The sequence below is a fragment of the Cytobacillus sp. C11.1 genome (assembly GCF_058145115.1).
Map to the genome: position 1 here is coordinate 4,143,258 of NZ_CM176935.1, position 57,671 is coordinate 4,200,928.

Below are 57,671 nucleotides of genomic sequence, written 5' to 3' on the forward strand. Positions count from 1 at the left end.
ATGACTTTAATCCCTGAAATGCTCTCCTGCGTTTTATCATTTAAAGATGAAAATGCCTCCTGCGCCTTGTGGAATCGCTTATGCAGAAGCGTCCCATACCAGCTTGTTAGCAGCGCCATAAACGGCATTGGAATCAAACTGATAAGCGTAAGCTTCCAGCTGATGGTCGTTGCCATGGCGATAATAACGAAACCGCCTGTCGCAAGGGAATCCACAAATGTAAGAACTCCTGCTCCCGCAGTCTGCTGAATGGCCTGAAGATCGTTTGTCGCATGCGCCATCAGATCGCCAACACGCTTTTTCTGGTAAAAAGACTGCGACATTTTCGTAAAATGATGAAAAAGCTTGTTTCTTAATAATTTGGAAAGCTTTACCGCCGATCCAAAAATCATAATGCGCCAATAATAACGAAGCACATACATCATGAGTGCCACAACAGCTAGGAGCCCAATCCACATCAAAAGCGATTGTCCTGTCAGCTCGCCATTTTTAATCGAATCGACCACAATTCCGACTACTTTAGGCGGAACCAGCTGCAGGAGCGCCACAAACAACAGCAGAATAATCCCGTTTACATACGATTTTCTCTCCTGTTTGAAAAACCACATCAAATCCAAAAATACCTTCATAACTTATCCTCCGAAAATGCATCACATGATAATAGCTTAAATAGTTTAACAAATATTGCAAAAATAAGGAAGATTTTTTATTACCAAGAAAAAAGCACCCCTTGAGGATGCTTTACTGCCCTAATGCTTCGATTCGATTTAGGAGGCTTGTCACTTCATTTATTGTGCTAAACAGTTGGGAGTTCTCCAGCTTATCCAAAGCCAGGTTCCCATTCTCCAACACTTTATTTATCTCTGCCAGAAGCGCTTCATTTTGATTCACCAATTCCTGATGGATATCCTCGGCCAAGGTCGGGATATCCTTTAGTGCAATAAATTCTTCTACATCCTGTTTAAGAGTGAACAGCCGGTCCTCAAGTTCTTGTTTTAATGCTGGATCAGAAGCTGCCTCTTTAATCAGTTGCGGTGCCTCTTCAGCAAAATTATTTAAGGTATTGATATGCTCTGTCGCCTGATTAACATAGTCGATGGAATTATTCACTTCTCCAAGAAACGAACATCCGCTTAATAACATGGTAATGGCAAGAAGCCCAGTTAGGAGGTATTTTTTCATCCGCTTTTCCCCTTCTTGATTTCGTCATAGTCTATATACGTATTATATTTAAAGAAGGTTTCGTGGAAAGCATAAAAAACCACTTTCCTGTTTTCCAGAAAAGTGGCCTTTGATGGGATGCTTGTCCCTGATTACTTGCCAGTCTGCTTGTTCATGGCATTCATCATTTGGTTGATCTTCTTTTGTGATGGCTTCATGCCCATTTGCATCATCATCATTTTTAACATTTGTTCGTTAATTGGCGGATTTTTCTCTAGGTAGCTCATCATGTATTTTCGAGCAATGAAAAATCCTAGTGCTACACCAGCAAGAAGCGCCAGTATACCGACTAGAATATAAGTCCACATAAATACTTCCTCCTTCATGTTGTCTATCATACAGTGTACTAGACCAAAGGTTATTATACAATATTTGCTTCATTTTTTCTCTTATTTTAGACGAATTTTCTTTCTTTAATCGGTTTTAGCCACCCGTATCTCTGATGCTGAACGTCAACAGCCAGGAAGGAAGACTCGCTTTTTCGCAGCACCTCAAAAAATACCGTCTCAGCCTCATAGCTGCCAGTGGCTTCTAAAACCAAACACCGGTCAAACACTTCGAGCTTCGCCTTACTTTTTTTATTCATCTCTATATAGTATGCACTTTTTTCTATGAAAAAGTCCTTTTTCCTTTGAAGTTGCTGGTGAATATATTGATGTAACCGTAACCCCGGGATTGGTTTTGTGACAAAATCGATCTGTTTTGAAAGAATAGACTTCATTTCACCGGACGAATGCTCAAACTCCTCAAACAACTGAAAAAACATACGCTCTCTTCCAAAATAATGGGACGCAAATTCATCTTCTATTAAATACAGTTGATAAGCTCTCATTCGGCCCCTCCTTCCGGGACTATCCATTTCTTTCAATTATAAGGAAACAAAGGTAAGGAATCTGTCTGAAGATGTCAAAAACTATCACTAATTTTGTCGAATGGGAACATTATGAGGATTCTTAGTGGGAGATTAACATTCTTTACTGATGTTTCGACTTCTTTATTAAGTGCATAAAAATTTACATTTATTTTAGCTTTTTCCCTGTTTTAATATCGGATAATCCTGTTTAGTGGGGAATACTGTGATTTTTTCTCAGTATACTCTTTCTTCGGGATATTAAAATTGCTGCTTTGTATTATGGTATATCTTCTTTGACGACCAGATGCTTTGGCTTCTTACCAATTTGGGCTTCATGAAGGCTCTATGACGACGATTTTCTTTATCTTCTTACCATTTTGGTTGCCATGAGCGCTCTTTGACGACCATTTTCTTTGGCTTCTTATCATTATGGTTGCTATAAACACTTTTTGACGACCATTTTCTTTGGCTTCTTATCATTATGGTCGCTATAAACACTTTTTGACGACCATATTCTCTGGCTTCTTACCATTATGGTCGCCATAAACACTTTTTGACGACCATATTCTCTGGCTTCTTACCATTATGGTCGCCATAAACGCTCTATGACGACCATTTTCCTTGTCTTCTTATCATTATGGTCGCTATAAACACTTTTTGACGACCATATTCTCTAGCTTCTTACCATTATGGTTGCCATAAATGCTCTATGACGACCATTTTCATTGGCTTCTTTCCAATATGGTCGCCATAAGCACTCTATGACGACCATTTTCCTTGTCTTCTTCCCAATTTGGTCGCCATGAACGCTTTATGACGACCAAATTCTCTGGCTTCTTCCCAATTGAGTCGCCATAACCAATCTTTGACGACCATATTCTCTGGCTTCCTACCAAGTTGGTCGCTATAAACAATCCATGGCGACAATTCTCACTGTCATCCTCCAAATATAGTCTGCATGAACAAAGTCCAGCCTAGATCGAAAAAAGGAAGAGCTTTTCAGCTCTCCCTGTAAAGTCATTTATTAGTCTTGCAGCAATGCTTTTACGCGTGCAACCACATTGTCTACTGTGAAGCCGTATTCTTCCATGATCTTTTCGCCTGGTGCAGAGGCACCAAATGTATCGATGGCAAGAACATCGCCTTCGTCTCCAGCGTAGCGGTGCCAGCCAAGAGAAGATCCCATTTCGATGGCAAGTCTCTTCTTGACATCCTTTGGAATGACGCTTTCTTTGTATTCTTTGGATTGAGCTTCGAAGCGGTCCCAAGCAGGCATGCTGACTACAGATGCATGGATGCCTTCGCCTTCAAGCGCTTTTTTTGCTTCAACAGCCAGGCTAACTTCTGATCCAGCAGCAAGCAATAGTACATCTGCTTTGTCATTTGAAGCCGGTGAAACAACATAAGCACCTTTCTTAACGCCTTCGTATGCCGCTGAATCTGTTCCTTTTAATGTAGGAAGGTTTTGGCGAGTCAATACTAAAGCAGTTGGCTTGTTTGTTGATTCGATTGCTGTTTTCCAAGCAGCTGCTGTTTCGTTTCCGTCAGCAGGGCGGACAACAGAAATGTTTGGCATAGCGCGCAAGGCAGCAAGCTGTTCTACAGGCTCATGTGTAGGACCGTCTTCGCCAACTGCAATACTGTCATGTGTAAATACATACGTGACAGGCAGATTCATTAGTGCAGCCAAACGGATTGCCGGGCGAAGGTAATCAGAGAATACGAAGAATGTTCCTCCGAATACTTTTAATCCGCCATGAAGGGCCATCCCATTTAATGCAGCACCCATAGCAAATTCACGGACACCGAACCAGATATTGCGGCCTTCAAATGATTCCGATGTAAAGTCGCCAGTGCCTTTGATCATTGTTTTGTTGGATCCTGCAAGGTCAGCAGATCCGCCAAAGAATGAAGGAAGGTTTTGTGCGATTGCATTTAATGCTTCTCCAGAGGAAGCGCGGCTTGCAAGGCTCTTTCCTTCTTCATAAACAGGAATATCTTTATCCCATCCTTCAGAAAGCTCGCCTTTGATTGCCTGCTCCAATTGCAGGCCAAGTTCAGGATGCTTTTCTTTGTACTGTGCGAAAAGGTCTTCCCATTCCTGCTGCTTTTTAGCACCATTCTCTGCTACTTGCTGTTTGAAGTGATCGTATACTTCTTGTGGTACATGGAAGTCCTCTTCAAAAGTCCACTTATAAGCTTCTTTAGTCAATTTAAGTTCATCAGCACCAAGCGGAGCGCCGTGAACATCCGACTTACCTGATTTATTAGGAGAACCGTAGCCGATTACTGTTTTTACTTCAATCATAGTTGGACGATCTTCGTCTTGTTTCGCTTCCTCGATCGCTTTAGCGATTTCATGAAGGTCATTGCCGTCTTCAACTCTTATGTACTGCCAGCCATAAGACTTGAAGCGCTGTTCTACACTCTCAGAGAAGGATTTATCCAAATCTCCATCAAGTGAAATATCATTTGAATCATAAAGAACAACTAGTCTTCCAAGCTTTAAATGGCCTGCAAGTGAGGCAGCTTCCGCAGAAACACCTTCCATAAGGTCTCCATCTCCGCAAATGCTATATGTATAGTGATCAACCAAATTATAATTGTCTTTATTGTACGTTGCAGCCAGGTGGCGTTCAGCCATAGCCATACCAACCGCCATTGCAATACCCTGTCCTAATGGGCCAGTTGTTGCATCTACACCAGGAGTGTGCCCGAATTCCGGGTGGCCAGGAGTCTTGCTTCCCCATTGTCTGAACTGCTTAATATCTTCCATTGATACATCATAACCTGATAAATGTAAAAGGCTATATAATAACATGGATCCATGTCCCGCTGAAAGGACGAAACGGTCACGGTTGAACCATTCTGGGTTTTTAGGATTGTGGTTCATGAAGCGTGTCCAAAGTGTATAAGCCATTGGCGCAGCTCCCATTGGCATGCCTGGATGGCCGGAATTCGCCTTTTCAATGGCGTCGATTGATAAAGTACGAATGGAACTGATGGATAGTTCATCTGTTTGATTAAACATTCAATACATCCTTTCGAGAGTAATTCTTACTCTATTTATATTATCGGGTGTCTGTTTTTTTCACAACCAATTGGGTCAGGAAAAAGACAAAAAAAGCCGGTTTGTTACTATTTTGACACAAAAAGACCCGGCATATGTAAAGAAAAGCGGAGATAGCCGGCAAATTATGCCAAGGTGGTCATCTCCGCTTTCTATTAAAAGAAGGAATACAACTGAATGTGTATCCCTTGCAATTATGATATTAATGAAGGCGGTTTTTATTTTGAAGATCTTTCAGTTTTTTAGGGGTTACGTCATTGCCCTTAGGATCAACGACCGTTACGCCTTTTAACGTATTTAACATCGAAGAGCGGAATGTCTCCAAATATTCTCTGCGGAGTGAAGATTGCTCCTTCGCTTCTTCTTCTGTTAAACGGGATTCTTTCGCCTTCTTTGCCAGTGCGTTAATTCGAGCAAGTTTTTCTTTTGGCAGCATGCTTAAGCTCCTTTATATCAAAAGTTAACCTTTGGATAATCTAAAAGAAAGTTTGGTTACACTACAAGTTTCACCAATTATAAATATTGAAACTCAAATGCCATCATACTAAAAAAGAGCACTTTTGACAAGAAAAGTGCTCTACTCTGCTAATGAATCAACATATTCTTTATATCTTCTATGTACGGTTGCTTTTGATATATTGTAGCCGAATCCCCTTAACGTTGCTGCGATTTCGGCGAAGGTGAGATCGTTTTTTCGAAGCCGGACAATTTCATCGATTGGGACTTCGATCCTTTCCCTGCCGGCATTGACTCCTTGATTACTAAGATTTTTCTCAGGATGGTATCCTTTTTCTACCGCTCTTTGCATACCCCGTTTAATTTTAATATTATGAAGCTTTCTTTGATACTCTTCTACCATTCCGACAATGCTCAATACCATGGAGTCCGATTCCGATAGCTGAAGCTTGCCGTAGTTGGAAATGCTGTAAAGCTGGACCTCTTCTTTAAAGATACAATGGAGGATGGCAATCTTGGCATTGCCGCGCCCAAGCCGTGTCTCATCCTGGATCAGAACTACATTAATATCCTTTTCTTTTATTAAATCCAGAAGCTCAAGTATCCCGTCTCTTTCTAAATCGTATCCGCTCGCCTGGTCGCGAATAACTTTCACCACTTCAAAACCATTCTCTTTTGCCAGGTTCAATAGCTCCTCTTCCTGTCTGGAGAGAGAGGTTTCCTGCGTTTCTTTAGTTGTGCTTACCCTGCAGTATATAATTGCTTTCATAATTTCTCCTTTAACTATTTGAGTTCAGAACTGGCAAGCTCGGTAAATGGCTGCCCTTCCGCAGCTTTAACAGGGATAACAATTTCATCACCTGGAAATATTCTTCCTCCGGCAATTCCATTGTTTTGTTCTACCCAGTTAATAAATTCATCTGCTGACAGTGAATGTTCAGCTGAGAAATCTTCAGCGATTTCCCAAAGGGAGTCACCTTCAGATACAGTAACTTTAACAAACTTTTCACTATCCGGCGTTTCCATTTGCAAAACTAATATTAATGATGCTGCCAAGCTTAAAATGAATAGAATAATAGCATAAGAATAAGAATCCCACAATTTTTTCAACATTATTAAACACCTCTGTTAGAATATATGTTCGCATTTGATGTTTTTATTATAGACCGAACACTTGTTTGATGTCAACGAAAATTCGAACTTATGTTTGTATCACCTGGTAATTGATGCTATAATAAAGACAAAGAAAATCATACGAGGTGCGTTAAAGATGGTGAAATTATCAAAAAGGCAGCAAGATATATTGGAATTTATAAAAGAAGAAGTAAAACTAAGAGGCTACCCGCCTTCTGTTAGAGAGATAGGAGAAGCAGTTGGGCTTGCTTCCAGCTCTACTGTCCACGGCCATCTCGCAAGGCTCGAAAGCAAAGGTTTGATCCGCAGGGACCCTACTAAGCCGCGTGCCATTGAAATTTTAGATTTGGACGAGTCTTCGCACATTCCAAAAGTTAGCGCAGTAAACGTGCCGATCGTTGGTAAGGTTACTGCCGGCCAGCCGATTACCGCGATTGAAAATGTGGAGGAATACTTCCCTCTCCCAGAAAGGCTGGCTCCAGCTGACGAGCATGTATTCATGCTTGAAATTATGGGAGAAAGTATGATTGAGGCTGGAATTCTGGATGGTGACTATGTAATCGTTAAGCAGCAAAGCACAGCTAATAACGGAGATATTGTTGTTGCCATGACTGAAGAAGACGAAGCGACCGTTAAACGATTTTTCAAGGAGAAAGATTATGTTCGCCTCCAGCCTGAAAATTCTACGATGGAACCTATTATCCTTCGAAATGTATCCATCCTTGGCAAGGTAATTGGAGTATATCGACATATTCATTAATAGACTTTCAAAAAGCAAGCATTTATGTTTGCTTTTTATTTTTTGAAAAATACTGATTATATACAGTTCTTATTACCTGATCCTATGAATAAAATCATACGATAGTACCAGTTACTTCTTACTTGGAAGGAAGTTACAGTAAAGTTTAACTATTTTATTTTCAGAAAATTCGGTATTTTTATGCATACTAATTTATACCATCTCCCTATATAATGGTAATACACCGAGAATCAACCTAAGGTCGCTTGTCCAAAATCTCGACTTTAGGAGTGTGAAGAAAATATGTTTTTGAACATTACCTTCGCTTTGTTGATTGGTGGGCTGGTCGGTGTCGTTGGACATATTCGGAAAGAAGGCAAAATGGTAAAACCCCGGAGGACAAAGAAATTCATCTACCTGGGGGTCTTGGAAGAAGTAATCATGGGGGCTTTAGCGGCTGTTTTTTTGGTCGTATCTTCAGATCCTGACTCTACCTTAAAGATTGTACTCCTTTCGGTTATTGCAGGATTTGGAGGAGATGCACTGCTGACATGTCTCGATTTCTTAAAGATCAGACATAAAGAATAGAGATTGGCAGAAAGAGTTCATATAGACAAAACCTCGTTCTTCATCGAACGGGGTTTTTTGTGTGACTGCATTAAACTGTTTTGCGTTTGTATTACAAATCCCGGTAAAGTATGATTTTTCCGCCAATTTATGATATTATTTCATCTGGGCAAATTCCATGAAAGTGGGAGACGCAAAGCCACGGGCCTAAAACGATTAAAGTCATGGCAGCCGGGCTGCTTATAAGACAATTCATACCAGAACAATTTGCCTAAATCAGCTATGAGAAGGGTGAAAAATGATTTATCCAACAGTGCTTAGCAAGGAGTCGAACTTGGTGCACATCGTAAAGGATCAAAACAGCTGTGTATGCGGATTTACATACAATGCCTTTACAACTTTCACCAAAAAGGATCTTAAAAAAATAAAATTCAAACCGGAAAAGGTTATCACCTGTCCGAACTGCAAATCCATCATTCAGTGATGGATTTTTTATATATTAGGCTATATTAAAGTTTGTTGTTAATGGCACTGCGTTTTGTAGCTTGAGGAGTGAAAACGCACTCGCATATTCTTCATGTGGTATTTATTCGGGGATGTATAATTCATTGACCCCTGCGAGAAGCGTGTCAACGGGAGACCACAGACGCGAATGCACCTAGGAGCGTCAGACCGACCGCGGAACGCGAGCTCAGTGAACGGAAATCACCACTCAAGCTTAACCGCACAAAAAAGCCTCGGCACTGAGGCCAAGGCTTGACTGATTATTAATACATGCTCAGATACTGCTCGCGCTCCCATGGATGCACTTGCGTACGGAACATATCCCACTCGATTTCTTTTGCTTCAATGAAGTGTTCGAAAATATGATCGCCAAGAGCAGAAACGATTACTTCGTCATTTTTAAGTTCTTCAAGGGCAGCTGCCAATGTTGCTGGAAGATCCTTGATCCCTTCTTCTACACGCTCTTGCTTGTTCATTACATAGATGTTGCGGTCAACTGGTGCTGGAGGAGTCAATTTGTTCTTGATTCCATCAAGTCCAGCTTTTAATAACACAGCCATAGCAAGGTATGGGTTCGCAGCAGGGTCAACACTGCGGACCTCAACACGAGTACTTATGCCGCGGGAAGCCGGAATACGGATAAGCGGTGAACGGTTTTGAGCAGACCATGCAACATAGCAAGGTGCTTCATAGCCAGGAACCAAACGCTTATAAGAGTTAACGATTGGGTTTGTTACTGCTGTAAATGCTGTAGCATGATTGATGATGCCTGCGATAAAGTGACGTGCGTCATCACTAAGTTGAAGATCGCCAGTTTCGTTGAAGAATGCATTTTTTCCATCCTTGAATAATGAAACGTTACAGTGCATACCAGAACCGTTCACACCGAATAGTGGTTTTGGCATAAATGTCGCATGCAGGCCGTGCTTGCGGGCAATTGTTTTAACAACAAGCTTGAACGTCTGGATTTGATCACATGCTGTTAAAGCATCTGCATATTTAAAATCGATTTCGTGCTGGCCAGGAGCAACCTCATGGTGGGAAGCTTCAATCTCAAAGCCCATTTCTTCAAGTTCAAGCACTATGTCGCGGCGGCAGTTTTCACCAAGGTCTGTTGGTGCAAGGTCGAAGTATCCGCCGTTATCATTTAGCTCTAGAGTCGGCTCTCCAGCAGGATCAAGCTTGAATAAAAAGAATTCTGGTTCAGGTCCAAGATTGAAATCTGTGAAGCCTAACTCTTCCATTTCACCTAGAATACGTTTTAAATTGCTGCGAGGGTCACCTAGGAATGGAGTTCCATCCGGATTGTAGATATCACAGATCAAACGCGCAACTTTTCCTTTTTCCGCTGTCCAAGGGAATACCACCCATGTATCAAGGTCAGGATATAAATTCATATCTGATTCTTCAATACGTACGAAGCCTTCGATAGAAGATCCGTCAAACATCATTTTGTTATCAAGCGCTTTTTCAAGCTGGCTGATTGGAATTTCAACGTTTTTAATTGTTCCTAGAATATCCGTAAACTGTAAACGGACAAATTTTACGTTTTCTTCTTCTGCAATGCGTTTAATATCGTCTTTAGTGAACTTAGCCAATGGTATTTCCTCCCTTAAATTTACATGAGTGTTTTTTATTTATTAATGGAAAAAGCGGTGCATGTTGCCTTGACGCAGTGATGAACGATTGAATCGGCCAGCCTGCACAATTTCTTTGCGAAGGAGTTTCCGGATTTCTTCATCAGAAAGATCGCGTCTCGCTTTATCTTCTTGCTTCTTCATATTATCTGATATTGCTTGCTGTTCTTTTACGAAAAATAGCTGTTTGATCCCGGCCATGTTGACACCCTGGTCGATTAAGTCTTTAATCTCCAAAAGTACATCAATATCGTTTAAGGAAAAAAGTCTTCTATTTCCGTCAGTTCTAGCTGGAGAAATTAATTGGTGCTCTTCATAGTAGCGTATCTGCCTCGCGGTCAGATCGGTTAGCTGCATGACAGTACCAATTGGGAAAAGCGGCATGGAACGTCGAATTTCACTTCCAGTCAACTATTTCTCCCCCTTTTCATTACTTCTTGTGATTATTATATGTAATGTAAGATAATCTGTCAACTGGATGTTAGCTTTTATTACATGTTTTTTTCAAAAAATTTTTGTTTTTGTTTTTTTATATAATTTCCATGCTTAATAACAAAAATTTTCAAATAGAAAAGGACAACTAACTAGGTAGCTGTCCTTCTTTATATTCACCTATTCTATTTCAATTAAACCTTTTTCCAGTAAACGGTTTAATGCAATGCAGACTGCCATCTTCACATGCGAATACGTCAGCCCGCCCTGCACATACGCTACATATGGGGGTCTGATTGGCCCGTCAGCCGTTAATTCAATGCTGGCTCCCTGGATAAATGTACCTGCAGCCATGATGACATCATTTTCATAGCCAGGCATGTATGCCGGGTAAGCTGTGACATGGGAATTGACAGGAGAGGCAAATTGAATCGCCTGGCAAAATGCTACCATTTTATCTTTGTCATCAAATTGAACGGACTGAATAAGGTCGGTTCTTTTGCTATTCCATTTTGGATAGGAATTCATGCCAAGGCGCTCAAGCATCGCTGCGGTAAAAACCGCTCCTTTAAGTGCCTGGCCAACCACATGCGGAGCCAGGAAGAAGCCCTGGTACATTTCCTGAAGGCTGTATAGGGATGCACCGGCTTCCGCCCCTATTCCAGGTGAAGTCATCCGGTATGAGCAGGCCTCGACCCATTGCTTTTTCCCGACAATATAGCCGCCCGTCTTGGCAATGCCGCCGCCTGGGTTTTTAATGAGCGACCCTGCCATCAGGTCAGCTCCAACATGGCATGGCTCCCGGTCTTCCACAAACTCCCCATAGCAATTGTCTATAAAGACTACTGCGTCAGGCTTAATTTCTTTTACAAATCTGATCATCTCATTAATTTGTTCAATTGTAAAAGAAGGCCTGGTCGCATACCCTTTGGAGCGCTGAATGCCAATCATTTTTGTATTCGGCTTGATTGCACTTTGCACGGCTGGGTAATCGATGCTTCCCTCTTGGGTTAACGGCACGCTATTGTAGCCTATGCCAAATTCTTTTAATGAGCCGTTCCCAGTTCCACGAATCCCGACAATCTCTTCTAATGTGTCGTATGGCTTGCCGGTTATATATAGCAATTCGTCACCCGGTCGCAGTACCCCAAAAAGGGCAATGGAAATGGCATGTGTGCCCGAAATGATTTGCGGCCGAACCAGGCCGGCTTCCCCGCCAAACACTTCTGCATATATCTCTTCAAGCGTATCTCGGCCGATATCATCATATCCGTAGCCTGTCGATGGAGTGAAATGCGAATCGCTTACTTTATAATTTTGGAAGCTGTTTAAAACGCGGAATTGATTGTCATCAATTCGCTGGTCTATGCTTTGCAGTACTTCTGAAATTTGTTGCTCCACTTCTTTTACAATTGGCTGGAGCTTTTCCCCCTGTGATAACTGTTGAAACATGGTGTTCTCCTAACTATACGGTATATTTCGTTAAAGGCCCTGAAATTGCATGATCCTCAAGATAGTAGCCTTTGCAAACATATAATTCCTTTTCTTCATGGAAGCTTAATTCGCGCATAATGGTTTCATTCTTGAGCTGGGAAAGAAGCTTCCCTTCTGTTGAAGGCACTTCAACATGATAGTGCTTCATCATCCCCAGAATCATTTGCTCAATTTTCCGCTTTAAATCATTGCGGTCCTCTTCCTCGAAGGCACTTATTTGGATGGTTTCGGTTTTAGCTGTCGGAACAAAATCAGGATGCCTTAAATCTCTTTTATTATATACCGTCAATTGCGGAATTTTATCATTTTCCAAATCTTCTATTAGTTTATTGACTGTCTGCTCGTGCTGGAAATAGTCCGGATTGGACATATCCACAACATGCAGAAGGAGATCTGCCTCCTTCACCTCTTCAAGAGTTGAGCGGAAGGCAGCGATCAAAGTTGTTGGCAGGTCCTGAATAAACCCAACTGTATCCGTCACAAGTGTCATAAAACCGCTAGGCAAAATTAGCTTGCGCGTCATCGGGTCAAGCGTAGCAAACAGCTGGTTTTCTTCATATGATTCAGCTTCTGAAAGTCTGTTAAAAATGGTTGATTTGCCTGCATTCGTATAACCGACAAGGGCAATTTGGAAGGCTTTATTTTTCTTCCTTCTTTCACGGTATCTGTCGCGGTGCTGAACGATGACAGACAGCTGCGTCTTAATATCGTCGATTCTGCGGCGGATATGGCGGCGGTCAGATTCCAGTTTCGTCTCACCCGGACCTCTTGTGCCAATTCCCCCGCCAAGCCTTGAAAGCTGGATACCCTGTCCGGACAGACGAGGAAGCAGATATTGAAGCTGAGCCAATTCAACCTGCAGCTTACCCTCTTTGGAACGGGCTCTTTGTGCGAAGATATCCAAAATTAGCTGTGTACGGTCAATAATCCTGGCATCCAGGTCTGACGAAAGATTGCGAACCTGGCTTGGTGAAAGCTCATCATTAAAAATGATGATATCTGCTTCCATTTCCTCCTGGAGTGCAGCCAATTCCTCCACTTTTCCTTTTCCTATATATGTAGACGGATGAATCCGTTCTCTTTTTTGTGTAACGGAAGCTAAAACTTTTCCATTGGCGGTCTCCGTCAAGGACTCCAATTCCTCCATGGAATATTCAAACCGCTGGTCATCTTCTTCTGTATGGCAGCCGACAAGAATTACTTTTTCATATTCTGGCTTTTGTTCCAATCAGCATCCCTCTTTCATATGTGTATTAGAAAAGCTGGGAAGCAAATCGTTCCGATCAGCTTTGCCTCTGCTTTCTGATTGATAACATCATATCAAAAAAATTTTGCCAATACTAATTTTTACCTCTTCGTTAATCCTTTTGCAGCTTTATAAAAAGGCCGTTTTTAAAGCTCAAGTTTGACTGAGCATCACGTTCGATTGGTCCGGAAAGCACGAGTCCTTTGAAAATGTGTTCGCATTTCCTTCATGAGGTGTGTTTTCACGGATGTTTATTCATTGTCCTGCGGGAGTGCGGATCATAGGGAGACCCCACGCTCTGGCCACCGGCGGAAATCAGGCTTCTTGAGATTAAATTAATAAACAGATTTTACACAGTTTTAAAAAAGCTATACAGTCTTAAACAAAAGTATTGTATTTCTTTTTTTCCATGTTAAAATCATATTGTTTGAAAGAATATACCTATATTAATAAGGTTTAAATGATATAGAATGTGAGATTTTCATCAAGAGGAGAAATGGTATATGACATGGGAAGTTTTAAGTATGATTGGTACCATTGCCTTCGCGGTCAGCGGCGCAATTGTTGCCATGGAAGAAGAATACGATATTTTAGGTATATACATTCTAGGAATCGTCACCGCTTTCGGCGGAGGAGCCATCCGGAATTTATTAATAGGCGTACCGGTCTCTGCCCTTTGGGAACAGGGGTTATTTTTTCAAATTGCACTTTTATCCATCACAGCAGTAATGCTTTTCCCAAATAACCTGCTTAAACACTGGCAAAGATGGGGCAATTTCTTTGATGCAATCGGGTTATCCGCATTTGCTATTCAAGGAGCACTTTATGCAACTGAAATGAACCATCCATTAAGCGCAGTTATTGTAGCTGCAGTTTTAACAGGCAGTGGCGGCGGAATCATCCGCGACCTGCTTGCACGCAGAAATCCGCTGGTATTGAAATCAGAAATTTATGCTGTCTGGGCCATCCTATGCGGAGCAGCGATCGGGTTGGGAATCGCGGTCTCTTCATTTGAATTATATTCCTTGTTTATCATTATTACTGCGTTAAGGGTATTATCCTACACCTACAAATGGAAGCTTCCGGTCAAGAGTCTGGGAACCAGATAAAGATAAAGAAAAGTATCGGTTTCGCGCCGATGCTTTTTATTTTTGGCTGGGTTACAGCTTATTGTTGATTCCCAGCCTAAATTTTGATAAAATTTCGGTTTTTTTTATGTTCAGGAATCCATTAACCCCCACCGGTATTGAAACTCCATTTATTCGCAAGATTCCACCATTTGTTCGTAAGTTTTGCCTGTTTATTCGCTAAATCTTACGTTTTATTCGTAAATTCGTACCTTTTGTTCGCTAATTATCACCGTTTATTCGTAAAGTTCACAAATACCGCTCAAAAAAGAGCCTGCTCACCAAGTGAACAGGCCATTTTCTTTAAATTATTGCTTTATGTTTGCCATAATGTTGTTTGGGTCGAATCCAAGTACCCATTTGCCGTTAACATTGATTTGCGGTACGCCCATTTGGCCAGTAGTTTCAACCAGCTTTTGCGCAGCTCTTTGGTCTTGCTGGACGTTTACCTCTTTGTAAGATAATCCTTGCTCATCCAGGAAGTTTTTCACCATTGTGCAATAAGGACATGTATTGGTTGTGTAGACTGTAATATCGTTCATTTTTATATTCCTCCTCTAAATCGCCTCTTTAAATACCCCTAATGGTATTTTAACTTAGTAAAAAAACAATGTCAACACTGTATGACACTGTCTTTTTATTGATTACTGTTCCCTTAATCATCTTCCTCAAACACTAAATCATTGCTTCTTATTGTCATTAAATCATGGCGGTCATAACTGTTTTGCATAAGGAGGCGCATAGCCTGTGTACGGATTGACTTTTCAATAATATTGCGGATATAGCGTCCATTTGAAAAGCTATTCGGACTTAGAGTATTTTTAACATAAAACAAGTGCTCCCGAAGCTTCTTTTCAGATTCATGACTTAATGTGTATTCTCGCTCTTTTAGCATTCTCTGGCCAATTTCCATTAGCTGTTCGATAGAGTAGTCCGGGAAATCAACCACCAGCGGAAAACGGGAGTGGAGACCTGGATTTAAAGTAAGGAAATAATCCATTTCCCTGGAATACCCCGCCAGGATCAGGATGAACTCATGCTGGCGGTCCTCCATATGCTTCACAAGTGTGTCGATCGCTTCCTTGCCGAAATCCTTTTCCCCGCCCCTGCCTAATGAATAAGCTTCATCGATGAACAGGATGCCCCCTATCGATTTTTTCACCAGATCCCTTGTCTTTTGAGCAGTATGCCCAATATATTCTCCAACGAGATCCGCCCTCTCGGCTTCAATCAGATGCCCTTTTGATAACACATTCATTTTTTGAAAAAGTTTTCCTATTAATCGGGCAACCGTTGTTTTCCCAGTTCCCGGATTTCCTTTAAACATCATATGGAGTGCTTGTTTTCCTGCTTTCAGGCCGGCTTCTTCCCGCTTTTTATTAACATAAATCCAAGCATAAATTTCTTTTATCATCTTCTTCATCTCTTCCATTCCTACAAGAGCGCCAAGTTCTTCCTCGATTTCTTTCAGGGCTGCATGCTCAGGCGGAATGGTCTTTGGAACCACTTGAGATTCTGGAAGTTCTTTTGTGTATGTTTTTCGCTTCTGTGAATTTAGTACGATGCTGATTTGACCGTTATTTTTCAAGCGAATCGGCTGGTCCAAAAGCTATCACCTCACATTCTTAGGCACAGTATACGCTTAGAAGTAACCTTTGTGACAAAAGCCTATATGTTTCCGTCAGATTACGGTTATAAGGCTAATTAACGACAAATTCCCGCTCTTTTCAGCAATGATTGATTCGAGGATGTCGTTTTGTGCGGTTTCCCGAGAAATAAGATGAAACTTCAATCTGTCTGCTGATTAGTTAAGTCTCTCAGGATGCTAGTCACTCAGACGTCGCCATATGGACGTGGCGTCTTTAGCCCGAGTTCTGATCATCGGGCTTTTCGGGCATTGCCCCACACTTAGCATTCTCTTTGGCCTCAAACACCAAATTGGGAGATTTACTGCCCGTTCATGCGGGATAAAGGGAAATGAAGCCCTTTGAGCCTGGAACTAGAGGTCTGCCTCATAACAGCGATAAATTCCCATATCTATATGTATTCAAGCTATAAGCATTTCATTAAAGGTTTTTAACTTTAACTGCTATTGGAAAAATAAAAATAGCCTGCTTCCATCGAAGCAGGCCTTCTTTTTGAAACTGGGTATATTATTGCTGGTTATCTAAGTCCAGCTGAACATTGCGCTGTGGTACGAATGTAGAAATAGCATGCTTATATACCAGCTGCTGCTTGCCTTCAGACTCAAATAAAACAGTGAAATTATCAAAGCCTTTAATACAGCCTCTAATTTGGAATCCGTTTAAAAGGAACACGGTGCAGTTTGTATTGTCCTTGCGTAGCTGGTTAAGAACCTGATCTTGAATATTGATTGCTGATTTCATAATAATCCTCCTCTTTTATCTCTATCATTATGTATTCGATTTTATTTTCAGCTTTCCTTCAATAAGAGCAGAAATTTCAGCGAATTTTTTTTCAAACTCTTGAGGGTCTGCTGTATCGGACATATCAAACCATTCCACATTCATCTTGTTTCGAAACCAGGTTAGCTGTCTTTTTGCATATCTTCGTGAATTTTGCTTCAGATTTCCTAAAGCGTCCTCTAGCGAAACACGCCCATTGAAGTATTCATAAAGCTCTTTGTACCCGATGGCCTGAATGGACTGGCAATCCTTTAAACCCTGTTTATAAAGGGATTTAACCTCTTCCCGCAAACCATCCTTCATCATGATATCCACACGCAGATTAATGCGTTCATACAACTTTTCCCGATCCATCGTTAGCCCGATCAGCGCGGTATCATAAAGAAGTTCAGGATTCTGATTCTCCTGATAATCCGACATCGTTTTTCCGGTACAATGATAGATCTCAAGCGCTCGGATCACCCTGCGGATATTGTTGGGATGGATTTTGCTTCCGCTTTCCGGGTCAATTTCCATCAGCTCTTTATAAAGAGCTTCGTTCCCTTCCCCTTCCGCGCGTTCTTCCAGCTTCTTTCTGAAATCGTCATCTGAAGGAGCATCAGAAAATTGATAATCGTAAATGACTGATTGAATATATAATCCCGTGCCCCCGACGATCATTGGAAGTTTGCCTCTTGAAGTGATTTCAGAAATTTTGCTTCGGACAAGCTCCTGGAACTCTGCCGCGGAAAAAGGGTCTTCCGGATTTTTAATATCAATTAGGTGATGTGGAATACCTTCCATTTCTTCTTTTGTAATCTTGGCGGTGCCTATATCCATACTCTTATATATCTGCATGGAATCGCCGCTGATAATTTCAGCATTAAACCTTTTTGCAAGGAGAATGCTTAATTTTGTTTTACCAACTGCTGTAGGGCCAATCAGCACTACAAGCTTTTCTTTTTCGCTCATCTGTTCACTGCCTTTACTGCCGTTCTATTTACTATCCTACCATAATGCAGGAAAATTTTTCAGGTATCATTTTACCATTCTTGATAAAAACAGAACATCTAAGCAGTATAGTCAGATTTTACCCTTCTTATTCGACAAGTTTCCTAAAATTTTCATGAAAGATTACATTTTTTTAACGATTCCATAACAAACAGAGGTTGGCCCCCATATTCATGTTAATTTATTAGAAGGCTATATTGTGACTTTATAAATTGGAAATAGGTGAATAATTCATGATAAATACATCTGAAATTGGTATTGATTTAGGAACAGCAAACATTCTTGTATATAGTAAAACAAAAGGGATTATCTTAAACGAACCTTCTGTTGTTGCAATTGACACAGAAACGAAAAAAGTGTTAGCAGTTGGTAAAGAAGCCAAAGAAATGATCGGTAAAACTCCAGGACGAATTGTCGCGATCCGTCCTCTTAAAGATGGGGTAATTGCAGATTATGATACAACGACAGAAATGCTTCGCCAAGTCATGCGAAAAGCATCGAAAAAAGTCGGATTTGCAATCAGAAAGCCTAACGTGGTTGTATGTACTCCTTCTGGCTCTACCTCTGTTGAAAGAAGAGCGATCCAGGACGCAGTGCGAAATGCTGGTGCAAAAAAGGTCCATCTTATTGAAGAACCGGTTGCAGCTGCAATTGGTGCAGGCATGCCCGTTGATGAGCCAGTCGCAAACGTCGTTGTAGATATTGGCGGCGGTTCAACAGAAGTGGCCATCATCTCCTTTGGCGGCGTTGTGGCCTGCCACTCCATCCGCATCGGCGGCGACAGACTTGATGACGACATCATTCAGCATGTACGCAAAGAATACAATGTCCTTATTGGTGAAAGGACCGCTGAACAGGTTAAAATGGAAATTGGCTATGCATTAGTCGACCATGAGGAATTGACAATGGAAGTGCGCGGCCGGGACCTTGTGACTGGTTTACCAAAAACAATCACATTGTCTTCATATGAGGTTCGCGATGCAATGAAGGAAGCTCTCCTTCATATTCTTGAAGCAATCCGTGCTACTTTAGAAGACAGCCCTGCTGAACTGAGTGGTGACATTGTTGACCGCGGCGTAATCTTATCAGGCGGAGGTGCCCTGCTTAATGGCATGCAGGATTGGCTATCACAAGAAATCGTCGTACCTGTGCACCTCGCTCCAAACCCGCTTGAATCTGTAGCGGTTGGTACCGGGGTTGCATTAAAGTATATTGATAAACTTCATACATTGGTAAGATAATTTAAATAAGGAGCATCCATTTTGCAAAATGGGTGCTTATTTATTTTGAGCACTAGTCGTTGTTAGATAAAAGGAGAAGCAGGAGCCAATCGGAAGGGAAAGTGCCGTTTAATATTGGTTTTCACCGGAATTAGTCGGGTTAATTGTGCCGATCAGATGGGGAATTCGCTTCTCATCGGCACTTATCGAACAGAATAGTGCCTACCTTTGTTTACATAATATAATTATTGTTCAGCTATATAAAAAAACGCCAAACCCTTTTGGGCTCAGCGTCTCTTTACATTACCCTCTTGAACATTTTCTCCATTTCATAAGTAGAGTAATGAATAATAATCGGGCGGCCATGCGGGCATGTGAACGGATCAGATGTCCGGCGCAATTCATCCAGCAGTGCTTGAATTTCATCATTGCGCAGGTGCTGGTTCGCTTTAATAGAAGCTTTGCAGCTCATCATGATCGCAGCTTCCTCTCGCAGCTTTTTAATATCGACTCTCTTCATCGCTAATAGCTGTTCAATCATATCCTCAATGATTTCCTGCTCCTCGCCTTTTGGCAGCCATTGCGGATGGGATCGGACGATAAAGCTGTTATGGCCAAACGGCTCCAGAAACACGCCGACTTTTTCAAGTTCAACTTTGTGTTCATCTATTTTTATATAATCGTCAGTTGAGTATTCGAACGTCAGGGGTATGAGCATTTCCTGCAATTCGCTTTCAACCTGGCTGACTTTTTCTTTGAAGTACTCGTACTTAATCCGTTCCTGGGCAGCGTGCTGGTCGATGATATAAAGGCCTCTATCGTTTTGGGCAAAAATATAGGTCCCATGCATTTGCCCGATCGGATAGAGCGGCGGAACCCGGGATGGTTCCTGCTCATTAGGAGACTCGGCAAAAAACGGATTTAAACCTGCGGCCCTTGGCTCTTCTTTCTGGAACAAATGCTGATCTTCTTTTGGATATTCTACTGCTGAAGAAACACGATCCTCGCGCGGATCTTCCTGAACAGAATCACCTTCAGGAACAAAAGGCGAAGGGGAAAAACTTCTCTGGCTAAGCTGAGCAGTGTGGGGTACCTCAGTTTTAAGAGAAAAGCTCCGCGAAGTGCTTTCCGGAACAGCTTCTTCACTCGTTTCACGAACATAAGAAGATGCAGAGATTTTCCGTTCTTCTTTCTCCGGCAAGTGATCCAGCTCCAAAGCAGTCTGCTCCGACTTTGGCTTCATGCTCTTCGGCTGCGTAAACCCGGACGGAATCAGCTCTTCCTTTTTAAAAGCAGCCTTAAGTGCACTTGATACAAGCTCATTCAATTCATGCTCCTTGCTTAACCGTACTTCCATCTTGGAAGGATGGACATTGACATCAACAAGAAGCGGATCCATTTCAATATTCAACAGGACGATCGGATAGCGGCCAATTGGCAAGAGGGTATGATATCCCTCCTGAATGGCCTTTGCCAGTGAATAATTTTTTATAAAACGTCCGTTAATCATAGTGGAGATATAATTGCGTGATGCTCTTGTAATCTCCGGCAATGCTGCATAGCCGCTTATTTTAAAATCAAGCGAGCTCGCTTCAATTGGAACCATCTTTTTTACGATGTTCAGCCCATAAATCGCTGCAAGCACCTGGCGGACATCGCCGTTCCCGTTCGTCTGCAGGAGCTTGCGGTCATTATGAATCAGGCGGATGGCGACCTCTGGATGGGCAAGCGCCAGCCGGTTCACCACATCGGTTATATTGCCAAGCTCGGTGTGGATCGTCTTCATATATTTCAGACGGGCCGGCGTGTTGAAAAATAAATCAGTCACGGTGAGATCGGTCCCTTTTCTGCCAGGCGCTTTTTCCATCACCTCTACTTTTCCGCCTTCAGTGACCAGGCGTGTGCCGGCTTCGCCAGTCGAGGTTTTCATTTCGATCCGCGAAACGGACGCAATACTCGGCAATGCCTCGCCGCGGAATCCGAGCGTGCGGATGCGGAAAAGGTCATTTTCATCTTTTATTTTACTTGTGGCATGGCGATGAAATGCATTAAGGACATCATCCTCTTCAATTCCGTCGCCGTTATCAATGATCCGGATTTTTGCCAGGCCAGCTTCTTCTACTTCAATTTCAATTATTGTGCTCCCGGCATCAATCGAGTTCTCCATCAATTCTTTAACTACTGATGCAGGCCGCTCTACCACCTCACCGGCAGCAATTTTATTTGAAAGCGAGTCATCCAGCTGTATGATTTTCCCCATCTCGTCACCCCCTGTTGGCTAGTTCTTTAGTTTTTTGTGCAGCTCATATAATGTATTTAACGCCTGCATTGGCGTCATATCAAGAATATCGAGACCTTTTACTTTATCGATGATCTCTTTTCCCTGGAGCTGACCGGCGACTTTTTCACACCTTCCAGTTCTTCAAAGAATGATAATTGGGCATCAGACTCTTGTACTTTTTCAGCGGCAGGTGCCTTACTAATTTCCTGTTGCGAAGTTCTATTTGCCTCCACATCCTTGGACTCAAGCCCGGTCAGGATTTCATTTGCTCTCACAATTAGCTCTTTCGGCAGCTCGGCAAGCTGAGCAACATGAATACCGTAACTCTTATCCGCTGCTCCTTCCTTAATTTTATGAAGGAACACAACCCGGCCGTTCTGCTCAACAGCACTGACATGGATATTTTTCACTTTTCCCAGCTGTTCTTCAAGTACAGTCAGCTCATGATAGTGAGTGGAAAATAACGTTTTTGCACCAATCCGGTCATGAATATATTCAATAATTGCCTGCGCCAATGCCATGCCGTCATAGGTTGACGTTCCACGGCCGATTTCATCGAATAGAATCAAGCTATTTTGAGTAGCATTTACAATCGCGTTCCTTGCTTCAAGCATCTCGACCATGAAGGTACTTTGGCCAGAAATTAGGTCATCAGCAGCACCGATTCTGGTAAATACCTGGTCAAAGATTGGCAGAACTGCTTCGGAAGCAGGCACATAGCAGCCAATTTGAGCTAAAATAGCTGTCAGCGTAATTTGGCGCATGTACGTACTTTTACCGGACATATTAGGTCCTGTAATCAGCAGCATTTCCCTTTCTGCATCCATATTACAGTCATTGGGCACATATTCCTGTGCGTTCATGACCTTCTCCACCACTGGATGACGGCCGTCTTTAATATAAACCCGCCTTTCGTCTGAAAAAGCTGGTTTTGTGTAATGCCTTTGCTCGCTAACTGCCGCAAAGCATTGCAGAACATCCAATTCACTAACCGTTTTAGCCAGCTTTTGCAATCTAGGAATATATTCTTTTACATATTCACGGACATTGGTAAAAAGCTCATACTCCAGTTCGACACACTTTTCCTGTGCCTGGAGGATTAGCGCTTCTTTTTCCTTCAATTCAGGCGTAATAAATCTTTCCGCATTTGTCAGCGTCTGCTTGCGTTCGTATTGGCCTTCCTGTAAAAGGTGCAAATTGGAGCGCGTTACTTCTATATAATAGCCGAACACACGGTTAAAACCGATCTTTAGCGACTTAATGCCTGTTTTCTCCCGCTCCTGCTTCTCTAGCTGGGCGATCCAGGTTTTCCCATTCCGGCTGGCATCCCGATATTGATCCAATTCTTCATGGTAGCCATCCTGAATGATATTGCCGTCTTTAAGTGAAAGAGGCGGATTCTCCATGATTGCACATTCGAGCGTATCGGCCACCTCTTCACAGGCATCCAGCCGTTCAGCCAGTTTTACTGCCTCATCATTTGGCAGCCCCCTGACCATATCTTTTAAAATCGGAATCTGCTGAAGTGACCGTTTAAGCTGCACCAAATCGCGTGCATTCACATTTCCGAATGCCACCCTCCCGGCAAGGCGCTCAAGATCATAGACTTCCTTCAGCTTTTCCCGGATTTCTTCGCGTTCAAAGTAAGAACCGATTAATGTTTCCACAATGGAATGGCGGCGCTTAATTTCTATTTCGTTAATAAGCGGCCGGTCAATCCACTGCTTCAAAAGCCTTCCGCCCATAGCCGTCTTTGTTTCATCCAAAAGCCATAGCAGTGAGCCTTTCTTCCCTTTGCTGCGAATCGTTTCCGTTAACTCCAGGTTCTTTTTCGAAAAATAGTCGATCTTCATATATTGGCTGATTTGATAGGTAGCTACTTTTTGAAGATGATCGAGGCTTCTTTTTTGAGTCCGATACAGATAGTTTATAAGTCTGGACGATGTAAGCCTAAGCTTGTCCTGGTTTAAATCTGAAAGCAGGTTTTCATAGGAATCGCGAATCTCGCAATCGTCCTCAAATGAAATCGCCATGACCGAACGCTCTTTCATTTTCCGCTGCCATTCTCCGTTAAAATCAGAAGAAATTACGACTTCCTTTGCCCCTGACAAAGACAGCTCATTTAAAACTTCCTCAAACCCTCCGCTTAGCAACGTTACCTTCGTTTCACCTGTAGATAAATCATTTGTGGCAAATCCAAACGTATCATCCTCAAAAGCAGAGATAGAGGCAATATAATTGTTCTCTTTTTCCTGAAGGCCTTTGCCTTCCATCATCGTCCCAGGCGTAATGAGCTGGACAACTTCCCTCCTCACAACGCCTTTTGCCTGTTTAGGATCCTCTGTCTGCTCACAGATGGCGACTTTATAGCCTTTTTCAATCAGTTGTTCGATATAGGCAGGTGCTGAATGATACGGAACTCCGCACATCGGAATTCGCTCCTCCGTACCCCCCTCCCGGCTTGTTAATGTAATTTCCAGTTCCTGCGATGCCTTAAGTGCATCATCAAAGAACATTTCATAAAAATCACCAAGGCGAAAAAATAAAAAGGCATCCTGATATTCTGCCTTTACTCGTAAATATTGCTGTATCATAGGCGTGTATGCTGCTGCCATAATTTCCTCCAACGTCAAATAATCTATTCATTTTCTATCCCAGTTTTCAAAGATACACTCTGAGAACGTCTTTTTCATTATATCATAGATTGTTATAGGACTCAGAAGTGCAAAATTTGGGGCAAAATAAAGTTTCTTGCTTTTCAATAACTTAGTTTAATATGGTGAGTTGATTGGAGCGGAGGGTACTTGATCCTCGAAAATGCATTCGCATTTTCTTCGTGCGGTGGTAATTCGAGGAAGCCTATTCAATGTCCTGCGGGAGGAGAGGGAACGGGAGACCCCGCAGGCGAAGCCGAGGAGGCTCCCGTTCCTCCCCGCGGAAAACAAGTGCCTGTAGCGGAAATCAACGGGCTGAATTCATAAGCAAAAACAACAATCTATGAGTAAAGAGCAAAAAAACAGCTCTCCGATCAGAGAGCTGTCTATCATTCTTAGTTATTAATATATTTTTCAAAAACATAGCCGAAGTCTTTTACATTGTATTTCTTACGGCTATTCATCAGCCAGTTGAAGGCAGTTTCGTTTAATACACGGAAATTGTCCACTACGTTTGAATCCTGATTTGAAGTTGATCGGCCCAATGTGCTGGAAGCCAAGGTTAAACTTTTTTCAGCATACTCCATTGAAACTTCATTTTCACGGCAAATCTCGGAGATGCGAATTAGAGCTTTATATAAATCTTTCAATTCTTCTATATGCTTTTTATGTACGTCGATGGAAAATGCCTGGGACCCAATCACAAATTTGATTTCAATGTCCAAATCGACCGTTCCTGCTGTTTCGAGCATTACGTTGGAAATACTATATTCTCTGTAGCTGTAGCGCTTAAGCGTTCGCTTTTTGCTGACTGCACTTGTTCCATCCAAATGGATAAGGGCTTTGTTTGTAAAGCAATATTCATCCGATTTTGATTTAATTAGGAAGTAAATCTTTTCATTATCTTCATGAAGCACATAATCATCCGCATCGACTTTATCATAATCTGCCGGCTGGATTACACTCCCCACATCGCTAAGCCCTAATACATCGGAGGCAACTCTTTTAAACATAACTCTCAACCTTTCCAAATTCATTTTTCCACTGCCCTATTTTAACATATTTAGGAAAGAGATAGTTTATTTTTTTAAGTGATAGCTGTTTTCGCAAACTTTGTTGCTTTTTAATCAGGTAGTGAAGAGTGGTTGATTACCGCTACAGGATGCTCGCTTTCCGCGGGGCGGGCGGTCCCACTCCTCCAACTGGAATCTCGAGCCTATCGCGCCAATCAACAGGAAGCTAAAATGAAAAGGAGCTTTAACTCAACCAAGTTAAGAAGAAAAACCTTCAAAAAATGATGGCTCTATATCCCCGCCGTATTCATCAAAACAATCCGCCAGCCATCCGGATCCTCAATCGTTACTCCGCCCCTGCCCCAGTATGGGTTTTCGGGTTCTACCTCTCCATAGCCCATGCCGGCAAGTCTGTTAACCATCTCATCCCGTTCAAACCGGTTGGCAATATAAAAGACTAAAAGATGTTCTTTGGTAGGAAGAGGAAGCTCCATTGTTTCTTCCGATTGTGTGAATTCGATATGATATTGACTGTCTGGCAGGCCCAGCATGATTCCATCATACCCTTCATGATGCCTAAATTCTCCGACTCTCTCCAGCCTTAAACCCTTTTCATAAAAGTCAATGAGCTTTTCCAGCTGATTTGTCGGGCGGGCCATGCGAAATTGAACCGCTGGCATACTTCCTGTCCATTCCTTTCTAACGATGATTTCATATGGATATTCTTTGTGCTTTAAAGTTGCATTTCTATCACCTGCAGCAAAAATTTTTATAGGAGAAATAATAGCCGGCCTGTCAGTGGGATACCAATGGCGGCCTTCCTTAACGAGGACAAGAACTCCCTGGGTGTCCCCATAAAAAGCAAACGTCTCACTGGAATCGATTTGTTCATTTAGCAAAATCTTATTTAATTCCTGCTTCATATCTGCAATATTAAGGACAGGCAAGCCTATTTCACCCACATCATGCCAGCCGTGCCCTTCCTTTTCTTCTCCTTCAAGCGGCCGTTCCAGCATTTCAATGATATTTCCATCCGGATCCACAAAATAAGCCTGTTTTCCTTTCCAAAACATGCTATATTCGCCTTTGCCATTTGAAATAAGCACGCTTTCCTGTCCCAATTTTTGATACATATGATCAAAGTAATCAGTATTTGTCTGGAAACACACATGATAAAAAGGAGTTGTTTCATCTTTTTCAAACAGGATTTTCGTTGTGCCAGACATTATAGTAAAATAATGTTCGGTTTCTGCCACTAACTCCATCTCCAAGACTTTTGTATAAAAAACTTTCATACTATCTAAATCATGGCATTTTAAATTCAGCTGATATATCTTCATCTTTCCATCTTCCCTTCATGGATTTATGTCTCCATTTTAATGAAATAACCAGCACATGAATTCAGACTAAAGGCGGAAGAACAGGTAGTCAATTCGCTTGATTAATTCCCGGCTTTAATACAAGTTTCTTTGCTAAAGCAAATTTTAATTTTGTACTGTTGATTGAACTGAAGGGACTAGATCTTCGAAAAATGGATTCGCACTTCCTTAGTGCGGTGTTTACTGGAGCATGCTTGTTCAAGTTTTGGAGGAAAGCTTACCCAAGGGAAACCCTGCAGGAATCGAATGCCGGGCAGCATACGGCCCTAATCGCTGAGTGCCTACAGCGGTAATCTGCATACAAATTTAAAAGAGCCAGTCAAACAAAAAGAAAAACTAGGAAGCAAAACCTCCTAGTTTACATTTACTCTTCTTCAGTTCCAACTAAGAAATCTGGATTTAAATCCTCGAATTCTTCATCATCTACATCAAGGCCCCAAACGTCGTCATCATCGCAGTCACATTTGTCTGGATGAACGGCTACACAAACCTTTGTTTCGCCGATCACTTCGACCATGAACTCTCTTTCAACAGTGACGATAATTTTGTTTCCGTTCGGGGAAATGACAGCTTCACAGCAATTCGGCTGCTGCAGTACGCGAGCGATGACATCCTGGTCATCCAAACAGTCCGGATCACGGTATTTTAACTTAATGACATCTGTATACTCAACACGTTCGGTAACAACTTCAGTTTTTGTATTATTGTTGAAAGAGTACCAAACGTTAATGTCATAACGGCCGCAGATTTCTACTGTTTTTCCAACCTTTTTCGCCTCGTACGTATGGTTTATGATCCAGCAGCCAAGTATGCTTGACGGATGGTGTGATGGGCAAATCGTGTGATTGGACTGTGTAAATTTACGTCCTTTCGCAACGACTGCCTTCGTTATAATCTCTCTGTAGTCTCCCATTGCGAGCGAACCCTCCTCATTCATTTTCAATTCATCCTATGCGGGATATTAGACTAGTGTGCGATAATTTTTGATGAATGTTAGGCAAAAGTATTGGCATGATTTATAGTATGCCGGGGCCGGGCGAATGTTCCGGTTTCAGCATTTTGATTAAGGGGAATTGAATGCTCCAATACTGGATTCCGGCTGCCCCTCAACAAATGGGGCAAATGCCCATTTGTTGAGGGGCAGCTGTTATCCCTATTAGGTATACATATAAAAAATGCACGTTTGTCCTACTGCAAACGCGGATACAGCTTGGCTCATGCATCAATATAATAAACTAACGAGAAGGAGGTGAACAGGAATGGCAGACAAGGAGAACTCCAGTTATAAGGTTTCAATCAATGGTAAAGAGCTGACAGGAGAAGAAGCAAAGGAATATGCTGAAAAAATGATTGCCAAATTAACAGACTCATTGGGCGGTTTTTACTCCAAAGGGCTGGATAAAATCCAATCGGATGAACTAAGAGAAAGTATTAAAGACGCAATGAAACCATTGAAAAACTTGGAAGGGCTCTGCTCGAAAAATTCCTCCGGGATCGGCAATATGATTCCTTCACTAAAAAATCTGCTGCCTGTTGTAGAAACATCAGAGGATTATAAACAGGTTAAATTATCTGTTAATGGAAGAACACTTTTAGATATGGACCTCTCTAATCTAACGAAAAAGGATTCTTAGGCAAGATTTGACGACAAACTATGCCACTTCAACTATTTGGAGGAGGTGAATATCCATGCTATCAGGAAGATGCTATGATGACCAGGAAAATAACAGCGTATTGCCATTTGGCGATAATGTAAATGGTACAGACAGCGGTGACGAAGCTGAAGCTTTTACGTTTGCTGCGCAAGCTAACCTTCCGCAAACAAGCTTTAACGGCCAGCTGCCAATCTCTGTTGGCGGATTTGCCATCAATGCTGCTTTGATCAACATTCCAATTCTATCAGCACAGTATAACATTGCAAATGGCGGCGACTCTACAGCTATTGCTGTTAATGGCACTACTCAGCAGCAAAGCAACAAAGCGTAACATCGCTATGCTGCTGTTATAAAAAGAGATTACATTTATCTATGCAGAGACTAAAAAATTGTCCAAAAAGAAGGGAGGGAGTACCATGCTAAATAACACCACCAAAAAACTGGACTTAAATCCGGAAGTACTCAAGCAGCTGGGTATTCCAGAGGAGCTCATTGAAATGGCTGCCGAAGCTGGAATACCGTCAATCAACAACCACGCTGCAGGCGGTACGGGAGGACGGGCTATTAACCTCACATATGTCGATAACTACTCGACATTACTTCTCGTATACACCTTTCTCCTGAACTTTTTGGACAAAGAATCCGACGATACAGGAACAAAAATGCTAAATCAATCTCTTCTATCAACATTGAATGCTGCCATAATAGAGCAGCAGGAATACCGCAAAGAGTTTTTAAAAGCAGTAGATTTATTGCGAAACCAGTAAATGGCCCACAACCCATGGCCAACTTGATTTTTCCTCCCTTAATATAGAACGTAAAAAAACACCCTGCATCTCATAGGTGCAGGGTGTTTCGTTTTTTTCTATTAGTGGGAGCAGCTGCTGTTTTTAATTTTTGATCCTGTTTCCCCGCTTAACAGATTTCCGCCTGTAGAAGTAATGACTTCGTCTGTTACAGTGTTGGAAATAGCATTTGCAACAATTTGCAGCAATTCATTTACATCAACTTGGGACTGCTTGAACTCCTGGACTACTGGAATTTCATCAAGTTCTTTTTCAAGAGCAGCAATTTTATCTTCAGTTTTCTTTAAAGCCTCTGCTTTACCATAATGCTGAAGATTTACTGCCTGCTTTTGCAAGCCTTTGATTGTAGTAATGGTTGCACTAACCTTTTCATTTCCATTAATCTGTGCTTCTGCACGCTTGAAAAATTCTACTTCTTCAGTTTCAGCGATCATGCGTGCCAAGTCTTGTGCACGTTCTACGATCTCATCTTTTGTATACTTTGCCATATTACTTCACCTCAACCGCGTCTAGTTCTTCAACCATTTCTCCGTTTAGGGACCATGTTTTTGCATCTGTTACTTTTACTTGAACAAGTTTGCCAATGGCTGTTTTTGGTCCTTTAAAGTTAACCAATTTGTTCTTTCTAGTGTAGCCGGCAAGGATTTCCGGATTGTTTTTGCTTTCCCCTTCAACAAGAACTTCGACAACCTCGCCCTGATATTTTTTCATCGCTTCAGCAGAAAGCTCATTAACAAGAGCATTCAAGCGCTGCAGACGCTCTTTTTTCACTTCCATCGGCACATTATCCACCATTTTGGCAGCTGGGGTGCCCTCACGCGGTGAGTAAATGAACGTATAAGCAGACTCGAAGCCTACCTCACGATACAGGGATAGTGTTTCTTCAAACTGCTCTTCTGTTTCATTTGGATACCCGACAATGATATCAGTGGTAAAAGTAGCACCAGGTATAGCTGCTTTAATTTTACGAACAAGCTCTAAATATTGTTCTCTTGTATATTTACGTGCCATGATTTTCAAGACATCTGTTGAACCTGACTGTACAGGTAAATGAATGTGCTCGACAAGATTGCCGCCTTTTGCAAGCACTTCAATCAGATAATCATCAAAGTCACGAGGGTGGCTTGTTGTAAAGCGGATGCGCGGAATATCGATTTTGCGGATTTCATCCATTAAATCGCCAAGACCGTATTTCATATCCTCAAAATCTTTGCCGTATGCGTTTACGTTTTGGCCAAGAAGGGTAATTTCCTGGTAGCCCTGCGCGGCCAATTGGCGCACTTCCTGGATAATATCTTCAGGACGGCGACTTCTTTCTTTACCGCGAGTATAAGGCACGATGCAGTAGGTACAGAATTTATCGCAGCCGTACATAATGTTTACCCATGCTTTAATATTGCCGCGGCGTACTTTCGGAAGGTTCTCAATAACATCTCCCTCTTTTGACCATACTTCAATAACCATCTCTTTGGACATATAGGCTTCTTGAAGAATGTTCGGCAGGCGGTGGATATTGTGCGTTCCGAAAATCATGTCAACCTGATTATAAGTTTTAAGAATTTTGTTCACAACTGATTCTTCCTGGGACATACATCCACAAACACCTATCAGCACATCCGGATTTTCTTTTTTCAAATGCTTGAGATGACCAAGCTCGCCGAATACTTTATTCTCGGCATTTTCACGGATTGCACAAGTGTTAAGCAAGATGACATTGGCATCTTCCACTGTATCTGTTGGTTCATAGCCAAGGCCAAGGAAAATCCCAGCCATAACTTCTGTATCATGTTCATTCATTTGGCAGCCATACGTGCGGATATAAAACTTGCGGCCTTTGCCCATTCCAAGAAATTCTTCCGGAATGTTAAAATCTTTATGGTATTTAACTTCTTCTTTCCCGCGTTTTTTCGCTTCCTTTAAGGAAGGAGGAGTATAAACTGTTTCAAAGTATTTGCTGTAATCCTTCTCGGATTTTTTGTCCGAAGGATTTGCTGTTTGCACTTGCTGGCCTTCTAAGCGTTGTTTTTCGTTCATCATTTATCCCCTTTCTCTTTCTTTGAGTAAGCATCTATCATTTTAACTCCATTTTTAGCCATAATAATAAAATGTGCGACAATGGAATTTATACATATGCACATTATTATAGTATAAGGGTTTAGCTGGGTTAAAACAATAGAAAACCGTATCCTGCCTCTATTCAGGCAGCTACTACATCTATGTACATCCAGGGGCACTTTTAATCCTGCACAAATAATAATAATAGACTTTTTCTTCTGGTTTTGCCGTGACAATTGTCACTTAGCCGCCTCAAGCAACAAACTTTACGAAAACAGCCATAGAAAAAGAGACAAAAAAGAAGCCCGGGTTTCCCCGGACTTCATCTCATTTTTACATAAATTCTGCTGCAAGTTTATCAAAGTGAGCCTGGTCAAGGTTAAGGTCAGCTTTTGATAAAGGAGTTTCAGAGTATCCTGAAAGCATTTCCTGGTAAGATTTGCGCTCAGTATTCTGATAGATTAAGCCTGTTACTAGGCCGTCGTGCTTCATAAGCGTCTGCATCGCCAATTCGCGGTTGGAATTGTCATAGCCTTCAATATCGCTTAATTTAGTAAGGTTCTCTTTGAACCAGTCATAAGTGTTTACTTTGTTATAAGTAACACATGGGCTGAATACGTTGATTAAAGAGAATCCATCATGCTGGATTCCTGCTTCAATTAATGCAGTCAAATCCTTCAAGTCTGTAGAGAAGCTTTGCGCAACGAAAGTCGCACCTGCTGTTAGTGCCATTTCCATTGGAGAAATAGCCTGTTCAATGGAACCTTGAGGTGTTGATTTCGTTTTGAAGCCAGCCGCAGAACGCGGTGAAGTTTGACCTTTTGTTAAACCATAGATTTGGTTATCCATAACGATATAAGTAATATTTACGTTACGGCGGATCGCATGAATCGTATGGCCCATACCGATTGCGAATCCATCACCGTCACCGCCGGAAGCAATAACAGTCAGATCGCGGTTAGCCATTTTAACACCCTGGGCGATTGGCAATGAACGTCCATGGATGCCGTGGAAACCGTATGAATTGATATAGCCGGAAATACGTCCGGAACAACCGATACCTGAAACAACCGCTAAGTTTTCAGGCTCTAAACCAACATTCGCTGCCGCACGCTGAATCGCAGCCTGCACGGAGAAGTCCCCACAGCCTGGGCACCAGTTTGGTTTTACATTATTTCTAAAATCTTTAAATGTGGCCATTTAGAACAACTCCTTGCATTTTGTGTGAATTTCATGTGGCAAGAATGGATTTCCGTCGTACTTTAATAGCTTGTGAACTTTCTCAGCATGTCCGACGTTCATCTTCATGATATTTGCTAATTGTCCTGTAGCATTGTTTTCGACTACAGCAATTTTCTTAGCAGATTTTACAAGCGGCAGTAATTCATCTGCAGGGAAAGGATGAATTAAGCGAACTTGAGCATGGTTAACTTTAACGCCATCATTTTCAAGGCGGCCCATCGCTTCTTCAATAGCACCGCGAGTAGAGTTGAAACCTACGATTAACAAGTCTGCTTCTTCATGAGGAGCATTCTTGTGAACTGGTGTATTGAATTTGATGTTTTCAACCTTACGGAAACGCTTATCCATTTGCGCGTTACGGTTAGCAGCTGATTCTGAAGGTTTTCCAGTCTCATCGTGCTCAACACCGGTAACATGGTGGATACCGTTCTTCATGCCAGGGATTACACGAGGAGAAACTCCATCTTCTGTAACCTCAAAGCGCTTGAAGTAGCCTTTGTTTTCAATTTCAGGAAGCTCTTCTGTTGCAAGCTTTCCACGGCGGATTTCCACTTTGCTGAAATCAAGCGGCTCAACTGTTTGCTTCCCTAGAGAAAGCTGCAGGTCAGAAAGAACAATAACAGGGCACTGATATTCTTCAGCAAGGTTGAATGCTTCAGCAGTATCATAGAATGCTTCCTGCACAGTACTTGGCGCAAGAACGATTTTTGGAATCTCACCGTGAGTACCATAAATCATTGCCATTAAGTCTGACTGTTCCTGTTTAGTAGGAAGTCCTGTTGAAGGGCCTCCACGCTGGGTATCAACAATAACAAGCGGAGTTTCTGTTATACCAGAAAGACCGATTGCTTCCATTTTAAGAGAAAGACCAGGTCCAGCAGATGCTGTAATAGCACGAACTCCCGCATAGTTGGCACCGATTGCCATAGTGGCTGCAGCGATTTCGTCTTCTGTCTGGATAACAGATCCGCCAAGCGCCGGAAGCTTCATAATCAAATATTCCATGATTTCGGATGCTGGTGTAATTGGGTAAGCTGCCATGAAGCGGCAACCGCCTGCAAGCGCACCAAGAGCGATCGCATCATTACCAATCATGAATAGACGCTTCATGCCATCCGCTTTTTCAAGCTCCATTAATTCTACATCATCGCTAAGCTTTTCTTTCATGAAGTCAAAGCCAGCCTGGATTGCTTCCATATTTTTGTCTACAACCTGCTGTCCTTTGCGTCCAAAAATCTCTTGAACAACTTCTTCAAATACTTTAATATCTAAGTTTAGAACTGCACATGTTGCTCCAACGGCAACCATGTTTTTCATTAGTGATGTTCCTAGTTCAGTAGCAATCTCTGTAAATGGAACCGCATACAATGCTGCTTTCGTATCTTCTGGCTGTTTAGGATCAAACTTTGCATCTGCAATCATGATCCCTTTATCATGAAGTTCTTTGTAGTTTAAATCAATTGTTTCCTGGTCAAAAGCTACCAGAATATCTAAATCGTCCGAAATTGAGCGAATTTGTGACGTGCTTACGCGAATCTTATTATTCGTGTGCCCGCCCTTAATGCGTGATGAAAAGTGGCGGTAACCGTACAGGTAGTAGCCTAAACGATTTAATGCAATGGAAAAAATTTCTCCGGTACTCTCAATACCTTCCCCTTGCTGTCCTCCAACTTTCCATGAAAGTTGATTGATCATGTCTTACACCCCTTTAGTTACGTTAAGAAATTATGTAAAAACGTTTCATTAATATAAGTGTAGTACTTGTCCAGTCCTCCTGATGGTTTAGCCCTTATGTTATGGCTATTTTTTGGAAGATGAATGGGTACTAAACGCTTTCAATTCTAGACCTATGTGTCTAAAAAAGCAACCCTTTCTGAATATTTATTGGCTAAAAGATGAATATTTTTTTATTTTTTGAAAAATGATAAATAGATTGATTTTTTTCAGGGTGAACTTGCACCGGCAAACCCTTGTGATACTGGTTTTGTAACATTATCACCTTGGAAACCGGTTATAAAAATTCCGAAATAAAAACTTTTCAGCCTGTATATCAGTATAGTATTTTGTGAGTTCGTTCATCAGGTAATCGTATTTTCTTGCATTCTCTATGCCTAACACTCTCCCATCTGTACCATCAAAATCAGAACCGAAGCCGACATGATCCTCTCCCCCAAGTGAACATACATGTTCAAGGTGCCTTAATATATCTGTAATGGTTGCAGTCTGTTTGCCCGAAAGAAATTCGGTTACAAATGTGATCCCCATAACACTATCTCTTTCGATCAGCGCTTCTATTTGCTCATTAGATAAATTTCGGGGGTGCGGACAAAGCGAATAGCAATTCGAATGGGAGGCAAATGGATGGTCACCCCACTCCATCACATCCCAGAACCCTCGCTCTGATAGATGGGATACGTCACACCATGCTTCAGCAGCATTTAATACAGAAACCACTTGCTTACCAAAAGACGACAATCCGGCTCCCCTTTCTTCCAGGACGCCGTCCGCTGCACAATTTCCGTAGTTCCAAGTCAAGCCCACAGATGATACACCAAGCCTGAGTAGAGTTTTTAATTTAAGAAGGTCACACCCGATTGCGTCACAGCCCTCCAATGTAAGCACAGCTCCTATCTCATCACTCTTCAGCCGGTCGATATCCCGGCGGCTGGAAATAAGCTTTACCTGCGGATAAGCTTTAAGTACTTTTTCATAAAATAGATCGACCATATACAAAGCAGCATTGAATTTCATTTCAGGATGGACAGACTCCGGTACATATATGGCAAAGCATTGGACCTTTAGCTGTGAACCCTGCAGCCCTTCAAGATTTACCTGCAGCTTGCCTGAATCCTTAAAATCTATCTCCCGATCCATAAACATTTTATAAAGGACATCGCAATGCGCATCAAAAATTTTCATTCGCTGTTCTCCTCTCCTTTTTTCTCGATAGGCTTATCTTATTAAAAAAAGAACCTGTTTGCCTATGCTGCAAACAGGTTTTATTGTATTTGCCTGAATTTATAAAATGTGATCTTATGCATATGACAATGGATGACTCCTAATTCTGCAGCCCTTTGGCTACCGTGGTTCCACAATCAATTTGATTGCTGTCCGCTCTTCACCGTCAATCAGAATATCCGTGAATGCCGGGATACAAATTAAATCCACTCCGCTAGGCGCTACGAATCCTCTTGCGATCGCTACTGCCTTAACAGCCTGGTTCAATGCACCCGCACCAATTGCCTGGATTTCTGCATTTCCTCTTTCGCGAAGAACCCCAGCAAGCGCACCAGCTACAGAATTAGGATTAGATTTTGCTGAAACTTTTAATATTTCCATTCCTAGCTCCTCCTCGTTTTACCCCTCCTGCATGCCCTGCTCAAAGCGCTGGCTGCCCTTCTCTCAGGCTTAAAGCCTTACAGTAAGGGCTTACCCTTTCATCTTTATTTCCGGGCTTACACACGACTGCTTTGATGGAATTTAGCATCAGGTATATATATCATTCCATTGCTACTATATTCAATATTGAAAACACATATTCCGGCTTGGACAAAAAAAGCAAATATTCCGGCTTAATTTATTTATATCGGGACAGGATGTCAGCTGCGATTTTTCGGAATTAAGTGCCGTTGTTCAATTTTAAATAAAATGAGTTATTTCCTGCTGGAACATGCCAGATAACCTTATTGCCCGTTAATCTGGCAGCTGATATAGCATCATTATTAGAAGACAATTAAAAATACTTTTTTAGCTGTTTTTAAGTATTTCTCCCTTCTAGGGGATCTCTCAACCTTTTTTTCTCTGCCTTCCACATTCGCATCACCAAAATAAAAATGCATCCGGAGGATTTCCGGATGCAATCATTTTTTAAGAATATATGCTGTATCTTAACAAAGTCTATGAATAAAAGGGATGATCATCATTAATTAAAATCCGGTCAATCTTCTTGGCCAGCCCTGTTTTTGGATTCAGTTCAATGATGGCAGCGCTTAGTTGTGTCCTGCCTTCCTTCGGAACCTCAAAGCGGACCGGCAGTCCAGTTAGAAATCTTTTGATCACAGCCTCTTTTTCAACACCCAGAATGCCATCATAAGGCCCTGTCATGCCTACATCAGACATAAAGGCTGTCCCGCCAGGCAAAATGCGGTTATCTGCTGTCTGTACATGAGTGTGCGTTCCAATCACGGCAGACACTTTTCCGTCCAGGTACCAGCCCATTGCCTGCTTTTCGCTGGTTGCTTCCGCATGGAAATCAACAAATATATATGGAGTTCTTTCCCGGGCTTCTTTAATTAATTCATCTGCTTTCTGGAATGGGCAATCACTTGTATTCATAAAGGTTCTGCCCTGCAAACTGATGACTGCCACTTCTTCTGCATTATATTTTAAGAATACCATGCCCTTACCCGGATTATTAGAAGGAAAATTGGCTGGTCGCACCATATACTTGGCGCGGTCAATAAATTCGAATATCTCCCTGTTATCCCAAGTGTGATTTCCGAGAGTGACAGCTTGTGCACCTGCCTCCAAAAAGCCACGATAAATTTTTTCGGTGATCCCTTTTCCGCCTGCCGCGTTTTCCCCGTTAATAATGGTGATTTGCGGACGGTATTTCTCTTTAAGTTTAGGGACATATTCACCTATCATATCGCGTCCCTGGGAGCCTACTACATCTCCGACAAACAAAATATTCATATCAATTCCCTCTCTGATTATAAAAATGTATGTATGAAAAGCCTGTCTTCTGCATGCTTTTTTATTCGCTTCTTATAAGTGTAACACAGATTACTCCTGCATTATGCACCACAGTCCCATAAAAAGAAATAAAGCGATGCATGTGCATCGCTTTATTTGGCATATTCAACGGCCCTTGTTTCACGGATAACCGTGACTTTGATATGACCTGGATAATCAAGCTCTTCTTCAATCTTTTTACGGATATCCCTGGCCAAACGATGTGCTTCAAGGTCATCAATTTGTTCAGGCTTAACCATAATTCGAATTTCGCGTCCAGCTTGGATGGCAAATGATTTTTCAACGCCCTCGTAGGATTCGGAAATCTCTTCAAGCTTTTCAAGACGGCGAATATAGTTTTCAAGTGTTTCTCTTCTTGCTCCTGGTCTTGCTGCTGATAATGCATCAGCTGCAGCGACAAGTACGGCTATGATCGATGTTGGCTCTGTGTCGCCATGGTGGGAAGCGATACTGTTGATCACAACAGGATGCTCTTTATACTTGGTAGCAAGTTCCACACCGATTTCAACATGGCTTCCTTCCACTTCATGGTCAATCGCTTTACCGATATCATGAAGCAAGCCTGCACGGCGAGCCAATGTTTCGTCTTGTCCCAATTCCGCAGCCAGTAAACCTGAAAGCTGAGCCACTTCCATTGAATGCTTTAAAACATTCTGGCCATAGCTTGTACGGAATTTCAAACGGCCAAGGATTTTGATCAAATCTGGATGGAGTCCGTGAACGCCAACCTCGAATGTTGTTTGTTCACCAATTTCACGGATGTGTTCATCCACTTCACGGCGGGCTTTATCAACCATTTCCTCAATGCGTGCCGGATGGATGCGTCCGTCCTGAACCAGTTTGTCTAAAGCTAAGCGTGCTGTCTCACGTCGAATCGGATCAAAACCGGATAAAATAACTGCTTCCGGTGTATCATCGATAATGAGATCAATACCAGTCAGAGTTTCAAGAGTTCGGATATTACGGCCCTCACGGCCAATAATGCGTCCTTTCATCTCATCATTTGGCAGGTTGACAACTGAAACTGTTGTTTCTGCAACATGGTCAGCTGCACATCTTTGGATAGCCAGTGACAAGATTTCTTTCGCTTTCTTATCTGCGTCCTCTTTCGCTCTAATCTCGCTCTCTTTTACCATAATGGCGACATCGTGAGCCACTTCCTGCTCCGTGCGCTCTAAAATGATGGACTTTGCCTCTTCACGAGTTAAGCCAGAGATGCGTTCCAGCTCAGCTTGTTGTTCTTTAACCATCTCGTCCACTTTGCTTTCCATCTCTTCAATATGCTGTTGTCTTTTGCTAAGAGAATCGTCCCTCTTTTCTAAAAGTGCTTCACGTTTATCTAACGTTTCATCTTTGCGATCAAGGTTCTCTTCTTTTTGCATTAAACGATTTTCTTGTTTTTGCAGTTCATTTCTTCGATCACGAATTTCACTTTCCGCATCTGTGCGAAGCTTGTGAATTTCATCCTTCGCTTCAAGCAGAGCTTCTTTCTTAGTAGCCTCTGCCTCCCGCTTTGCGTCTTCTAAAATCTGCTCAGCAGCATCTTTAGCTCCTGCGATTTTAGCTTCAGCAATGGATTTGCGAACAAAATAGCCAACAAAAGCACCGACGATTAGGCCAAGCAAAATGGAGATGATTGCTGTTAAAAGATCCATCATTTCACCTCCTCTTGCTATGAACTTGTTTGTGTTACGTTTTTTAAAGTGTCGGCATGTACATTGTCCAATTCAATATACAGCACTAAGGCTTTTAAACGTTTCAATCTTAAAAAAACACTGGGCTTCCCTATCGGCGGCAAGCATAAATTTGCCACTCCCATGAACGCATGGCGTTCAAGAGCGATTAGCTTATGAGCTTAAGCCGATGGAGCCTGGAGCCAGACATAAGCCTAACTCAAAAAAATAATTCCTTACATATAAAATGTAAAATATACATGTTTAATTGTAAAGCTGTGGAATTTTATTGTCAAGGGGTTGTCCCAAGGGCTTTTCTTAATATTTTGACTGGTTTGAACTCTTCATCTTTGCAGGAATCGTGTTTATAAAAAATGCGCTGATGAACTTGCGTGCTGATTTCCGCACAAGATGCTCAGCGAAGCGCCGGCAGACCTGGAACCTCCTCGGTGCAAATCGCGGCCTGCGGGGTCTCCCCTTGACTCGCTCCTCCCGCTGGTATCCCGTGCTTACCGCTCCAATCAGCAGAGTGCAAAAGCAGCAAGGAGCCCTAACAAATTGATAAAAAAAGCAAAGCCGTCCTTCGGTTGGCTTTGCTTTCATACTTCTTATAATTATCTAATATAACGATGTAGATAACTTTGCGGAAGAGTTTTCAGCATCCAGCTTCAGCGCCTAGCCCAGGGGGCATAAGCCAAATCACTTCAGAATTCCCTACGTAAATCCGACTTAAGCCAGGCAGGCTGATCAAGGCACGTCAGCTTTTGGTTTGCTGTAATTAATCGATAAGCTCCAACTCTTCTTGTCCTTCGTCGCCGCTGATCACTTTTTCCTCATCAAGGCCATAATGCTCACGGATTTGCTTCTGAATAGTCAGGCGGATATCCGGATTTTCCTTCAGGAATACCTTGGCATTTTCACGACCCTGGCCCAAACGCTCTTCATTGAACGAATACCAAGAACCGCTCTTTTGGACAATATCCAGTTCGGAACCGAGGTCAATGATCTCGCCCTCCTTGGAAATTCCTTCTCCATACATAATATCCACTTCAGCTACACGAAATGGAGGAGCCACCTTGTTTTTGACAACTTTAATCTTCGTCTTATTTCCTACCATTTCATTGCCTTGCTTTAATGCTTCAGCCCGGCGCACTTCAAGGCGGATAGTAGAATAGAATTTCAATGCACGTCCGCCAGGAGTCGTTTCAGGGTTTCCGAACATAACTCCTACTTTTTCACGGATCTGGTTAATGAAAATCGCAATTGTTTTAGACTTGTTGATAGCACCTGATAGTTTGCGAAGCGCCTGGGACATTAAACGAGCCTGCAAACCTACATGGGAATCGCCCATTTCACCTTCAATTTCAGCCTTAGGCACAAGGGCTGCAACAGAGTCAATTACAAGAATATCGACAGCACCGCTTCGTACAAGAGCTTCTGCAATTTCAAGGGCCTGCTCTCCTGTATCCGGCTGGGAAAGAAGAAGCTCATCGATATTTACACCAAGCTTTTGTGCATAAACAGGGTCCAAAGCATGCTCTGCATCGATGAACGCTGCTTGTCCGCCGCCAGCCTGAACCTCTGCAATAGCATGAAGGGCTACAGTTGTTTTACCTGAACTTTCAGGTCCATAGATTTCAATAATACGGCCTCTTGGATAGCCGCCTACCCCAAGAGCTGTATCAAGTGCAAGAGACCCGCTTGGAATAGTAGAAACCTTGCGATCAGTTTGTTCTCCGAGCTTCATAATAGAACCTTTACCAAATTGCTTTTCTATTTGTTTTAACGCCATTTCAAGGGCTGCTTGACGATCACTCACTTATAGTTCCTCCTTTTATATGGACGAATCTATCTTTTCCTTAGATTCGTTTGTCTCATCTCAAAACCTATCTCTACTATAAACCTTTTCAAACCATTTGTCGAGCAAAAAGTCGAACATCCATTCGATTTTTTTAAGGCGCCTTTCCCTTCTGAAAATAGCGAAATCTTTTAGAGAAAATAGAATTTTGGAATGCAAAGCAAAGCCGAATATAGCATTTTCTGAAGAAATCTGTCTATTTTTTAGCTTTGTTAAATCGCCTGCTAATTTCCGCTTCAGGCTCTCAGGAAACCTCTTCCGGCCGGAATGGGCCTGGCTGGGCTTCCCTTTGACTCGCTTCTCCCGCAGGACATTGAATAAACAACGCACGAAGAAATCCGAATGCATTTTCGAGGATGTCACACCTTCCGTTCCAACCAGCAACGGACCAAAATAAACCGAGCTTTTCATAAAAAAATCAGAACGCCTTCTCAGGCACTCTGATCTTCGTTTAAAGCTTTTATAAGAAAATGGCAGCCATATTTTACGGTACGGACTCTGTTAGCCGCTCTTGAACCGCCAAAGTTCAGCTTTTCCGTCTGGACAGGCTTGCCTTTTATCCAAATTCCAACATAAACGGTCCCGACAGGTTTTCCTTCCAGTTCATCCGGTCCCGCTACACCAGTAAAACTGATGCCGATATCAGCATTTGTCATGCTGGCAACATTTTCAGCAAGTTCTGCTGCGCATTGGGCGCTGACAACTCCATCCTTTTCAATGGTTTCTTTGCGAACTTTCAAAACCTCTGCCTTCACTTCGTTTGTATAGCAGACAACTCCGCCCTTCAGAAGGCCGCCGGCACCCGGAATCGAGGTAAACTCCTGCTGGAACATCCCCCCTGTTAAACTTTCCGCCGCCGAAATAGTCATTTTCTTTTCTTTAATCAATTTGGAAAGTTCATGCATTAAAGAAGTGTCATCATAACCGTAGAAAAATTCGCCGACGCGTTCCATGATTTTGGCTTCAGCCTCATCTATCAGCATCATGGCTGTATCTGCCTGGCTGTGTTTTGCCGTTAACCTCAGCGTAACTTCCCCATCAGATGCGAGCGGTGCAATGGTAGGATTGCTTTGGGCATCAATGATATCCTCAATCTCTGTTTCCAGCATCGCTTCTCCAATGCCAAAAAATCTCAGTACACGAGAGATAATTACATCATCCGTTTCGAGCTTGGATTGAAGGGCAGGATAAGCATATTTCAGGAACATAGGCTCCATTTCTTTTGGAGGCCCTGGCAGAAGCATATACACATGCTTGCCCGAATCTGAGATCATTCCCGGTGCCATTCCATGTTCATTTAGAAGAACCTGGGCATCTTCAAGAACAAGCGCCTGTTTTTTATTGTTTTCAGTCATTTCCCGGTTCGTACGTTCAAAATAAAGCTGTATGGACTCAAGGGCCTGCTCGTCCATAACGAGTTCTTTGCCAAGGTGGCGGGCAATCGTTTCCTTTGTTAAATCATCCTTAGTCGGACCAAGTCCGCCTGTGAAAATGACCAGATTTGAACGTTCCTCAGCGATTTTAATCACTGACTTAAGGCGCTCAGGATTATCTCCAACTACCGTATGATAAAAAACATTTATGCCCAAATCAGCAAGCTGCCGGGAAAGAAAGCGGGCATTTGTATTTACAATTTGCCCGAGCAAAAGCTCAGACCCGACAGCGATAATTTCTGCGTTCATTCAAAAGCCCCCTTCAGGCTATTTATTTTGAATTAATAAAGGCCTGTTTATTTTTTGCGAAATAGTCCCATCCGGACCAGATTGTAAAGAACATAGCTACCCAAAGCGCAATATCATCAAACGGAATCGAAACCATTTCAAAGATTATATTATGTAAAAGCAATGCAGAAATGGCCACGATCTGAGCCCATGTTTTAATTTTACCCAGCTGGTTTGCAGCAACTACTTCTCCTTCCCCCGCCAGTACAAGCCTTAAACCTGTCACGGCAAATTCCCTGCTTATAATGATGATGACAATCCATGAGGGAGCAAGTCCTAGTTCAACCAGTACAATCAAGGCTGCAGAAACAAGGAGTTTATCTGCAAGCGGGTCGAGGAATTTTCCCAAGTTGGTAACAAGATTGTATTTCCGGGCATAATAGCCGTCAACCCAGTCGGTAACGGAAGCTACAATAAAGATAAGCGCACCGATAAGATGGGTAACAGGCATTTCAGCTCCAAGCAGTACTACTTCTCCCCATGAAAAAGGTACAAGCATCACTAGTAAAAAAATCGGTATCAGCATGATACGTGAAACAGTAATTTTATTTGGCAGATTCATGATTTACCTCCGTGTAAATAAGCCTCTCATAAGGCCTTTTAAGGTTAATTTTTACATTAAAAGCGAAAATAGTCATCTAATTAAGATGACTATTCGGTCTTCGGCGCATACCGGATGGTTATATCCTGCCGGACTGATTGAGAAGGCGGCACCTGATACTCAATTTTTTCTCCGTTTACGTAGAGTTCTGTTTGTGTAGAATTTCCCACTACAATGGAGGCTTCAGTCTCTTTTGAAAAATCGACTTTCTCGCTTTTTTTGCCGGCTGTAGTCAGCATTCCCTGGAAGAAGGAATATCCTTTGCCGTTCTGGATATTTACCCAGGTCTCTCCGGTAGAAACGACTTCTAATTCAAACTTTTCCGCATTTTTCAATTCGTAAACCGTATTTTTGCCGCTTGATTGCACCACTGCAATTTCCTGCTTCGCTTCTTCTGCTTTTTTTTCCTCTGCATTTTTATCAGCAGCTCCATTTTCACCAGAAGACTCATCCTGACCGCCAGCTGAGTCATCCTTGCCATCTTCCTCAGCATCTTTTCCTTCAGATAGACCTTCAGACTCTTCAATGACCGTTTGCCCCTCTGTAAGGTCCGCAGGCTTCTCAGCATCCTCAGTTTGATCCTTGGCTCCAAGGAAATTATAAAGGACTGCAATGAGGCCAATAATAAAGACACCAATAAGAATCTTTGGCAGGATATCAAAGACCTTTGAGGTCCTGCCTGAAAGGTCTTTCCTTGATTGGACACGTGAAAGCTTTTCGGGTATATCATCGTTCACGGTTGCTGGAATATCATTTTTATATTGCTCAAAAATCTCTTCAGGTTCAACCCCTACTGCCTCGGCATATTGCTTGATAAATGCCCTGATATAAAACTTGCCGGGCATCATGCTATAGTCTCCCTCTTCGATTCCAATTAAATAGCGTTTTTGTATTTTAGTGACCTTTTGAAGGTCATCCAGGCTCATGTCTTTTGCCAGACGTGCTTCCTTTAAACGATTACCTAATTCTGTCAATTTGCAACACCTTCCAACTTACTAAAAATCAAAGCCTCCAAAATCAGATTCAGAGAACATGTTGTTTTTCTCCACTATGTCATACTTAATCTCTTCATCAGGATCGTGGCGGAGCTCAATTATATAATCGAAATCATTAAGGGAGTATTCAGTGTTTTGTACGAATATATCCGGATGCTCTACTACCTTTACTGCAGGAAGGCGCATAATTTCACGTACAAGCTGCCAGTGCCGTTCGTTGGCGCGTCTGGTTGAGACAATTCCGTCTATTATGAACAAATTGTTTTCATTATATTCATCCTCAATCAGCTGGTTGCGGATCGTTTGCTTCAAAAGAGTGGATGAAACAAATAGCCAGCGCTTGTTCGCACAAACACTTGAGGCAACAATCGATTCTGTTTTGCCAACCCTTGGCATTCCCCTGATGCCAATTAGTTTGTGCCCTTCCTGTTTAAATAATTCCGCCATGAAGTCTACCAAAAGGCCAAGCTCGTCCCTGACAAATCTGAACGTTTTTTTATCATCGGCATCTCTCTGTATATACCTTCCGTGGCGTACAGCAAGACGGTCTCTCAGCTTTGGTTCGCGAAGCTTGATCACCTTAATTGTATCCATTGTATTGAGAATCGACTTTAGCCGCTCAATTTGTTCATGGTCCTTCGCCAGGATAAGCAATCCCCTGCGCCCTTCGTCTACACCATTTATGGTTACGATATTGATCGAAAGCATTCCCAGCAGGGAAGAAATATCACCAAGCAAACCGGGACGATTCTTTTGAATTTCATATTCCAAATACCATTCTGTTTTTTCTTCCACCAGAAAAACCTCCTCCGGCATAATTGCGCCTTATGCGCCTTTTTTATATGTAGGGCTATCAGAATTCTGCCTGTTAATTCATATCAAACTGATAAGTAGGCTCGCTGATTTTCGCGGGAGGTCCTGTAGCCTCCTCGCTGCTGACGGGCCTATAGGGCCCTTCCTTTGACTTGCTTGTCCCGCAGGATTTGTATAGGCATCCTCAAATGAACATCGCCCGAAGAAATGCGAATGCATCTTCAAGGATCTCTTGCCAACAGCTTCAATTAACGACCAGATATCAATCATTCTCTTTAATAAAAAACTATAATGTAAAATTTTATGAAGCCTATCCTAAATTTTCATCTAGGTTCTATAATATATGATTTTTTATCAAGATGAAAGAAAAAACCCGTATAGTTGAAAGGAAATCTTTTATGGGGTAAAAAACGAAAAAGAGAGGTTGCCCTCTCTTTTTGTTCAGTGCTATTTAAATTCTTAGTGGGTGCCGTCGTTTTGGACAAGCTTTACCATCATATTGGCAATGGCATGCTGCTCTTCAGGAGTAGCAACAGACCAAAGATCAGCAAGGATTTTCTCCTGGTCATTCTTCGGCTCCACTTGTTTGGCTAAATAATCGCCAATTTGGTAAGCAAGATCATTAACGGTATTTTTGTTCATTCCCTGTGCCTCTCCCTGATGCAGACGATCTCCAAGGAAGTCTTTCCACTGCTGCCAGTTATCTAGTACAGACATAATTATTGCCTCCTTTAAATGTTGTACAATTATATTGTGCTTAGGAGCCAAATAAAATATGCATGAACAAGTAACCATCAGCCAAAAAAATGTGTCACTTCTTTGAACAAAAGTACCAGGTACCTATACCAGTTAGCCAAAGTGGTATAGGTACCTGGTACTTTTTTACGTATACCATCCCCCATTGACAGCGAGAACCTGGCCAGTGATGTAGGAGGCTTTGGCTGATAAGAGGAAGGCAATTGAGTTGGCGACATCCTCCGGAAGGGCCAGCCTGCCCATGGGAATATCGCTTTTCACTGCCTCAAGTTCTTCTTCGGTGAAGTCATTGAGCATAGCAGTCTGGACGGCACCTGGGGCAACGGCATTGACTCTGACGCCATTCAGTGCCACTTCCTTGCTCAAAGCTTTAACGAAAGCAATTTGAGCCCCCTTCGCCGCTGAATAGGCTACTTCACATGCTGCACCGGTTTGTCCCCATATGGATGAAACCACCACAATATTTCCACTTTTTTTCGCAAGCAGTTTTGGCAGCAGTTCTTTTGTAAGCAGGAGCGGTGATGTAACATGCAAATTCATCAGATTTTCTGTTTCAGTTTCGGTGAGCTCAGTCAGCAGGCCATACTGGGAAGACCCGCTGTTATGTACAATGGCATCTAGTGAGAAGATGCTTTGAGCAACCTTTTTATAACTAGCTTTGACCGATAAATCTGCCTGTATTGGCATATATTCGCCGCCATATGGCTGCAATCGGTCCATCAGCATATTGATCGCCCGCTGGTTTTGATTGTAATGAAGATACAGCGAATAGCCTTCTTCAGCAAGCTTCAGGCTAATTGCTTGGCCGATTCCTCCGCTTGCTCCCGTAATTAATGCAAATTTACTCATTTTACACCACTCCATCATGTCTCTGTAAAAAAGCAGAAAGCGCCAGTGATCGGCGCTCTGCAATGATATTACCTATTTCTTTGGCACAACCTGGCACACCGTAAATCGGTCTTCACTTATTAAGTCGCCGGCTGCCTTTTCCACATCATCAAGGGTAATGCTTTCAAGTGTTGGCACAACATCAAACAGGTCCATTTCGTTAAAAGCATACCGTGTAAATTGGTTGGCGATATATTCAGGCGAATTAACCGCTCGAAGAAATGCACCAATCTTCTTCTTCTTCGTCCGATCCAGCGTTTCTTGAGATATAGTCCCTTTACCTTTAGCTTCCAAGAGCATTTTTTGCAGCACTTCCGCCAAGCGATCAGGATCATTCGTATCTCCTCCGACCATGGCAAAACCGAAGCCTTGCTCCTGAGTGTAATCATAAGAGAAGGTATCATCTATCAATCCTTCGTTATATAGAGAACTATAATGGTCAGAGCTTTTGCCGAATAAGATGTCCAGCAAAACATTTACACTTAGTTCGTTCTTCAACATTCCCTTGCCTGTTTGATTCACGTTTTGGCTTTTCACACCGACAAGGCATTTGGATGTCTGGACATTCATTTCCAGAACTTTCTTCTTCTCAGCGGCTTCCATCGGTTCTGCTTCAAATTTGCGTTTTATCTCAGGCTGCTCTTTGTAATCCTTCTTGTTCTGGTTTTCTCTCACCAAATTCATGGTTTGATCCGGATCTACAGAGCCAACTATGAACAAGAGCATGTTGCTTGGATGATAAAAAGTCTCATAGCACTCATACAGCATATCTTTTGTAATATGGGAGATTGATTCGACTGTGCCTGCGATATCAATTTTTACCGGATGGTTTTTATACATATTATCAATTAAGCCAAAGTATAAGCGCCAATCGGGATTATCATCATACATGGTGATTTCCTGGCCGATAATGCCTTTTTCCTTCTCCACAGTCTTTTCTGTAAAATAAGGTTCCTGAACAAAATTGAGTAAGGTCTCCAGGTTCTGTTCTACATTTGACGTACTGGAGAATAAATAAGCTGTTCGTGTAAAAGAGGTAAAGGCGTTGGCAGATGCACCTTGCTTGCTGAACTGCTGGAACACATCCCCATCTTCCTTTTCAAAAAGCTTATGCTCCAAAAAGTGTGCGATGCCATCAGGAACCTTTACAAATTCGTCTTTGCCCGGCGGCAAGAAATGGTTGTCGATTGAACCATATTTTGTTGTAAATGTTGCATATGTTTTGTTGAATCCCTTTTTAGGCAGAATGTACACATCCAGGCCATTTCCCAGTTTTTCATAGTACATTTCTTCCTGCAGCTGATCAAAAGTGATTTTTTCCATTACTTGGCCGCCTCCTTTCCAGTTAGGAAATATACTGTATCTAAGCTGACCTTCTTGGCAACTTCGGAAATTTCTTCATTCGTTACCTTATCCATTTCTTCCATCCAGGTTTGAAGTGTAATATCTTTTCCGGATACAACATTATGATAAAGCACCTCAACAATCCCACGTGCAGTATCTACCGTTTCCAGAAGCTGATTTTTAATAACCGCTTTCGTCTGCTCAATTTCCTGATCAGTAAAATCGCCATTTTTCATTGCTTCCAATTGTTCCTTGATAATAGTAACAGCCTGGTCATAATTGCTGTTATCGATTCCGGACATCACCATCATCAAGCCTTTATGGCTTTCCAGACGGCTCGCTACATAATAGGCAAGACTTGCTTTCTCGCGGACATTCAAGAAAAGCTTGGAATGGGAAAAGCCGCCGAAAATTCCGTTAAAAACCTGCAGAGCGTAGTAATCAGGGTCACCGTACACCACATTTGTACGGTAGCCAATATTTAATTTACCTTGTTTTACATCCTGTTCTTCCCTAACTTCATTTACTCGCTCCTTGCCATTGTCTGTTCGAGATTGCGAAGTCTGCGCTGTTCTTTCTTCAAAGGACAAAAGTTCTCCCGCAAATGATTCTGCTTCCTCTTCATTGACGTCACCTATGACATACAAATCAAGCTCATCCTGCGAAAGTGCATTTTGATAATATTGATAAAGGCTTTCAGGAGTGATTTGATCAACATCCTCCTTTTCCCCATGGACATGCAATGAATAGGGTTCATCCTTGCACATTTCCTGCACGAGGCGGAAATTAGAATAACGCATTTTATCATCATATACGGATTGAATTCGCTGTTTTAAAGTCCTTTTCTCCTTTTCGACTGTTTCCTGGTCAAAGGCGTTCCCCTGTACATTTGGCTTCGTCACGATCTCCGATAAAAATTGAAAAGCCTTTTTTAATAAAGGGGTATTATCAGAAAGAAATTTTTCATTGGCAATTTCAACTGAAATTGTGATCACATGATATTCCCCTTTTTTAGCCAAATCTACAAAAAGGGTTGCTCCATACAATTCATCAAGGTAGGAACGCAGTTTTCCAGTGGTAGGGTAGGCGGCGCTGTTGCTTTGCAGGACATGCGGCAATAGCGACCTTAGCGTTACCGTCTCCTTACTGAGGGGAGCTTTCATCTTCCAGACTAAGGTATTGGTCTTATATTTTTCCGTTTTTACAACATGCAGTTTATAGCCGTTCATTGTTTTAACCGATTCAGAAATTACATCCATTTGGTTTCCTCCTGTCGAGATATTGAAGAGTCCATAGCCGTTGCTACTTTTGTGAATCAAGTACGTCCCCTATCACTATGTAAACACTTTGATGCTAATTTCTATAATCTCCTTTGTTTTAAATCATATTCTTACTATAACTTGCCCTATTTCTCTATTTCAAGTTATTGGCTAAGCTGGAAGGGTTTATTAGAAGAACAAGGCGGCTTGCAGTGAGCATTTTAGCTGGTGCCTAATATGAATTTTCTCTAGCTTCACATCATCATCTGCTCGAATCAGCAGGGTGCTAATTAAACAATCTTTACCAGCTACTATCAACTCAGCAGGCTAAAATAAGTTTGCCGTCGTTTTTGCGTAATCAACAAAAATAAAAAACCCCTTCTCAAAGGGGTCTAGTTTCCTGAGGCAGCCGCTCTTATAAAGGTATGATTTTTCATGCATTTCCCGCATTCAAAATGAACCTGATTCTTCCCGCTGTTTTTCGCTTGATATAATAGCTGGTCAGCTACTTCAAGACTCTCGTTTATCTTTCTTCCTGCAGCATGGTGTGAAACGCCAAAGCTCATTGTAATAGGTATATTTGCAGCAGTGAATTGCTTTTCATTGAGCGATTTGTATATAGAGTTTAAAAAGGGTTCTACTTTGCTTTCATCCCAATCAGGCATCAAAAAGGCAAATTCTTCGCCGCCATATCTAAAAGCTTGTCCGCCATACTTATTTGCCGCCTCAGTAAAAATACCTCCTAGCTCTTTTAACACCTCATCCCCAGCCAAATGGCCATATTCATCGTTAATTGGCTTAAAATGATCAATATCACCCATAATGATATAGAATGGCCTTTCTGTTTGGGATAGTTTTTTCATTTGCTCCTGGAAATAGCGGTGGTTATAAAGATCTGTCAGGTAATCTCTTACGAGCAGTTCATGGTAAATTTCCTTCTGCCGGCGATGCTGCCTTTCCCTTAAAATAATCAGGGATCCAAACAGTCCAATAATCCAAATAAACATGATATTTAACAGAAAAACTAAAATGGAATAATCGGTTGCAGGCGATCCGCTAAGCATCACCGCAGTATATCCTGCGGTTAAAGATATAGAGGAAAGGATCGCTCCCTTTGTTCGCCAATAAATGGTTGCATGCATGACGATTAAGAATGAAATTGGCAGCAATGGACTAAAAGTCCCGCCAGATAAAATAATTAACCAAAAGAAAGCAATATAATCAAAAGCAATACCCGCTTTTGTAATAATGGAAAAGGTATTTTGATTCGAATTCATTTTAGGCAGGGCAATCTGTGCTGCGGTCATATAAACGAGCCCGAATGAAAGGAGAATCGGAAAGGACTTTTCATTCCATTGCAGAGTATCGGACAATGCAGGCAGATAAAATAAAAAGACTGCAGCAATTAAAAAGACCCAGCGCAAATAGGAAAATATTTTTTCTGTTTCATAATCATCCAAGTACAGAGAAAAACGCATAGTCAGACCTCTTATCTCTATTTCTAATTAACAAAATATTATCACATTTAAGGCTGACAGACACACAATATAATCAGACAAGATTCGCCAAACATAAAATCAAGCCCCATTTCATAAGAAATGAGGCTCTGATGATTAGCGTTTCCCTTTTATATATGGCGTTCCGGAAGCCTTTGGTGCATCGGCACGTCCAATGAAGCCCGTTAAGGCCAAGATTGTTAGTACATATGGTGCGATAAGAAGATACACATTTGGTATATTCTCAAGGAATGGCAAGCTTGAACCAATGATACTTAAGCTTTGCGCAAATCCAAAGAACAATGCCGCACCCATAACACCAAGCGGATGCCATTTACCGAAAATCAATGCCGCCAAAGCCATAAAGCCCTGTCCGCTGATTGTAGCATGGCCGAAGTCTGATGATATGGATTGTGCGTATATTCCGCCACCGATCCCTGCAAGGGCACCGGATAGCAAAACACCGATGTAGCGCATTCTTGTAACATTAATACCCATCGTATCTGCAGCCATTGGATGCTCACCCACAGCACGCAATCTTAATCCAAATGGTGTTTTAAACATGACAAACCACGCAAGGAATGCCACAGCAATCGCTACAAAAGATGTGTAGTAAGTGTTTGAGAATAGAAGCTTGCCGATAACCGGTATGTCACTTAAAAACGGAATATCGACTTTACTGAAACCTTTTTGAATAATATCTGTCTGGCCTTTTCCATAAATGAATTTAACCAGAAACAGCGCAGCTCCAATCGCGAGCAGGTTTATGGCAACACCTGATACTACCTGGTCGGCCCTGAATGTAATGGACGCAACCGCGTGCAAAATGGATAAAAGAGCGCCGACTACCATGGCTGCAAGAAGGGCAATCCAAGGTGTCCAGTTTCCAAGTACGTCTACAAATGTAAGGTTAAAAACAATCGCCGTGAAAGCTCCAATAACCATTAAGCCTTCCAAACCGATATTTACGACTCCAGAGCTTTCGGAAAAGTTTCCGCCTAGTCCAGTGAAAATAAGCGGGGCTGCCCAAAGCAACGTTGAGGGAATGACAATTAATAAAATTTCCATTAAGCCCACTTACTTCACCCCCTTTTTGCTGATACGGTCAATAAAGATGCGAATCATGTAGCTTGCTGCTACAAAGAACACGATAAGTGCAATAATAATATCTACTAATTCGTTTGGAACTCCTGCTTCAAGCGGCATATTTAATGCTCCTACCTTCAAGCTTCCAAACAGCAATGCTGCAAATATGATTCCAATCGGCCCATTTCCGCCAAGAAGGGCAACTGCGATACCGTCAAAGCCTACCCCGGTAAAACCGCCTTTAATGGCTGCATAACCGAATGTCCCCAAACCTTCCATAGCTCCTGCCAAACCTGCAAAAGCGCCAGATATAACCATGGATAGAATAATGTTTTTGCTTACATTCATACCTGCATATTCAGAAGCGTGCTGGTTAAATCCAACAGCTCTCAGTTCGTAGCCCTTTGAAGTCTTTTCCAACAGGAACCACATGAAAAATACGCATGCCAAAGCAATCAAAATTCCCCAGTGGAGACGAGAATAATCTGTTAGTCCTTCGAGAAAGACAGAACGCAATGTAGAGGACTCTGCAATCATTTCTGTACGGTCACTCTTTTCTGAAAGGACAGTACGGATAATGTAGTTTGTCACATGCAAAGCCACATAGTTCATCATGATGGTAACAATTACTTCATGAACCTTAAACTTTGCTTTCAATAAGCCAGGAATAAATGCCCATAAAGCTCCAGCAGCCGCTGCTGCTATTACTGCCAGAGGAAGATGGATGACCTTTGGAAGATCAAATGCTACCCCAACCCAAACTGAGGCAAGCCAGCCAACGATCAGCTGTCCTTCTACCCCGATATTAAATAAGCCTGTCCGGAAAGCAAATGCAACTGCTAATCCGGCTAAAATATAAGGAGTAACCTGCCTTACAACTTCACCAGTATAGTAGATTTCTCCAAAAGCACCGTTCCAAAGGGCAGTAAATGCTGCTCCGGCATTATACCCTGTTGCAATCATGATGATAGTGCCGACGATAACACCGAGCAGAACGGCCACTAGAGGTACGATTATATTTTTCATGCGATTAGACATGGTTTTCGCCACCCGCTTCCTTCCGTTTAGAACCGGCCATCAATAAACCTAATTCTTGTTCAGTTGTTTCTTTCGGGTTTACTACTGCTACAATTTCACCCTCGTATATAACAGCAATTCTGTCGCTGACATTCATAATCTCATCGAGCTCAAACGATATGAGCAGGACTGCCTTCCCATGGTCACGCTGTTCAATCAGGCGTTTATGGATATATTCAATTGCACCAACGTCCAATCCGCGTGTCGGCTGTGCAGCGATAAGCAAATCCGGATTACGGTCAATTTCCCGCCCAATGATCGCCTTTTGCTGGTTACCGCCCGAAAGCGCCCTTGCAAGCGTAAATTCACTAGGTGTTCTCACATCAAACTCCTTAATAAGAGTCTTCGCTTTGCTGTAAATTTCTTTAAAATTAAGGACTCCGCCTTTTGAAAAAGGAGATTTGTAATACGTTTGGAGCACCATGTTTTCTCCAATCGGAAAATCCAGGACAAGTCCGTGCTTATGACGGTCCTGAGGAATATGGGCCACTCCTGTCTCCGTTACTTTTCTTGGAGGCATATTGATAATTTCTTTGCCGTTTAGCTTGATTGAACCGCTTTCAGACTTTCTCAAACCTGTGATGGCTTCAATTAATTCCGTCTGTCCGTTGCCATCAACGCCGGCAATCCCGACAATTTCCCCTGCTCTTACATGTAAGTTCAGATTCTTGATGACTCCAAGACCGCGTGAATCTTTCACTTTCAGATCCTTTATTTCGAGTACATCCTGCTCCGGCTTAGATTCGGTTTTGTCCGTTTTAAATGTTACTTCCCGTCCTACCATCAAGCTGGCAAGTTCATTGGGATTTGTCTCACTTACATTAACAGTCCCGATGCCAACACCTTTACGGATAACGGTTACGCGGTCACAGACCTCCATAATTTCCTTTAATTTGTGTGTAATAAGGATAATGGACTTTCCTTCTTTAATTAAGGTTTTCATTATCTGGATAAGTTCCTTGATTTCCTGAGGTGTTAAAACAGCTGTAGGCTCATCAAAAATAAGAATTTCTGCTCCACGGTATAAGGTCTTTAGAATCTCTACCCTCTGCTGCATCCCAACGGATATATCCGAAATTTTCGCTTGGGGATCTACAGCCAGACCATATCTCTCAGAAATTTCTCTTACTTCTTTTTCGGCTTTTTTTATATCAATTTTCCCGCTTTTAGTTGTTTCTTTTCCGAGAATGATATTTTCAGTTACAGTAAAGCGGTCCACTAACATAAAATGCTGGTGAACCATCCCTATGCCCATGTCATTGGCCACATTCGGATCTGTAATGCGCACCGGTTTGCCTTTCACCTTTATCTCACCTTTTTCAGGCTGGTATAAGCCGAATAGGACATTCATAAGTGTTGATTTGCCCGCACCGTTTTCTCCAAGCAATGCATGGATTTCACCTGGTTTCAGCTGAAGCGTGATATTGTCATTTGCCACAATCCCAGGGAACTCTTTGCGAATGTTGAGCATTTCAATAACATATTCCATTTGTTTCACTCCTTGCTCAAAATAAAAGGAAATTATTAGTAGTAAGAGGTCAGACCTCGGAAATTCTTAGAAAAACCTGGCTGGAACGCCAAGCTTCTCTATGTTAATTAGTGAATGATGTAGGAAATAATAGCATTAAAACTCTAAGTGAAAAGCAGAAGCTTTTCTGCTTTTCAATTAAACTTTTAATCATTTAAAAGGAATAAGAGGCCGCAGTGCAACCTGCTTATTCCTTCTTGATAGAATCAAAATATTAATATCGCTTCGGTAGGATGCCCAGCTCCAGCTCGATCGGCTTAACCTCTTAAGCCGATCACTTCTGAAGGCAAAAGACCGCCTCCCGCTTTTCTAATTATTGAGCTGAGAAAGAAGCTAATTCATCTTTAGAAGATGGAACAGTGATATCACCATTCTTAATCTTTTCCTGCCATTCTTGAACAGCCGTTTCAATGTCAGCTTTAGCAGGAACTTCTTCGTTGATTGGAGCAAGGCCTACGCCATCTTCAGCCAATCCGTAAGTCGTTGTTTCTCCGCCAGGGAAGTTGCCTTCCTGAGCTTTTGTAGAAAGGTCCTTAACTGCATTATCAACGCGCTTAAGAGCAGAAGTGATGATTACATTGTGCTCTTTGCCATCGATTTCAACTACACCTTCAGCAGTCTGGTCAGAGTCAACACCAATTGCCCAGATTTCTCTTGCTGGGTCTTTCTTCTTAAGGTCACGAGCTTCTTTGAATAGACCGTTACCAGTTCCGCCAGCTGCGTGGAAAATCACGTCAACGCCAGAAGAGTACATTTTAGAAGCGATTGTTTGGCCAAGTTCAGCCTTATCAAATGCACCAGCATATTGAACTTCAACTTTAATATCAGGGTTTACCGCTTGAACACCAGCAAGGAATCCAGATTCAAAACGTTCGATAACTGGAATTTCCATACCGCCGATGAAACCAATTTTGTTAGCTGTAGTAGCCTTTGCTGCAGCTACACCCGCAAGGAAAGCAGCTTCTTGCTCTTTAAACATGATGCTTGCTACGTTTGGCTGATCAACAACTGCATCAACGATACCAAAATGAGAATCCTTTTGCTGCTGTGCGATTTCATTGATTGCACCTTCCATCAAGAAACCAATACCGAATACAAGGTCAAAGTCTTGGCGTGCTAGAGTATTTAGGTTAGTAGAGTAGTCAGCGTCTGACTGTGATTGAAGGTAGTCAAAACCGCCTTTACCTTTTTCAAGTCCATTTTCTTCACCAAATGCCTTTAGACCTTCCCAAGCAGATTGGTTAAATGATTTATCATCTACACCGCCAACGTCTGTTACCATCGCTACAGAGAATGCTTTCTCTTTTTCGTCTCCGCCAGCAGCTCCTCCGCCGTTTTCTTCGCTTTTGCCACATGCACCCAATAGTGTTCCAGCTGCAAGTACTAAAGATAGCGCCAATCCAAATTTACGCTTTTTCAAGGTTGGTACCCCCTAAGAAATTGTTTTTTACATTAGCGGAATGAATGATTGCGTTTTCAAACTCCCCAAAAAATTTATATCCTTTTTCTGAGCACATGGAAACTGAACTTATCAGCTCTGAAGTAATTAACCGAATAAAGAATTGGTGTATCCGCTTCATCGAAGTGCATCTGCTTTAGAACAAGCAGCGCAGTCTCGGGATCACATTCAAGGATAGGTGAAATCTTCTCATGATAGCCAATCGGCTCGATTTGGGCAACTGCGTATGTGATTTTCCGGTTTGCTTCCTCTTCAAGCATGTTGAAGATGGATTCTTGTTCATGCGAGAATGTATCTGGAAGGATATTCTCCGGAACCTTATCCACGCAATAAACTACCGGCTCGCCATTTGCAGTTCTTACCCTCTCAATCACGGCAATTTCCTGATCCAATGAACATGAAAAGCGGCGGATATCATCTTCAGTCGGCCCCATTGTCACTGAGCTTAGGAAAATGGTTCCTGGCTTCATGCCTGCCTGCAAAATCATATTCGTAACACTATTAAGCTGTTCGATACCTGATGTAAACAGCGGCTTTGCATTTACAAAGGTCCCCACCCCATGGCGGCGAATAATCACATTTTCTTCTTCAAGAATACGCAACGCCTCCCGGAGTGTAGCTCTGCTAACACCAAGTTGTTTGGCAAGATCAAATTCTGATGGGAGTTTCTCTTTTTCTTTATAAACTCCATCTTCAATGTCTTGCTTTAATCGATCGATGACTTGCAAATATAAATGCCGGTTATCTGACTTAATAGACATGCAGGGTTCCTCCAACCTAAGTTCTCAAGACATCAGACCTCTGATGTTCAATCATTCCTACTAATCGAAAATACTATAACACTTTTTACCCAATAAAGAAATAGAATTTCATGAATTTGTCGAAAAAAGGTGAAAAGAAAAATATTGTTGCAATTCCCTTATGTATCAATTGTTCTTTTCTGGTATAATACCTTATTGAAAACGCTTGCATTGATTCTTTTTAGGAAATCAACGTCAATTTTTACTCCTGAAAAAACAAGGAATATCCATGGGATGGAAGTACCATACCTCTTTTAATTTTTGAAACCGTTTTTAATAGTATGGCCTAATTTTATGCCGCTTTCTATTTTCGCACTTCCACTCGCCCAGAAACAATATTGCAAATAAAAAAATGGCCATCCGAAGACTGGCCATTTTTAATTATGTTATTCTTTTTTTTTTATGAACTTGCTTCTTCAGAAGGCTTGCCTTGCAGAACTGCTCTAGGCTTGCTTCCTTCATAAGGGCCGACAATGCCTCTTGCTTCCATTTCATCAATCAGCCTTGCTGCCCTGGTATATCCAATCCTAAATCTCCTCTGAAGCATTGAAACAGAAGCTGTTTGCATTTCCAGAATAAGCTCAACCGCTTCGTCATACAAATCATCATCCACTTCTCCGGTTGCCTCAGGGATATCCTCTGGTATCATTTCTTCCTGGTATTGGGCTTTTTGCTGTCCAATAACAAATTCGACTATTTCTTCGACCTCTTCGTCTGATAAAAAGGCACCCTGTACGCGGACTGGCTTGGAGGCACCAACCGGCAGGAAGAGCATATCCCCTCTGCCCAAGAGCTTCTCAGCTCCGCCCATATCCAAAATAGTTCTTGAATCGGTCATGGAAGAAACAGCAAATGCGATCCTTGAAGGGATATTTGCTTTAATTACACCTGTGATAACGTCAACTGACGGCCGCTGTGTCGCTATAATTAAATGGATGCCTGCTGCACGCGCCATTTGCGCAAGGCGAGTGATTGCGTCCTCCACATCTGATGAAGCGACCATCATTAAGTCCGCAAGCTCGTCCACAATTACAACAATGTATGGAAGAAGCGGCTGCTGAGCTTCCTCCTCAGCATTATGCCTTTTCACATACTCATTGTAGCCTTCAATATTTCTTGTGCCGGTATGCGAGAAAAGCTCATACCGCCTTTCCATCTCACTGACAACCTTCTGCAGAGCCTGTGCCGCTTTCTTTGGATTTGTCACAACTGGCGCAAGCAAATGCGGCACGCCATTATACACATTTAACTCAACCATTTTAGGGTCAATCATCATTAATTTTACTTCATGCGGTTTTGCCCTCATCAGGATGCTTGTGATGATGCCATTTATGCACACACTTTTACCGCTTCCCGTCGCA

At 42.2% G+C, this 57,671-nt stretch carries 54 protein-coding genes, 1 pseudogene and 1 riboswitch (2 of these 56 cut by a window edge); of the genes and pseudogenes, 8 read left to right on the forward strand and 47 right to left on the reverse strand.

Features of this window, described 5'->3' with window-relative positions:
• The 8 genes from AC3ZVC_RS20490 to yneA form a co-directional block, all read right to left on the reverse strand.
• Positions 1–629, reverse strand: partial view of an ABC transporter transmembrane domain-containing protein gene (locus tag AC3ZVC_RS20490; protein ID WP_490065013.1) — the beginning only. Its footprint begins 1,120 nt before the window's first position; the window shows 629 of its 1,749 coding nt (coding positions 1–629); the start codon lies at positions 627–629; the stop codon falls past the left edge of the window.
• Positions 630–741: 112 nt separating this feature from the next.
• Positions 742–1,182, reverse strand: coding sequence for a DUF6376 family protein (locus AC3ZVC_RS20495; protein WP_490065014.1), 441 nt, complete (start codon positions 1,180–1,182; stop codon positions 742–744).
• A gap of 131 nt (positions 1,183–1,313) precedes the next feature.
• Positions 1,314–1,529 carry a YneF family protein gene (locus AC3ZVC_RS20500; protein WP_214987835.1) on the reverse strand — a complete coding sequence of 72 codons (216 nt, stop codon included), beginning with the start codon at positions 1,527–1,529 and terminating at the stop codon, positions 1,314–1,316.
• An 86-nt stretch (positions 1,530–1,615) separates the two neighbouring features.
• Positions 1,616–2,053, reverse strand: a complete 438-nt coding sequence (gene sirA, locus AC3ZVC_RS20505; protein ID WP_490065015.1) for a sporulation inhibitor of replication protein SirA — start codon at positions 2,051–2,053, stop codon at positions 1,616–1,618.
• Between the two features lie 1,045 nt (positions 2,054–3,098).
• Complete coding sequence (tkt, locus tag AC3ZVC_RS20510; protein WP_490065016.1) at positions 3,099–5,105, reverse strand: transketolase; 2,007 nt, start codon at positions 5,103–5,105, stop codon at positions 3,099–3,101.
• A 241-nt stretch (positions 5,106–5,346) separates the two neighbouring features.
• Positions 5,347–5,580: a DUF896 domain-containing protein gene (locus tag AC3ZVC_RS20515; RefSeq protein ID WP_214729049.1), complete on the reverse strand. Its 234-nt coding sequence runs from the start codon at positions 5,578–5,580 to the stop codon at positions 5,347–5,349.
• A gap of 141 nt (positions 5,581–5,721) precedes the next feature.
• Positions 5,722–6,369, reverse strand: coding sequence for a YneB family resolvase-like protein (locus AC3ZVC_RS20520; protein WP_490065017.1), 648 nt, complete (start codon positions 6,367–6,369; stop codon positions 5,722–5,724).
• A gap of 14 nt (positions 6,370–6,383) precedes the next feature.
• Positions 6,384–6,713, reverse strand: coding sequence for a cell division suppressor protein YneA (gene yneA / locus AC3ZVC_RS20525; protein WP_490065018.1), 330 nt, complete (start codon positions 6,711–6,713; stop codon positions 6,384–6,386).
• Positions 6,714–6,870: 157 nt separating this feature from the next.
• On the opposite strand from yneA, the gene lexA reads away from it, so the two are divergent.
• The 3 genes from lexA (at position 6,871) to AC3ZVC_RS20540 (ending at position 8,524) form a co-directional block, all read left to right on the forward strand.
• Positions 6,871–7,494, forward strand: coding sequence for a transcriptional repressor LexA (gene lexA / locus AC3ZVC_RS20530; RefSeq protein WP_110067950.1), 624 nt, complete (start codon positions 6,871–6,873; stop codon positions 7,492–7,494).
• A gap of 282 nt (positions 7,495–7,776) precedes the next feature.
• Entirely contained in the window at positions 7,777–8,061 is a 285-nt protein-coding gene (locus AC3ZVC_RS20535) for a DUF4257 domain-containing protein (RefSeq protein ID WP_214729056.1), read from the forward strand.
• A 137-nt stretch (positions 8,062–8,198) separates the two neighbouring features.
• Positions 8,199–8,284: riboswitch (cyclic di-GMP riboswitch) on the forward strand.
• Between the two features lie 54 nt (positions 8,285–8,338).
• A complete protein-coding gene (locus tag AC3ZVC_RS20540; RefSeq protein ID WP_214729058.1) occupies positions 8,339–8,524 on the forward strand; it encodes a hypothetical protein in 186 nt (61 codons plus the stop codon).
• A 283-nt stretch (positions 8,525–8,807) separates the two neighbouring features.
• Here AC3ZVC_RS20540 and glnA read toward each other — a convergent pair whose 3' ends face one another.
• The 4 genes from glnA to hflX all read right to left on the reverse strand — a co-directional run bounded on the left by glnA (position 8,808) and on the right by hflX (position 13,335).
• The gene (gene glnA, locus AC3ZVC_RS20545) at positions 8,808–10,142 is read right to left on the reverse strand and encodes a type I glutamate--ammonia ligase (protein WP_490065019.1); all 1,335 of its coding nucleotides are present in this window, start codon (positions 10,140–10,142) and stop codon (positions 8,808–8,810) included.
• A gap of 42 nt (positions 10,143–10,184) precedes the next feature.
• Positions 10,185–10,592 (reverse strand): MerR family transcriptional regulator, encoded by a 408-nt coding sequence (locus tag AC3ZVC_RS20550; RefSeq protein WP_285289094.1) that lies wholly within the window; start codon positions 10,590–10,592, stop codon positions 10,185–10,187.
• A 201-nt stretch (positions 10,593–10,793) separates the two neighbouring features.
• Complete coding sequence (locus AC3ZVC_RS20555; protein ID WP_490065020.1) at positions 10,794–12,065, reverse strand: methionine gamma-lyase family protein; 1,272 nt, start codon at positions 12,063–12,065, stop codon at positions 10,794–10,796.
• Positions 12,066–12,078: 13 nt separating this feature from the next.
• On the reverse strand, positions 12,079–13,335 hold the full coding sequence (gene hflX / locus AC3ZVC_RS20560; protein WP_490065021.1) for a GTPase HflX: 1,257 nt from the start codon (positions 13,333–13,335) through the stop codon (positions 12,079–12,081).
• 521 nt (positions 13,336–13,856) lie between these two features.
• On the opposite strand from hflX, the gene AC3ZVC_RS20565 reads away from it, so the two are divergent.
• Positions 13,857–14,462 carry a trimeric intracellular cation channel family protein gene (locus tag AC3ZVC_RS20565; protein WP_490065022.1) on the forward strand — a complete coding sequence of 202 codons (606 nt, stop codon included), beginning with the start codon at positions 13,857–13,859 and terminating at the stop codon, positions 14,460–14,462.
• Positions 14,463–14,788: 326 nt separating this feature from the next.
• Here AC3ZVC_RS20565 and AC3ZVC_RS20570 read toward each other — a convergent pair whose 3' ends face one another.
• The 4 genes from AC3ZVC_RS20570 to miaA form a co-directional block, all read right to left on the reverse strand.
• The gene (locus tag AC3ZVC_RS20570; protein ID WP_214729069.1) at positions 14,789–15,022 is read right to left on the reverse strand and encodes a glutaredoxin family protein; all 234 of its coding nucleotides are present in this window, start codon (positions 15,020–15,022) and stop codon (positions 14,789–14,791) included.
• 113 nt (positions 15,023–15,135) lie between these two features.
• Positions 15,136–16,086, reverse strand: coding sequence for a stage V sporulation protein K (spoVK, locus tag AC3ZVC_RS20575; protein ID WP_490065023.1), 951 nt, complete (start codon positions 16,084–16,086; stop codon positions 15,136–15,138).
• A 547-nt stretch (positions 16,087–16,633) separates the two neighbouring features.
• Entirely contained in the window at positions 16,634–16,867 is a 234-nt protein-coding gene (gene hfq, locus AC3ZVC_RS20580) for an RNA chaperone Hfq (protein WP_214729075.1), read from the reverse strand.
• A 27-nt stretch (positions 16,868–16,894) separates the two neighbouring features.
• Complete coding sequence (gene miaA / locus AC3ZVC_RS20585) at positions 16,895–17,857, reverse strand: tRNA (adenosine(37)-N6)-dimethylallyltransferase MiaA (RefSeq protein ID WP_490065024.1); 963 nt, start codon at positions 17,855–17,857, stop codon at positions 16,895–16,897.
• A gap of 272 nt (positions 17,858–18,129) precedes the next feature.
• Between miaA and mreBH the strand changes: the two genes are divergently transcribed.
• A complete protein-coding gene (mreBH, locus tag AC3ZVC_RS20590) occupies positions 18,130–19,137 on the forward strand; it encodes a rod-share determining protein MreBH (RefSeq protein ID WP_144542576.1) in 1,008 nt (335 codons plus the stop codon).
• A gap of 277 nt (positions 19,138–19,414) precedes the next feature.
• On the opposite strand, the gene mutL is transcribed toward mreBH, so the two are convergent.
• From mutL to AC3ZVC_RS20625, 7 genes and pseudogenes are all read right to left on the reverse strand, one after another.
• Entirely contained in the window at positions 19,415–21,376 is a 1,962-nt protein-coding gene (mutL, locus tag AC3ZVC_RS20595; RefSeq protein ID WP_490065025.1) for a DNA mismatch repair endonuclease MutL, read from the reverse strand.
• An 18-nt stretch (positions 21,377–21,394) separates the two neighbouring features.
• Positions 21,395–21,454, reverse strand: a complete 60-nt coding sequence (locus AC3ZVC_RS20600) for a hypothetical protein (protein WP_490068976.1) — start codon at positions 21,452–21,454, stop codon at positions 21,395–21,397.
• 20 nt (positions 21,455–21,474) lie between these two features.
• Entirely contained in the window at positions 21,475–24,012 is a 2,538-nt protein-coding gene (gene mutS, locus AC3ZVC_RS20605; RefSeq protein WP_490065026.1) for a DNA mismatch repair protein MutS, read from the reverse strand.
• Positions 24,013–24,446: 434 nt separating this feature from the next.
• The gene (locus AC3ZVC_RS20610; protein WP_490065027.1) at positions 24,447–25,064 is read right to left on the reverse strand and encodes a PH domain-containing protein; all 618 of its coding nucleotides are present in this window, start codon (positions 25,062–25,064) and stop codon (positions 24,447–24,449) included.
• 290 nt (positions 25,065–25,354) lie between these two features.
• Positions 25,355–25,744 (reverse strand): VOC family protein, encoded by a 390-nt coding sequence (locus AC3ZVC_RS20615; RefSeq protein WP_490068977.1) that lies wholly within the window; start codon positions 25,742–25,744, stop codon positions 25,355–25,357.
• A gap of 345 nt (positions 25,745–26,089) precedes the next feature.
• Positions 26,090–26,404: pseudogene (locus AC3ZVC_RS20620) on the reverse strand (VOC family protein); the annotation flags it as partial.
• A gap of 403 nt (positions 26,405–26,807) precedes the next feature.
• A complete protein-coding gene (locus AC3ZVC_RS20625; protein WP_214729114.1) occupies positions 26,808–27,356 on the reverse strand; it encodes an outer spore coat protein CotE in 549 nt (182 codons plus the stop codon).
• 346 nt (positions 27,357–27,702) lie between these two features.
• Here AC3ZVC_RS20625 and AC3ZVC_RS20630 point away from each other — a divergent pair, with 346 nt between their 5' ends.
• The 3 genes from AC3ZVC_RS20630 (at position 27,703) to AC3ZVC_RS20640 (ending at position 28,865) form a co-directional block, all read left to right on the forward strand.
• Positions 27,703–28,077, forward strand: coding sequence for a hypothetical protein (locus AC3ZVC_RS20630; RefSeq protein ID WP_490065028.1), 375 nt, complete (start codon positions 27,703–27,705; stop codon positions 28,075–28,077).
• A gap of 55 nt (positions 28,078–28,132) precedes the next feature.
• A complete protein-coding gene (locus AC3ZVC_RS20635) occupies positions 28,133–28,429 on the forward strand; it encodes a hypothetical protein (RefSeq protein ID WP_490065029.1) in 297 nt (98 codons plus the stop codon).
• An 85-nt stretch (positions 28,430–28,514) separates the two neighbouring features.
• Positions 28,515–28,865, forward strand: a complete 351-nt coding sequence (locus AC3ZVC_RS20640; protein ID WP_490065030.1) for a hypothetical protein — start codon at positions 28,515–28,517, stop codon at positions 28,863–28,865.
• A 101-nt stretch (positions 28,866–28,966) separates the two neighbouring features.
• Here the strand turns inward: AC3ZVC_RS20640 and AC3ZVC_RS20645 are convergent, their stop codons facing one another.
• From AC3ZVC_RS20645 to AC3ZVC_RS20760, 24 genes are all read right to left on the reverse strand, one after another.
• Positions 28,967–29,392 (reverse strand): YlbF/YmcA family competence regulator, encoded by a 426-nt coding sequence (locus AC3ZVC_RS20645; RefSeq protein WP_490065031.1) that lies wholly within the window; start codon positions 29,390–29,392, stop codon positions 28,967–28,969.
• 1 nt (position 29,393) lies between these two features.
• Positions 29,394–30,941: a tRNA (N6-isopentenyl adenosine(37)-C2)-methylthiotransferase MiaB gene (gene miaB, locus AC3ZVC_RS20650; RefSeq protein WP_490065032.1), complete on the reverse strand. Its 1,548-nt coding sequence runs from the start codon at positions 30,939–30,941 to the stop codon at positions 29,394–29,396.
• Positions 30,942–31,292: 351 nt separating this feature from the next.
• Complete coding sequence (locus tag AC3ZVC_RS20655; protein ID WP_214729097.1) at positions 31,293–32,159, reverse strand: 2-oxoacid:ferredoxin oxidoreductase subunit beta; 867 nt, start codon at positions 32,157–32,159, stop codon at positions 31,293–31,295.
• Entirely contained in the window at positions 32,160–33,896 is a 1,737-nt protein-coding gene (locus AC3ZVC_RS20660; RefSeq protein WP_214729099.1) for a 2-oxoacid:acceptor oxidoreductase subunit alpha, read from the reverse strand.
• A gap of 300 nt (positions 33,897–34,196) precedes the next feature.
• Positions 34,197–35,120 (reverse strand): dipeptidase, encoded by a 924-nt coding sequence (locus AC3ZVC_RS20665; RefSeq protein WP_490065033.1) that lies wholly within the window; start codon positions 35,118–35,120, stop codon positions 34,197–34,199.
• Positions 35,121–35,279: 159 nt separating this feature from the next.
• Positions 35,280–35,540, reverse strand: a complete 261-nt coding sequence (gene spoVS / locus AC3ZVC_RS20670; protein WP_009330666.1) for a stage V sporulation protein SpoVS — start codon at positions 35,538–35,540, stop codon at positions 35,280–35,282.
• Between the two features lie 558 nt (positions 35,541–36,098).
• Positions 36,099–36,896, reverse strand: a complete 798-nt coding sequence (locus tag AC3ZVC_RS20675) for a TIGR00282 family metallophosphoesterase (RefSeq protein ID WP_490065034.1) — start codon at positions 36,894–36,896, stop codon at positions 36,099–36,101.
• A gap of 152 nt (positions 36,897–37,048) precedes the next feature.
• Positions 37,049–38,614 carry a ribonuclease Y gene (rny, locus tag AC3ZVC_RS20680; protein ID WP_394137118.1) on the reverse strand — a complete coding sequence of 522 codons (1,566 nt, stop codon included), beginning with the start codon at positions 38,612–38,614 and terminating at the stop codon, positions 37,049–37,051.
• A gap of 793 nt (positions 38,615–39,407) precedes the next feature.
• A complete protein-coding gene (recA, locus tag AC3ZVC_RS20685; RefSeq protein ID WP_490065035.1) occupies positions 39,408–40,448 on the reverse strand; it encodes a recombinase RecA in 1,041 nt (346 codons plus the stop codon).
• A 470-nt stretch (positions 40,449–40,918) separates the two neighbouring features.
• Positions 40,919–42,169 (reverse strand): competence/damage-inducible protein A, encoded by a 1,251-nt coding sequence (locus AC3ZVC_RS20690; RefSeq protein WP_490065036.1) that lies wholly within the window; start codon positions 42,167–42,169, stop codon positions 40,919–40,921.
• A 22-nt stretch (positions 42,170–42,191) separates the two neighbouring features.
• Positions 42,192–42,770, reverse strand: a complete 579-nt coding sequence (gene pgsA / locus AC3ZVC_RS20695; RefSeq protein WP_214728481.1) for a CDP-diacylglycerol--glycerol-3-phosphate 3-phosphatidyltransferase — start codon at positions 42,768–42,770, stop codon at positions 42,192–42,194.
• Between the two features lie 89 nt (positions 42,771–42,859).
• Complete coding sequence (locus AC3ZVC_RS20700) at positions 42,860–43,783, reverse strand: helix-turn-helix domain-containing protein (RefSeq protein ID WP_490065037.1); 924 nt, start codon at positions 43,781–43,783, stop codon at positions 42,860–42,862.
• A 21-nt stretch (positions 43,784–43,804) separates the two neighbouring features.
• Complete coding sequence (locus tag AC3ZVC_RS20705; RefSeq protein WP_214988551.1) at positions 43,805–44,599, reverse strand: YmfK family protein; 795 nt, start codon at positions 44,597–44,599, stop codon at positions 43,805–43,807.
• Between the two features lie 477 nt (positions 44,600–45,076).
• On the reverse strand, positions 45,077–45,334 hold the full coding sequence (locus AC3ZVC_RS20710; RefSeq protein ID WP_214728483.1) for a DUF3243 domain-containing protein: 258 nt from the start codon (positions 45,332–45,334) through the stop codon (positions 45,077–45,079).
• A gap of 165 nt (positions 45,335–45,499) precedes the next feature.
• Positions 45,500–46,222, reverse strand: a complete 723-nt coding sequence (gene ymfI, locus AC3ZVC_RS20715; RefSeq protein ID WP_490065038.1) for an elongation factor P 5-aminopentanone reductase — start codon at positions 46,220–46,222, stop codon at positions 45,500–45,502.
• A gap of 72 nt (positions 46,223–46,294) precedes the next feature.
• Positions 46,295–47,584 (reverse strand): EF-P 5-aminopentanol modification-associated protein YfmH, encoded by a 1,290-nt coding sequence (gene yfmH, locus AC3ZVC_RS20720; protein ID WP_490065039.1) that lies wholly within the window; start codon positions 47,582–47,584, stop codon positions 46,295–46,297.
• A complete protein-coding gene (yfmF, locus tag AC3ZVC_RS20725) occupies positions 47,584–48,864 on the reverse strand; it encodes an EF-P 5-aminopentanol modification-associated protein YfmF (RefSeq protein WP_490065040.1) in 1,281 nt (426 codons plus the stop codon). Before yfmF ends, yfmH begins: the two co-directional genes overlap by 1 nt.
• 392 nt (positions 48,865–49,256) lie before the next feature.
• Positions 49,257–50,342, reverse strand: a complete 1,086-nt coding sequence (locus AC3ZVC_RS20730; RefSeq protein ID WP_490065041.1) for a GGDEF domain-containing protein — start codon at positions 50,340–50,342, stop codon at positions 49,257–49,259.
• A gap of 135 nt (positions 50,343–50,477) precedes the next feature.
• Positions 50,478–51,428 carry an ABC transporter permease gene (locus tag AC3ZVC_RS20735; protein ID WP_251025947.1) on the reverse strand — a complete coding sequence of 317 codons (951 nt, stop codon included), beginning with the start codon at positions 51,426–51,428 and terminating at the stop codon, positions 50,478–50,480.
• A 9-nt stretch (positions 51,429–51,437) separates the two neighbouring features.
• Positions 51,438–52,484: an ABC transporter permease gene (locus AC3ZVC_RS20740; protein ID WP_490065042.1), complete on the reverse strand. Its 1,047-nt coding sequence runs from the start codon at positions 52,482–52,484 to the stop codon at positions 51,438–51,440.
• A complete protein-coding gene (locus AC3ZVC_RS20745; protein ID WP_490065043.1) occupies positions 52,477–54,012 on the reverse strand; it encodes an ABC transporter ATP-binding protein in 1,536 nt (511 codons plus the stop codon). Before AC3ZVC_RS20745 ends, AC3ZVC_RS20740 begins: the two co-directional genes overlap by 8 nt.
• Positions 54,013–54,364: 352 nt before the next feature.
• Positions 54,365–55,471 carry a BMP family lipoprotein gene (locus AC3ZVC_RS20750; RefSeq protein WP_490065044.1) on the reverse strand — a complete coding sequence of 369 codons (1,107 nt, stop codon included), beginning with the start codon at positions 55,469–55,471 and terminating at the stop codon, positions 54,365–54,367.
• 74 nt (positions 55,472–55,545) lie between these two features.
• Positions 55,546–56,271 carry a GntR family transcriptional regulator gene (locus AC3ZVC_RS20755; RefSeq protein WP_214728499.1) on the reverse strand — a complete coding sequence of 242 codons (726 nt, stop codon included), beginning with the start codon at positions 56,269–56,271 and terminating at the stop codon, positions 55,546–55,548.
• A gap of 439 nt (positions 56,272–56,710) precedes the next feature.
• On the reverse strand, positions 56,711–57,671 hold the 3' portion of the coding sequence (locus AC3ZVC_RS20760; protein ID WP_490065045.1) for a DNA translocase FtsK. It continues 1,382 nt past the right edge of the window; 961 of the gene's 2,343 nt are visible here — the last part of the coding sequence; the start codon falls outside the window, past its right edge; its stop codon occupies positions 56,711–56,713.

Excerpts from the sequence above, each read along its gene's own strand:
- mutL (WP_490065025.1), bottom strand. The coding sequence starts at position 21,376 with ATGGGGAAAATCATACAGCTGGATGACTCGCTTTCAAATAAAATTGCT.
- pgsA (WP_214728481.1), bottom strand. The coding sequence starts at position 42,770 with ATGAATCTGCCAAATAAAATTACTGTTTCACGTATCATGCTGATACCG.
- ymfI (WP_490065038.1), bottom strand. The coding sequence starts at position 46,222 with ATGAGTAAATTTGCATTAATTACGGGAGCAAGCGGAGGAATCGGCCAA.
- AC3ZVC_RS20755 (WP_214728499.1), bottom strand. The coding sequence starts at position 56,271 with ATGTCTATTAAGTCAGATAACCGGCATTTATATTTGCAAGTCATCGAT.
- AC3ZVC_RS20655 (WP_214729097.1), bottom strand. The coding sequence starts at position 32,159 with ATGGCCACATTTAAAGATTTTAGAAATAATGTAAAACCAAACTGGTGC.
- AC3ZVC_RS20570 (WP_214729069.1), bottom strand. The coding sequence starts at position 15,022 with ATGAACGATATTACAGTCTACACAACCAATACATGTCCTTATTGCACA.
- AC3ZVC_RS20565 (WP_490065022.1), top strand. The coding sequence starts at position 13,857 with ATGACATGGGAAGTTTTAAGTATGATTGGTACCATTGCCTTCGCGGTC.
- rny (WP_394137118.1), bottom strand. The coding sequence starts at position 38,614 with ATGATGGATCTTTTAACAGCAATCATCTCCATTTTGCTTGGCCTAATC.
- AC3ZVC_RS20740 (WP_490065042.1), bottom strand. The coding sequence starts at position 52,484 with ATGTCTAATCGCATGAAAAATATAATCGTACCTCTAGTGGCCGTTCTG.
- AC3ZVC_RS20555 (WP_490065020.1), bottom strand. The coding sequence starts at position 12,065 with ATGTTTCAACAGTTATCACAGGGGGAAAAGCTCCAGCCAATTGTAAAA.
- AC3ZVC_RS20710 (WP_214728483.1), bottom strand. The coding sequence starts at position 45,334 with ATGTCTGTACTAGATAACTGGCAGCAGTGGAAAGACTTCCTTGGAGAT.
- AC3ZVC_RS20645 (WP_490065031.1), bottom strand. The coding sequence starts at position 29,392 with ATGGCAAAGTATACAAAAGATGAGATCGTAGAACGTGCACAAGACTTG.
- AC3ZVC_RS20665 (WP_490065033.1), bottom strand. The coding sequence starts at position 35,120 with ATGAAAATTTTTGATGCGCATTGCGATGTCCTTTATAAAATGTTTATG.
- yneA (WP_490065018.1), bottom strand. The coding sequence starts at position 6,713 with ATGTTGAAAAAATTGTGGGATTCTTATTCTTATGCTATTATTCTATTC.
- sirA (WP_490065015.1), bottom strand. The coding sequence starts at position 2,053 with ATGAGAGCTTATCAACTGTATTTAATAGAAGATGAATTTGCGTCCCAT.
- AC3ZVC_RS20730 (WP_490065041.1), bottom strand. The coding sequence starts at position 50,342 with ATGCGTTTTTCTCTGTACTTGGATGATTATGAAACAGAAAAAATATTT.
- AC3ZVC_RS20660 (WP_214729099.1), bottom strand. The coding sequence starts at position 33,896 with ATGATCAATCAACTTTCATGGAAAGTTGGAGGACAGCAAGGGGAAGGT.
- AC3ZVC_RS20640 (WP_490065030.1), top strand. The coding sequence starts at position 28,515 with ATGCTAAATAACACCACCAAAAAACTGGACTTAAATCCGGAAGTACTC.
- yfmF (WP_490065040.1), bottom strand. The coding sequence starts at position 48,864 with ATGGATGTAATTTCTGAATCGGTTAAAACAATGAACGGCTATAAACTG.
- miaB (WP_490065032.1), bottom strand. The coding sequence starts at position 30,941 with ATGATGAACGAAAAACAACGCTTAGAAGGCCAGCAAGTGCAAACAGCA.
- mutS (WP_490065026.1), bottom strand. The coding sequence starts at position 24,012 with ATGGCAGCAGCATACACGCCTATGATACAGCAATATTTACGAGTAAAG.
- AC3ZVC_RS20735 (WP_251025947.1), bottom strand. The coding sequence starts at position 51,428 with ATGGAAATTTTATTAATTGTCATTCCCTCAACGTTGCTTTGGGCAGCC.
- mreBH (WP_144542576.1), top strand. The coding sequence starts at position 18,130 with ATGATAAATACATCTGAAATTGGTATTGATTTAGGAACAGCAAACATT.
- AC3ZVC_RS20625 (WP_214729114.1), bottom strand. The coding sequence starts at position 27,356 with ATGGGAGACTACAGAGAGATTATAACGAAGGCAGTCGTTGCGAAAGGA.
- AC3ZVC_RS20520 (WP_490065017.1), bottom strand. The coding sequence starts at position 6,369 with ATGAAAGCAATTATATACTGCAGGGTAAGCACAACTAAAGAAACGCAG.
- miaA (WP_490065024.1), bottom strand. The coding sequence starts at position 17,857 with ATGAGCGAAAAAGAAAAGCTTGTAGTGCTGATTGGCCCTACAGCAGTT.
- yfmH (WP_490065039.1), bottom strand. The coding sequence starts at position 47,584 with ATGGAAAAAATCACTTTTGATCAGCTGCAGGAAGAAATGTACTATGAA.
- AC3ZVC_RS20615 (WP_490068977.1), bottom strand. The coding sequence starts at position 25,744 with ATGCCAGCGGTTCAATTTCGCATGGCCCGCCCGACAAATCAGCTGGAA.
- AC3ZVC_RS20630 (WP_490065028.1), top strand. The coding sequence starts at position 27,703 with ATGGCAGACAAGGAGAACTCCAGTTATAAGGTTTCAATCAATGGTAAA.
- AC3ZVC_RS20610 (WP_490065027.1), bottom strand. The coding sequence starts at position 25,064 with ATGTTTAAAAGAGTTGCCTCCGATGTATTAGGGCTTAGCGATGTGGGG.
- AC3ZVC_RS20675 (WP_490065034.1), bottom strand. The coding sequence starts at position 36,896 with ATGAATATTTTGTTTGTCGGAGATGTAGTAGGCTCCCAGGGACGCGAT.
- AC3ZVC_RS20745 (WP_490065043.1), bottom strand. The coding sequence starts at position 54,012 with ATGGAATATGTTATTGAAATGCTCAACATTCGCAAAGAGTTCCCTGGG.
- spoVS (WP_009330666.1), bottom strand. The coding sequence starts at position 35,540 with ATGGAAATATTAAAAGTTTCAGCAAAATCTAATCCTAATTCTGTAGCT.
- AC3ZVC_RS20690 (WP_490065036.1), bottom strand. The coding sequence starts at position 42,169 with ATGAACGCAGAAATTATCGCTGTCGGGTCTGAGCTTTTGCTCGGGCAA.
- hfq (WP_214729075.1), bottom strand. The coding sequence starts at position 16,867 with ATGAAATCAGCAATCAATATTCAAGATCAGGTTCTTAACCAGCTACGC.
- AC3ZVC_RS20635 (WP_490065029.1), top strand. The coding sequence starts at position 28,133 with ATGCTATCAGGAAGATGCTATGATGACCAGGAAAATAACAGCGTATTG.
- AC3ZVC_RS20540 (WP_214729058.1), top strand. The coding sequence starts at position 8,339 with ATGATTTATCCAACAGTGCTTAGCAAGGAGTCGAACTTGGTGCACATC.
- lexA (WP_110067950.1), top strand. The coding sequence starts at position 6,871 with ATGGTGAAATTATCAAAAAGGCAGCAAGATATATTGGAATTTATAAAA.
- AC3ZVC_RS20495 (WP_490065014.1), bottom strand. The coding sequence starts at position 1,182 with ATGAAAAAATACCTCCTAACTGGGCTTCTTGCCATTACCATGTTATTA.
- AC3ZVC_RS20500 (WP_214987835.1), bottom strand. The coding sequence starts at position 1,529 with ATGTGGACTTATATTCTAGTCGGTATACTGGCGCTTCTTGCTGGTGTA.
- AC3ZVC_RS20515 (WP_214729049.1), bottom strand. The coding sequence starts at position 5,580 with ATGCTGCCAAAAGAAAAACTTGCTCGAATTAACGCACTGGCAAAGAAG.
- tkt (WP_490065016.1), bottom strand. The coding sequence starts at position 5,105 with ATGTTTAATCAAACAGATGAACTATCCATCAGTTCCATTCGTACTTTA.
- AC3ZVC_RS20535 (WP_214729056.1), top strand. The coding sequence starts at position 7,777 with ATGTTTTTGAACATTACCTTCGCTTTGTTGATTGGTGGGCTGGTCGGT.